At 70.1% G+C, this 55,816-nt stretch carries 51 protein-coding genes; 28 read left to right on the forward strand and 23 right to left on the reverse strand.

Annotation, left to right across the window (positions count from 1 at the left end):
* Window positions 1–1,136: 1,136 nt before the first annotated feature.
* Entirely contained in the window at window positions 1,137–1,838 is a 702-nt protein-coding gene (locus tag ACGFNU_RS43450; protein WP_392602514.1) for a hypothetical protein, read from the forward strand.
* 407 nt (window positions 1,839–2,245) lie between these two features.
* Here ACGFNU_RS43450 and ACGFNU_RS43455 read toward each other — a convergent pair whose 3' ends face one another.
* Window positions 2,246–3,025, reverse strand: a complete 780-nt coding sequence (locus ACGFNU_RS43455) for a hypothetical protein (RefSeq protein WP_392602515.1) — start codon at window positions 3,023–3,025, stop codon at window positions 2,246–2,248.
* A 119-nt stretch (window positions 3,026–3,144) separates the two neighbouring features.
* Here ACGFNU_RS43455 and ACGFNU_RS43460 point away from each other — a divergent pair, with 119 nt between their 5' ends.
* Complete coding sequence (locus ACGFNU_RS43460; protein WP_392602516.1) at window positions 3,145–4,086, forward strand: aldo/keto reductase; 942 nt, start codon at window positions 3,145–3,147, stop codon at window positions 4,084–4,086.
* Window positions 4,087–4,093: 7 nt separating this feature from the next.
* Here ACGFNU_RS43460 and ACGFNU_RS43465 read toward each other — a convergent pair whose 3' ends face one another.
* On the reverse strand, window positions 4,094–4,756 hold the full coding sequence (locus ACGFNU_RS43465; RefSeq protein ID WP_392602517.1) for a hypothetical protein: 663 nt from the start codon (window positions 4,754–4,756) through the stop codon (window positions 4,094–4,096).
* A 219-nt stretch (window positions 4,757–4,975) separates the two neighbouring features.
* Here ACGFNU_RS43465 and ACGFNU_RS43470 point away from each other — a divergent pair, with 219 nt between their 5' ends.
* From ACGFNU_RS43470 to ACGFNU_RS43480, 3 genes are all read left to right on the forward strand, one after another.
* Complete coding sequence (locus tag ACGFNU_RS43470) at window positions 4,976–6,259, forward strand: citrate synthase (protein WP_392602745.1); 1,284 nt, start codon at window positions 4,976–4,978, stop codon at window positions 6,257–6,259.
* Window positions 6,260–6,409: 150 nt separating this feature from the next.
* Window positions 6,410–7,633 (forward strand): cytochrome P450, encoded by a 1,224-nt coding sequence (locus ACGFNU_RS43475; protein ID WP_392602518.1) that lies wholly within the window; start codon window positions 6,410–6,412, stop codon window positions 7,631–7,633.
* Window positions 7,634–8,082: 449 nt separating this feature from the next.
* On the forward strand, window positions 8,083–8,988 hold the full coding sequence (locus ACGFNU_RS43480; protein WP_392602519.1) for a hypothetical protein: 906 nt from the start codon (window positions 8,083–8,085) through the stop codon (window positions 8,986–8,988).
* A 103-nt stretch (window positions 8,989–9,091) separates the two neighbouring features.
* Here the strand turns inward: ACGFNU_RS43480 and ACGFNU_RS43485 are convergent, their stop codons facing one another.
* On the reverse strand, window positions 9,092–10,438 hold the full coding sequence (locus ACGFNU_RS43485; RefSeq protein WP_392602520.1) for an MFS transporter: 1,347 nt from the start codon (window positions 10,436–10,438) through the stop codon (window positions 9,092–9,094).
* Between the two features lie 792 nt (window positions 10,439–11,230).
* On the opposite strand from ACGFNU_RS43485, the gene ACGFNU_RS43490 reads away from it, so the two are divergent.
* Window positions 11,231–11,917 (forward strand): hypothetical protein, encoded by a 687-nt coding sequence (locus ACGFNU_RS43490; RefSeq protein WP_392602521.1) that lies wholly within the window; start codon window positions 11,231–11,233, stop codon window positions 11,915–11,917.
* A gap of 498 nt (window positions 11,918–12,415) precedes the next feature.
* Here the strand turns inward: ACGFNU_RS43490 and ACGFNU_RS43495 are convergent, their stop codons facing one another.
* From ACGFNU_RS43495 to ACGFNU_RS43510, 4 genes are all read right to left on the reverse strand, one after another.
* On the reverse strand, window positions 12,416–13,012 hold the full coding sequence (locus ACGFNU_RS43495; RefSeq protein ID WP_392602522.1) for a DUF4291 domain-containing protein: 597 nt from the start codon (window positions 13,010–13,012) through the stop codon (window positions 12,416–12,418).
* Window positions 13,013–13,945: 933 nt separating this feature from the next.
* Window positions 13,946–14,398 (reverse strand): hypothetical protein, encoded by a 453-nt coding sequence (locus ACGFNU_RS43500; protein WP_392602523.1) that lies wholly within the window; start codon window positions 14,396–14,398, stop codon window positions 13,946–13,948.
* A gap of 524 nt (window positions 14,399–14,922) precedes the next feature.
* Window positions 14,923–15,594 carry a response regulator gene (locus tag ACGFNU_RS43505; protein WP_392602746.1) on the reverse strand — a complete coding sequence of 224 codons (672 nt, stop codon included), beginning with the start codon at window positions 15,592–15,594 and terminating at the stop codon, window positions 14,923–14,925.
* 23 nt (window positions 15,595–15,617) lie between these two features.
* Window positions 15,618–17,639 carry a histidine kinase gene (locus tag ACGFNU_RS43510; protein WP_392602524.1) on the reverse strand — a complete coding sequence of 674 codons (2,022 nt, stop codon included), beginning with the start codon at window positions 17,637–17,639 and terminating at the stop codon, window positions 15,618–15,620.
* 167 nt (window positions 17,640–17,806) lie between these two features.
* On the opposite strand from ACGFNU_RS43510, the gene ACGFNU_RS43515 reads away from it, so the two are divergent.
* From ACGFNU_RS43515 to ACGFNU_RS43525, 3 genes are read left to right on the forward strand one after another with little or no spacing between them, the layout of a single operon-like run.
* Window positions 17,807–18,718: an ABC transporter ATP-binding protein gene (locus tag ACGFNU_RS43515; RefSeq protein ID WP_392602525.1), complete on the forward strand. Its 912-nt coding sequence runs from the start codon at window positions 17,807–17,809 to the stop codon at window positions 18,716–18,718.
* A complete protein-coding gene (locus tag ACGFNU_RS43520; RefSeq protein WP_392602526.1) occupies window positions 18,715–19,479 on the forward strand; it encodes an ABC transporter permease in 765 nt (254 codons plus the stop codon). Before ACGFNU_RS43515 ends, ACGFNU_RS43520 begins: the two co-directional genes overlap by 4 nt.
* Window positions 19,479–20,258 carry an ABC transporter permease subunit gene (locus tag ACGFNU_RS43525; RefSeq protein WP_392602527.1) on the forward strand — a complete coding sequence of 260 codons (780 nt, stop codon included), beginning with the start codon at window positions 19,479–19,481 and terminating at the stop codon, window positions 20,256–20,258. Before ACGFNU_RS43520 ends, ACGFNU_RS43525 begins: the two co-directional genes overlap by 1 nt.
* Before the next feature lie 440 nt (window positions 20,259–20,698).
* Here ACGFNU_RS43525 and ACGFNU_RS43530 read toward each other — a convergent pair whose 3' ends face one another.
* Window positions 20,699–21,136, reverse strand: a complete 438-nt coding sequence (locus ACGFNU_RS43530) for a hypothetical protein (protein ID WP_392602528.1) — start codon at window positions 21,134–21,136, stop codon at window positions 20,699–20,701.
* A 493-nt stretch (window positions 21,137–21,629) separates the two neighbouring features.
* On the opposite strand from ACGFNU_RS43530, the gene ACGFNU_RS43535 reads away from it, so the two are divergent.
* Window positions 21,630–22,496: a helix-turn-helix domain-containing protein gene (locus ACGFNU_RS43535; RefSeq protein WP_392602747.1), complete on the forward strand. Its 867-nt coding sequence runs from the start codon at window positions 21,630–21,632 to the stop codon at window positions 22,494–22,496.
* 232 nt (window positions 22,497–22,728) lie between these two features.
* Here the strand turns inward: ACGFNU_RS43535 and paaI are convergent, their stop codons facing one another.
* A complete protein-coding gene (paaI, locus tag ACGFNU_RS43540) occupies window positions 22,729–23,163 on the reverse strand; it encodes a hydroxyphenylacetyl-CoA thioesterase PaaI (protein ID WP_392602529.1) in 435 nt (144 codons plus the stop codon).
* A gap of 97 nt (window positions 23,164–23,260) precedes the next feature.
* Between paaI and ACGFNU_RS43545 the strand changes: the two genes are divergently transcribed.
* Entirely contained in the window at window positions 23,261–23,665 is a 405-nt protein-coding gene (locus tag ACGFNU_RS43545) for a nitroreductase family deazaflavin-dependent oxidoreductase (protein WP_392602530.1), read from the forward strand.
* 130 nt (window positions 23,666–23,795) lie between these two features.
* The gene (locus ACGFNU_RS43550; protein WP_392602531.1) at window positions 23,796–24,839 is read left to right on the forward strand and encodes a phosphotransferase enzyme family protein; all 1,044 of its coding nucleotides are present in this window, start codon (window positions 23,796–23,798) and stop codon (window positions 24,837–24,839) included.
* Window positions 24,840–24,905: 66 nt separating this feature from the next.
* On the opposite strand, the gene ACGFNU_RS43555 is transcribed toward ACGFNU_RS43550, so the two are convergent.
* A complete protein-coding gene (locus ACGFNU_RS43555) occupies window positions 24,906–25,499 on the reverse strand; it encodes a TetR family transcriptional regulator (protein WP_392602532.1) in 594 nt (197 codons plus the stop codon).
* Window positions 25,500–25,561: 62 nt separating this feature from the next.
* Between ACGFNU_RS43555 and ACGFNU_RS43560 the strand changes: the two genes are divergently transcribed.
* Together ACGFNU_RS43560 and ACGFNU_RS43565 are read left to right on the forward strand one after the other, a co-directional pair.
* A complete protein-coding gene (locus ACGFNU_RS43560) occupies window positions 25,562–26,458 on the forward strand; it encodes an alpha/beta fold hydrolase (protein WP_392602533.1) in 897 nt (298 codons plus the stop codon).
* 26 nt (window positions 26,459–26,484) lie between these two features.
* Entirely contained in the window at window positions 26,485–27,375 is an 891-nt protein-coding gene (locus ACGFNU_RS43565) for an NAD(P)-dependent oxidoreductase (RefSeq protein WP_392602534.1), read from the forward strand.
* A gap of 97 nt (window positions 27,376–27,472) precedes the next feature.
* On the opposite strand, the gene ACGFNU_RS43570 is transcribed toward ACGFNU_RS43565, so the two are convergent.
* The gene (locus ACGFNU_RS43570; RefSeq protein WP_392602535.1) at window positions 27,473–28,153 is read right to left on the reverse strand and encodes a histidine phosphatase family protein; all 681 of its coding nucleotides are present in this window, start codon (window positions 28,151–28,153) and stop codon (window positions 27,473–27,475) included.
* A 64-nt stretch (window positions 28,154–28,217) separates the two neighbouring features.
* On the opposite strand from ACGFNU_RS43570, the gene ACGFNU_RS43575 reads away from it, so the two are divergent.
* Together ACGFNU_RS43575 and ACGFNU_RS43580 are read left to right on the forward strand one after the other, a co-directional pair.
* Window positions 28,218–28,610 (forward strand): VOC family protein, encoded by a 393-nt coding sequence (locus tag ACGFNU_RS43575; protein WP_392602536.1) that lies wholly within the window; start codon window positions 28,218–28,220, stop codon window positions 28,608–28,610.
* 23 nt (window positions 28,611–28,633) lie between these two features.
* Window positions 28,634–29,257, forward strand: coding sequence for a class I SAM-dependent methyltransferase (locus ACGFNU_RS43580; protein WP_392602537.1), 624 nt, complete (start codon window positions 28,634–28,636; stop codon window positions 29,255–29,257).
* Window positions 29,258–29,336: 79 nt separating this feature from the next.
* On the opposite strand, the gene ACGFNU_RS43585 is transcribed toward ACGFNU_RS43580, so the two are convergent.
* The gene (locus tag ACGFNU_RS43585; protein ID WP_392602538.1) at window positions 29,337–29,777 is read right to left on the reverse strand and encodes a CBS domain-containing protein; all 441 of its coding nucleotides are present in this window, start codon (window positions 29,775–29,777) and stop codon (window positions 29,337–29,339) included.
* Window positions 29,778–29,953: 176 nt separating this feature from the next.
* On the opposite strand from ACGFNU_RS43585, the gene ACGFNU_RS43590 reads away from it, so the two are divergent.
* The 4 genes from ACGFNU_RS43590 to ACGFNU_RS43605 are packed head-to-tail and all read left to right on the forward strand — an operon-like array spanning window position 29,954 to window position 34,768.
* Entirely contained in the window at window positions 29,954–30,811 is an 858-nt protein-coding gene (locus ACGFNU_RS43590) for a hypothetical protein (protein WP_392602539.1), read from the forward strand.
* Window positions 30,808–31,896, forward strand: coding sequence for a hypothetical protein (locus tag ACGFNU_RS43595; protein ID WP_392602540.1), 1,089 nt, complete (start codon window positions 30,808–30,810; stop codon window positions 31,894–31,896). Before ACGFNU_RS43590 ends, ACGFNU_RS43595 begins: the two co-directional genes overlap by 4 nt.
* A complete protein-coding gene (locus ACGFNU_RS43600) occupies window positions 31,893–33,365 on the forward strand; it encodes a hypothetical protein (protein WP_392602541.1) in 1,473 nt (490 codons plus the stop codon). Before ACGFNU_RS43595 ends, ACGFNU_RS43600 begins: the two co-directional genes overlap by 4 nt.
* Window positions 33,362–34,768, forward strand: a complete 1,407-nt coding sequence (locus tag ACGFNU_RS43605) for an AAA domain-containing protein (RefSeq protein WP_392602542.1) — start codon at window positions 33,362–33,364, stop codon at window positions 34,766–34,768. The genes ACGFNU_RS43600 and ACGFNU_RS43605 overlap by 4 nt, the downstream gene beginning before the upstream one ends.
* 40 nt (window positions 34,769–34,808) lie before the next feature.
* Here the strand turns inward: ACGFNU_RS43605 and ACGFNU_RS43610 are convergent, their stop codons facing one another.
* Together ACGFNU_RS43610 and ACGFNU_RS43615 are read right to left on the reverse strand one after the other, a co-directional pair.
* A complete protein-coding gene (locus tag ACGFNU_RS43610) occupies window positions 34,809–35,615 on the reverse strand; it encodes an ABC transporter ATP-binding protein (protein WP_392602543.1) in 807 nt (268 codons plus the stop codon).
* A gap of 131 nt (window positions 35,616–35,746) precedes the next feature.
* Entirely contained in the window at window positions 35,747–36,583 is an 837-nt protein-coding gene (locus ACGFNU_RS43615) for an arginase family protein (RefSeq protein ID WP_392602544.1), read from the reverse strand.
* A gap of 109 nt (window positions 36,584–36,692) precedes the next feature.
* On the opposite strand from ACGFNU_RS43615, the gene ACGFNU_RS43620 reads away from it, so the two are divergent.
* The 3 genes from ACGFNU_RS43620 to ACGFNU_RS43630 all read left to right on the forward strand — a co-directional run bounded on the left by ACGFNU_RS43620 (window position 36,693) and on the right by ACGFNU_RS43630 (window position 38,389).
* Window positions 36,693–37,208, forward strand: coding sequence for a hypothetical protein (locus tag ACGFNU_RS43620; protein WP_392602545.1), 516 nt, complete (start codon window positions 36,693–36,695; stop codon window positions 37,206–37,208).
* 141 nt (window positions 37,209–37,349) lie between these two features.
* Complete coding sequence (locus ACGFNU_RS43625) at window positions 37,350–38,030, forward strand: hypothetical protein (RefSeq protein WP_392602546.1); 681 nt, start codon at window positions 37,350–37,352, stop codon at window positions 38,028–38,030.
* Between the two features lie 143 nt (window positions 38,031–38,173).
* A complete protein-coding gene (locus tag ACGFNU_RS43630) occupies window positions 38,174–38,389 on the forward strand; it encodes a hypothetical protein (RefSeq protein WP_392602547.1) in 216 nt (71 codons plus the stop codon).
* 78 nt (window positions 38,390–38,467) lie between these two features.
* Here the strand turns inward: ACGFNU_RS43630 and ACGFNU_RS43635 are convergent, their stop codons facing one another.
* A complete protein-coding gene (locus ACGFNU_RS43635) occupies window positions 38,468–40,006 on the reverse strand; it encodes a chromosome segregation ATPase (RefSeq protein ID WP_392602548.1) in 1,539 nt (512 codons plus the stop codon).
* 95 nt (window positions 40,007–40,101) lie between these two features.
* Complete coding sequence (locus ACGFNU_RS43640) at window positions 40,102–40,632, reverse strand: GbsR/MarR family transcriptional regulator (protein WP_392602549.1); 531 nt, start codon at window positions 40,630–40,632, stop codon at window positions 40,102–40,104.
* Window positions 40,633–40,722: 90 nt separating this feature from the next.
* Here ACGFNU_RS43640 and ACGFNU_RS43645 point away from each other — a divergent pair, with 90 nt between their 5' ends.
* The 3 genes from ACGFNU_RS43645 to ACGFNU_RS43655 are packed head-to-tail and all read left to right on the forward strand — an operon-like array spanning window position 40,723 to window position 43,505.
* Entirely contained in the window at window positions 40,723–41,652 is a 930-nt protein-coding gene (locus ACGFNU_RS43645; RefSeq protein WP_392602550.1) for an ATP-binding cassette domain-containing protein, read from the forward strand.
* On the forward strand, window positions 41,649–43,250 hold the full coding sequence (locus ACGFNU_RS43650; protein WP_392602551.1) for an ABC transporter permease: 1,602 nt from the start codon (window positions 41,649–41,651) through the stop codon (window positions 43,248–43,250). Before ACGFNU_RS43645 ends, ACGFNU_RS43650 begins: the two co-directional genes overlap by 4 nt.
* A 30-nt stretch (window positions 43,251–43,280) precedes the next feature.
* A complete protein-coding gene (locus ACGFNU_RS43655) occupies window positions 43,281–43,505 on the forward strand; it encodes a hypothetical protein (protein ID WP_392602552.1) in 225 nt (74 codons plus the stop codon).
* Window position 43,506: 1 nt separating this feature from the next.
* Here the strand turns inward: ACGFNU_RS43655 and ACGFNU_RS43660 are convergent, their stop codons facing one another.
* Window positions 43,507–44,448 (reverse strand): LysR family transcriptional regulator, encoded by a 942-nt coding sequence (locus ACGFNU_RS43660; protein WP_392602553.1) that lies wholly within the window; start codon window positions 44,446–44,448, stop codon window positions 43,507–43,509.
* An 89-nt stretch (window positions 44,449–44,537) separates the two neighbouring features.
* Here ACGFNU_RS43660 and ACGFNU_RS43665 point away from each other — a divergent pair, with 89 nt between their 5' ends.
* On the forward strand, window positions 44,538–45,125 hold the full coding sequence (locus ACGFNU_RS43665) for an ATP-dependent Clp protease proteolytic subunit (protein WP_392602554.1): 588 nt from the start codon (window positions 44,538–44,540) through the stop codon (window positions 45,123–45,125).
* 32 nt (window positions 45,126–45,157) lie between these two features.
* Here ACGFNU_RS43665 and hrpA read toward each other — a convergent pair whose 3' ends face one another.
* Complete coding sequence (hrpA, locus tag ACGFNU_RS43670) at window positions 45,158–49,147, reverse strand: ATP-dependent RNA helicase HrpA (RefSeq protein ID WP_392602555.1); 3,990 nt, start codon at window positions 49,145–49,147, stop codon at window positions 45,158–45,160.
* Window positions 49,148–49,639: 492 nt separating this feature from the next.
* Here hrpA and ACGFNU_RS43675 point away from each other — a divergent pair, with 492 nt between their 5' ends.
* Window positions 49,640–51,097 carry a serine/threonine-protein kinase gene (locus tag ACGFNU_RS43675; protein ID WP_392602556.1) on the forward strand — a complete coding sequence of 486 codons (1,458 nt, stop codon included), beginning with the start codon at window positions 49,640–49,642 and terminating at the stop codon, window positions 51,095–51,097.
* A 165-nt stretch (window positions 51,098–51,262) separates the two neighbouring features.
* Here the strand turns inward: ACGFNU_RS43675 and ACGFNU_RS43680 are convergent, their stop codons facing one another.
* The 5 genes from ACGFNU_RS43680 to ACGFNU_RS43700 all read right to left on the reverse strand — a co-directional run bounded on the left by ACGFNU_RS43680 (window position 51,263) and on the right by ACGFNU_RS43700 (window position 55,621).
* Window positions 51,263–52,735, reverse strand: coding sequence for an NADH-ubiquinone oxidoreductase-F iron-sulfur binding region domain-containing protein (locus tag ACGFNU_RS43680; RefSeq protein WP_392602557.1), 1,473 nt, complete (start codon window positions 52,733–52,735; stop codon window positions 51,263–51,265).
* The gene (locus ACGFNU_RS43685) at window positions 52,732–53,457 is read right to left on the reverse strand and encodes a hypothetical protein (protein ID WP_392602558.1); all 726 of its coding nucleotides are present in this window, start codon (window positions 53,455–53,457) and stop codon (window positions 52,732–52,734) included. Before ACGFNU_RS43685 ends, ACGFNU_RS43680 begins: the two co-directional genes overlap by 4 nt.
* A gap of 126 nt (window positions 53,458–53,583) precedes the next feature.
* The gene (locus ACGFNU_RS43690; protein WP_392602559.1) at window positions 53,584–54,654 is read right to left on the reverse strand and encodes a hypothetical protein; all 1,071 of its coding nucleotides are present in this window, start codon (window positions 54,652–54,654) and stop codon (window positions 53,584–53,586) included.
* Entirely contained in the window at window positions 54,651–55,142 is a 492-nt protein-coding gene (locus ACGFNU_RS43695) for an RNA polymerase sigma factor (protein ID WP_392602560.1), read from the reverse strand. The genes ACGFNU_RS43690 and ACGFNU_RS43695 overlap by 4 nt, the downstream gene beginning before the upstream one ends.
* Before the next feature lie 74 nt (window positions 55,143–55,216).
* Window positions 55,217–55,621, reverse strand: coding sequence for an RICIN domain-containing protein (locus tag ACGFNU_RS43700; protein WP_392602561.1), 405 nt, complete (start codon window positions 55,619–55,621; stop codon window positions 55,217–55,219).
* Window positions 55,622–55,816: the final 195 nt, after the last annotated feature.

Consider the following 55,816-nt stretch of genomic DNA (forward strand, 5'->3'; position numbering starts at 1 on the left):
GGACGCGGACACGGACGCGGCGGAGGCACGGACGCAGGCGCAGGCACGGGCACGGCACGAGCACCGGCACCGGCACCGGCACGGACGCTGGCGCGGCGCAGGCGCAGGCACGAGCACGGGCGCAGGCACGAGCACGGGCACCGGCACGAGCACGGGCACCGGCACGGACACGGCGCAGGCACGGGCACGGGCACGGGCACGGGCGCTGGCGCAAGCACGGGCACAGGCGCGGGCACGGACGCGGCGCAGGCGCTGGCGCAGGCACGGGCGCGGGCGCGGGGATGATCCCAAAACCTTCGGGGCACGGGAGCACACGGAGGACAGGCGCTCGCCCAACGGCAGACCACAGCCGTCGGGTGCAGCACGGCCAGATCAACCGTAGTTATCACCCGCAGAGGTCAAGTCCCGGCGGTTGATGTCCCGTCCCTCTCGTAGGCCAGCGACTTTCTCGCAAAATGGCGATCTTGGGCGTAAGCCACCGGATCAGGGCGAATGTGCTGTCGAGCCGAGTCGACTGTGACCATTCATCAACGCTGCGTAGCCGACTTCACTACGATCGGCACCTTGACGGTGACCACTGCGACTCCCCCGGGGCGAAGATGAACCGTTCGGCAGATCCCAGGTTCGCCGCGGCTGTCCGCTGCGCGTGCGGGTTGCTCGGGTGTGCGGCGGTGATGGGCGCCGCCTTCCTCGGCATACCGTCGCCCGCGCAAGCCTCGAACACATCCCGTTCAGCAACGGACGGAGCCGGCGAGATGTCGCGGAAGGCAGCGCGGCCTCCGCTGAGCAGGCGGGCATCGCCGAAAGCGTGGAGACTCCTCAAGCCTCCCGTCCCAGAGATCTGTCGCGAGGCCGAGTACTGGGGTGACTGGTACACCGGGCAGGTCTGCCGAGAAGTGTGGCTCTCGATGTCCAGCTCACCACGGGCTAGGCGGTTCGACCGCAATCGCGCCAGACGAACGAACGACCCCCCGGCACCCTCACCGAGACTCGCCCCGGCTCGCGTCCGCCCAAGCCCACGCCCCTCCCCGTCCCGCGCTCCGAGCGCCCTGCCCACTGTCCCTGTTTCTCCATCGGCTCCGCCGGCGAGAACGCAAGCTGAAAGCGATAGGTCGCCGGCACATTCGATGGAACCGTTGCTGCTGCTTGGCCCCCTGCTCGCTGCCATGGTCGTGGCGGGCTACCCCTTCCGCCGCAGGATCTACGCGTTCGCCTGCGCCGCGCTCTTCGCTCCTCCGCTTGCAGAGGACGAAAGAACGGTCTACTTCAGTTACCGCCCGACGATCGATCCGTTCACCGTCTCCGCACTCGGCCTGCGTGGCGGAGGGGCGTCCGACACCGCACGGGTACTCGCGCTGGCCGCGCTGGAGGAGCACGACAACGCCCTCCTGGTGATTCCTCGTTCCGACGCGATCTCGCTCTTCGGGCTCTCCGAAGACGAACTGCTGGACGAAAGCGCCACCGACCTCTTCATCCCTGGCAACCTAGACGCCGCCCTGGCCTATCTCGAGACCGAACTCGCCATCCGCCAGGGCACGGAAGGCTCCCCACGCCGCCTCCTCCTGGTCGCAGATTGCGAGGACGAGGCCGAACGAATCCGCAGGCTGGTCACCCAATACCCCGGTGGCGTCTCAGCCGTTCTCCTGGGCGAGTGGCCGGCAGAGCAGGCCACGGTGAACGAAGACGGCTCGGTGGTCCTCCCTCCCGACTTCACCGGCTGCCTCCCCCGCCGCCTTCCCGCCATGTCGCGAAGAGAGGCCCGCGATCGCCTCCACGCGGCAATCGACGCCCAACGCCCCACGAAACCCACCTACGCCCGCCGATCCTCCCGCCGCTAACCCCCAGCAGATCCGCACACCTAGACCGGTGAGTGCCGGTGCCGCCCGTCGATGAAGGGTGGGGCTGGCCCGCAGCGCTCAAGTCTCTTGAGGCGCCGACAGCAGGGGGCGAATACGGGGGCGGTGACGAGGTTGGGAGCAGATCGCAGTGTCGGGATCCCAGACTGACCCACCGCCTGTGCGGAACATCAGGCCTGGCCGAGGGCCGGCAGGGCATCGGTCGGTTTCCCCGAACGCGTGAGCAGGACGTCCACGCGCATGGTGGACGATGCCGCCAAGCTTTTCCGTCACCAAGCCGTGATGCGTCGCGCGGACTGAGCCACAGCGGTGCCCCGGCTGAACCTCAGTTGGACGTCTTGGAGAACGTGGCGACGTGGGTGATGGCCTGGGTATGGCCTGGGCGCCTGTCAGGCGGCTTGGTGGGTGGCTCTGGCTGTGATCAAGGCTCGAAGGCTGCGGCCGGCCGCGTATGAGTCGGGTGGGTCGTCGACGGTCCGGTCGACGTAGGCCATGCAGCGGAGGAGCCAACTGCGGAGGGAATCCTCGATCTGGGTCTCGGCGCGGAGGGCCTTGGCCTGGGCCAGGCGGCGTTGCTCGTCGCGGGCTCGTTCCGTGAGGTCTTCGTCGGACGCCACCGCGCGCACGTCGGAGAGTGAGAAGCGGCCCAGTTGGTCGGTGGTGAGCGCCCGTTCTGTGGCGACGCGGCTGAACAGGTCCTTGGGCCAGCCGAGGATCGCTGCCGCGCCCTTGGCGTCGACGCTGTCGGACAGGGGGCCCTTGCGGGCGGCGACGACCTCCGCCACGGTGCGGGCGTCGAGCGCGTCGAGGTCGCGCAGGAGATAGATGGGGTAGGTCCGGTATCGGCCGATCACGGTGAGCTCACCGCGGGCGACCAGGATCTCGATGTCGGCGCGGCTGACGTCGAGGGACATCCGTTCGGCCAGGCGCGCCGCGGCGTTGACGGCTCCGACCGGCGGGTCTTCGCCAAAGGTGGCCCGGATCCGGTCTGTCTGCTCGGCGGCCTTCGCGACCTGCCCGGTGGACCAGGCGCGGCCGTCGATGTCGGGTTCGGGGATGATGCCGTGCTCCCTCGCCAGCCGAAGCTGCCAGGAGGCGATGCCGAGCGCGGTGGCGAACTGCGGGATGCCGTACTCGCTCCGGCCGGCGCGGATGATCTCGGTGGGCATGTCCTGCTCCTTTTCGTGTTGACTCGAAACACAGGATCGCTCACCCCGAGTAGTCGCAATAGTGGAATCACGTTCTGTGGATAACCCGCCCTCGACCGGCGGCATGCCAGGCTGGGGGCATGAACGACATCGAACGGCTGGCGGTCGGACTTGCGGCGATCGGCCGCCCCGCGTACATCAATCTGGGGCGCACGGCCGACCTGCCCGCCGAACGAACCGTGGACGCCATGCGCCAATCCACCTGGGACGTGCTGGACGCGGCGTACGCAGATCAGATCCGGTGGGTCGACACGGCTCGGTCGTACGGACGGGCCGAGGAGTTCCTGGGCGAATGGCTCGCGGAACGCGGGCATGAGGACGTCACCGTCTCCAGCAAGTGGGGCTACACGTACGTCGGAGACTGGCGCATGGACGCTCCGGTCCACGAGGTGAAAGAGCACAGCCTGGAGCGCTTCGAGACCCAGTACGGCGAGACCCGGCGGATTCTGGGCGAACACCTCGCTGTCTACCAGGTCCATTCACTGACCGCTGACAGCCCGTTGTTCGGAGACCATCCGTTGCAAGCGGCACTCGCCGGGCTGGCCGCGGACGGCGTGCGGGTGGGGTTCTCCACGTCCGGGCCCCGCCAAGCCGACACGGTACTGAAGGCGTTCGAGCTTGAAGTGGACGGGCACCGGGTCTTCACCGCCGTCCAATCGACCTGGAACGTCCTGGAGCCGTCTGCGGGCGAGGCACTGCGTCAAGCGCACGATGAGGCCGGAGCTCTGGTGATGGTGAAGGAACCGCTGGCGAACGGCAGGCTCGCCGTGCAACCGCCAGAGGAGATCAGGAAGATGGCCGACCGGCACGAAGTCGGCGCGGATGCCGTGGCCCTTGCCGCAGCCCTGAGCCAGGCTTGGGCGGACAAGGTCCTGTTGGGCGCCGCCAGCTCGGGCCAGTTGCGCTCCAACGTCGCTGCGCTCTCTTTGTCGCTCGGCGAAGAGCAGTTGAACGAGTTGGCCACCCTGGCCACGGAGCCGGAACGCTACTGGGCTGAACGCTCGGCCCTGCCCTGGATGTGAGAGACCCTCAGGTGAGGTCTTCGGCTAGGGCATTCCAGAAGTGGGACTCGTACGCATGCAGCATGCGGGCGGCTCGAGCGGCTTCTTCCGGGGAGTCCCCGGAGGCCAGGCCGACGGCGACCACTTCCGTGGCATGGTCAGCGAAGCCCGGTGGCGGCTCCGCGAAGAAGCGGAAGAAGCCCACTGCTCCCTCGTCCATCCCGTAGCGGCTGCGCAACGCCTCGGCGGTGCGCGCGCAGTAGGCTCCCCACTCCTCCAAGTTGGCGAGCATGGCCAGAGCCACTTCCGAAGCCGTGCCGAACATCGCGCGCTGGGCAAGGTAGGCCGGATAAGCCTGAGCCAGTGGTTTCGGCTCGTAGGCGCTGAGATCTTTCTCACTAATTCCGAGCGCCCCAGCAAAGTCCAGGAGCAAAGCCAGAGCCTCGCCTTCACCTTGGGCGAGAGCCAGAAAGAGCCCGCCGGCAGGAGGCTCTGGATAGCGCGAAGCCAATAGGGAAAAGCTGCGCCGGTCACTGCCGACGATCCGGTACTCCTCCCCGGCGAGCCAAGCGAGCCGTTCACGGGGCACCGCACCGGCCTCCAGCAGCGTCAGGAAGCGGTTTTCGCTGGCAGCCGCCGCGATCTCCGCGCGCGAGCGGGCGACCAGTTCGGTAGCGGGGGCTTCGGTCATGCCTTCAGGTGAGCATCCCGCGCGGACAAGGTCAACAGGGGCCCAACGCCAGTTCGCGGCGGCTGTCAGAGCGATCATCTGTGCGAAGGCAGGTTCTTCGCGTTATTCGGCGGTCCGGGCGTCCCGGCATAGGCCGGATCAAACTCATATGATCACTTGGATACGATGAAGGGCGGAATGTCTACGCAGGTGTGGACGGAGTTGGGAGCGAGCGAGCACATGTCGGATTTCGAGCTCAAGCATGCGGGCGGTCGGCTGCCCCTCGAGGTGACAGACGCTACGGAGGGCCCATCCGGCCTGGGAGTCGGCGCCCTGCTGAAAGAGACCGGTCATGTGACGCTTGACCCGGGCTTCACCAACACGGCGTCCACGACGTCGGCGATCACTTACATCGACGGCGACGCGGGGATCCTGCGTTACCGCGGCTACCCGATCGACGAGCTGGCCGAGAAGTCCTCCTTCCTGGAGGTGGCCTACCTGCTCATCAACGGTGAGCTGCCCACCTCGGCCGAACTGGAGGAGTTCACCGACAACGTCCGGCGTCACACGCTGCTGGACGAGAAGTTCCGGGCGTTCTTCTCGGCCTTCCCGCGCAGGGCGCACCCGATGGCGGTGCTGTCGTCCGCCGTGAGCGCGCTGTCGACCTTCTACCAGGACAGCCTGGACCCGTTCGACGCCGAGCAGGTCGAACGGTCCAGCATCCGGCTCATCGCCAAGCTGCCGACGATCGCGGCGTACGCGTACAAGACCTCGATCGGCCAGCCTCTGCTCTACCCGGACAACTCCCTCGGCTACGTCGAGAACTTCCTCCGCATGACGTTCGGCCTGCCGACCGAGCAGTACGAGGTCGACCCTGAGATCGTGCGGATCCTGGACATGCTCTTCGTCCTGCACGCCGACCACGAGCAGAACTGCTCCACCTCGACCGTGCGGCTCGTCGGGTCCAGCCACGCCAACCTGTTCTCCTCCATCTCGGCGGGTGTGGACGCACTGTTCGGCCCGCTGCACGGCGGCGCCAACCAGGCCGTCCTGGAGATGCTGGAGCAGATCCACACCGACGGCGACGACGTCGAGTCGTTCGTACGCCGCGTCAAGAACAAGGAGCCCGGCGTCAAGCTGATGGGCTTCGGGCACCGGGTCTACAAGAACTACGACCCGCGCGCCGCCGTGGTGAAGAAGGCCACTCGCAAGGCCCTCGACCTGCTCGGCAAGCCCGACCCGCTGCTGGACCTCGCCATGCGGCTGGAAGAGGTGGCGCTCAGCGACGACTACTTCGTCGAGCGCAAGCTCTACCCGAACGTCGACTTCTACACCGGCGTCATCTATAAGGCGATGGGCTTCCCGACCAACGCGTTCACAGTGCTGTTCGCGCTCGGCCGGCTCCCCGGGTGGATCGCGCAGTGGCGCGAGATGATGAGCGACCCGGCCACGAAGATCGGCCGTCCGCGCCAGGTCTACGTGGGCGAGACCCAGCGTCAGTACGCGGACATCAAGTCTCGCTGACCGCTTGCGCCGCAACGCGCGGTGCGGCTGTCTCTTCGATCAGGGCCGGGTTTCCAGGGCATTGCCTTGGAGAACCGGCCCTGATCCGTTGGCGGAACATGCCGGGTTAGCCTGTGGGCGGCGGCTGCCCCCTGCGAAAGGCTCCGGACAATGCCTTCCATTGTCGAACCGAACCTGAGCGACCTCGACTTCTGGGCCAAACCGCAGGAGGATCGCGACGCGCTGTTCGCGGCTCTCCGCACGGCAGAGGACCCGGTCTTCTGCCCGCGGCAGGACGGGCCCGGGTTCTACGCGCTGACGCGATATGAGCAGGTCGCCGAGGCCAGTCGCCATCCGGACGTGTTCAGCTCGGAGCCGACCGCGGTCAGCCTCGTGGACCCGCCGCCGTCGATCCGCGAGTACTCGGGATCCATGATCAGCCTGGACGACCCGCGGCACGCCCGCCTGCGGCGCATCGTGTCCCGCTCGTTCACCCCGCGCATGATCCAGAAGTTCGCGGACGACGTGTCCGCCCTCGCCGCCCGCATCGTCGACGATCTGGCCGAACGTGGCCCATGCGACTTCGTGACCCACGTGGCGACGCCGATGCCGCTGCAGATCATCTGCGCCCTCATGGGCATCCCGGCGTCCGCGTACGACGACGTCATCGACGCGACGAACGCGATCCTCGCCATCGGCGACCCCGATCACGTCTCCTCTGACGGCAAGAGCCGCGAAGAGGTCCTCGGTGAGAAGTTCAGCATCCTGGACGAGCTGATGACCGATCTGGGACGGTTGCGCCGCGAGAAGCCTGCCGACGACCTGGTCACCGCCCTGCTCCATGCCAACGTGGACGGCGAGGCACTCACCGAGGCAGAACTACGGCGGTTCTTCAGTCTCCTGGTGGTGGCGGGCAACGAGACCACGCGCAACGCCCTGTCGCACGGCATTGCCCTCTTCACCGCCAACCCCGGCCAGCGGTCGCTGCTCTTGGCGGACCTGGAGAAATGCCTGCCGGGCGCAGTCGAAGAGGTCGTACGGTACGCGACGCCCGTCACCTGGATGCGCAGGACACTCACCCGGAACTACACCCTGAACGGCCACACGTACCGGACGGGCGACCGGGTCATCCTCTACTACAACTCGGCCAACCGTGATGAGAGCGTCTTCAAGGAGCCGCACACGTTCGACATCACCCGCTCCCCCAACCCGCACGTCGGCTTTGGAGCACCGGGGCCGCACTTTTGCCTGGGAGCCCATCTCGCGCGCCGAGAGGTGACCGTCCTTCTGCGAGAGCTCTTCACGCGCCTGCCCGACATCCACGCCACCGCCGAGCCGGTGCGCCAACGCGCCAGCTTCATCAACGGTGTGAAGTCCCTTCCCTGCGCGTTCTGAATCCGGCCGACACCGGCGTAAACACTGGGTCGCCCGCCGGAAACCCACTCTCAACGCCTTCGAATCCCTTCCAAGGCCGCCCACAAGCAGCCCGCAACTAGACCTCCGCAAGATCCAGTAACTGGCAGCGCGGCACCGCGAGACCGTACGCCGACCTGCCCCACACCACCTGCACGCACTGATTCGAAAGCCTGGAAACCCTCGGCAACCTTCAGGTAGACGCAGCCCCGTCCGAAGACGAATCGCTGATCAGTCAAGCCTCAAGAACGGGCCAGACTCGGGCATCCAGGGCGGCCAGCAAAGCGCATGAGCGCGTTTGGCCTGGCCACAGGAGCAAGCGAGCCAGCGGGAACGTTATCCACAGAATCTCGTTCCACTTCCGTCCCGCACGACCCGGACCGAGGCTGGATGTCGCCGCACCAGTCCGCCGAGGCCGAGGAGGCCAGGTCATGCCCGACACGATCTCCATCACCGTGCCCGCGAAGACCACCACATGCTTCGTGGTCGCCACCGAACGCGAGCCCGGAGACGCCCGGCTCGCCATGCGCCACCGGCTCGCCGAGCCGTTCGCCGCCGCCGTCTCCGAGCGGCTCGGCACCTCCCGGCTCGCGGTCACGAGCTATCCGGCGGACGGGTCGCCCTGGGATCTGGCCGCCGCGACGGCCGCAGAGGAGGCCGACACCGAAAGCGAGGCGCGAGTCCGCAAGGCCGTCCACCATATCGGCGTCACGGCGCTGCTTCCGGTCTCCGACCAGCCGTTCGGCGCCCAGGTCGCCCGCGCCGTGGCCCGCGCGCTCGCCGGCGCCGTGGCGGGTGTGGTCGTCGATCTCCACACCGCCCAGATCCTCCCGCAGACTCCGGGCGAAAAGCCCCATTTCGCCCTGGCGGACGACTGGCTCGGCGTCTCACTCCCGCCAGAGGAGGGCCATTGCTCAAACGGCGACGACTCCATCAACGGGTGTTCCTGCGTCGAGTTCACCACCCGAGGCCTGCGCCGCTTCGGGCTGCCGGAGTTGCAGATGTCGGGAGTCGCATGCCCCCACGACCTGGCCGCGCTCAACATCATGCGCACGACGGCTCAACGCTTGATGCCGATCGCTCAGCTCCCGGGCCAGCAGATCCTCTCCCCCTTTCTGCCACTGGCGAGCGATGACCTAGCCGCGTTCTGGGGAGTCAAAGAGTCTCTCTGGACTGATGGTCCACTGCCCGTTCGGCTTACCTCGCTCGGTCCCCGCCTCCTCGGCGTCGGCCCGCCACCTACGTTCCAGGGCACCTTGAACGAGTGGCTCTGGGACGAGCTTCCACCCGTCATGTACGAACTCCTCGGCTGCATAACCGACCCGGTGCCCTCCTGAAAGCAGCTCAACTCAGCTCAAAGCCCAAGGAGGCAGGAAGCATTTCGGTCAGCGGCCCGCTCATCCTGACGCGAGCGGGCCGCATGATCAGGAGGCCAGCCGTTCAAACCGGGCCAGGAACGGCACCGGCGTCGGAACGGAGCTTCTTCAGACGATCGGCCGTGAGGTCGTACCGCAAAGTCAAGGCGATGGCGATGGTCATCAGCAACGCGGGTGCGAGAGCACCGCCGTAGAGGATGGCGTCGACAGCGCTATCAGGTTGGGCGACCGGCTCGTCGGGTTCGGACGAAACGAACCCGGCGGCGGCGAGCAACCAGCCCAGCAGCAGTGCGCCGAGTGCCATCATCACGGTCTCGGTGGCGGTCCAGAGACCCGTGAACGTTCCCGCCCGCCTGCTTCCCGACTTCAGTTCGTCGTACACGAGGGTGTCGGCCAGCATCGACAACTGCATCAGTTGGAAGCCCGCGAACCCGACGCCGATCACGATCGCGCACAGATGCGCGTGCACCGCGCCGAAGATTGGCGTGAACGACTGCGCCACGCCACCGACCAGGAAGAGTCCACTGGAGACGAGCATCCCGCCGCGCTTGTCGTACCGCCGCGAGAACCGCACCCACGCCGGCATGGTGATCAGCATCGGACAGATGAAGGCCAGGAACAGCGTGGTGATCGCGCCGGTGTCGTCAAGGACGTACGAGGCGAAGTACGGCGCCCCGGACAGCATGATCCCCACGGCGAGCATCTGCGCGGCGCTCAGCCCGAGCAGCGACATGAACGGGAGGTTGGCACGGGCGGCACGCAACTGCCGCCGCGCGGTGCTGTGTTCAGGCTCGGCCCGGACGATACGCGGCGCCCGAGCCGTCCCGGCATACGTGGCGATCATTGCCGCCAGCAGGACCGCCCCGATGACCAAGCCCATGAGCCTGTAGCCGCCCATCGAGGCCTCGCCGCCCTCGGAGTTGACCAGCGCGGGCGAGAGACCTCCCGAGAGGAGCGTCGCCACGCCGAGAAAGACCATCCGCCACGTGAGGAGTCCGCTTTGCTCATGGTAATCATCGGTCATCTCCGCAGGCATCGCCTTGTACGGAACTTCGAACAACGCGAACGCCGTCGCGGCGAGAAAGAAGCACCCGCCCACGTACAACGCGGCCGGAACGCCTCTCAGCGACGTACCGGCGAACGTCAGCACGAACATCGGCGGCAATACGATCGCCCCCGCGAGCAACCACGGACGCCTCGACATCGACCGGTCGGACAGACGGCCCACGTATGGGTTGACCAGCAGGTCCCAAGCCTTGGGCAGAAAGACCGCCAGGCCCGCCATGGCCGCCGGAACGTCCAGCACATTCGTCATGTAATAGAGAAGCAGAAGACCCGGGACGGTATTAAAGGTCCCAGCGCACAACGAACCAAGGCCGTAACCGATGCGCAAAGAGCGGGGCAGTGGCATGCGCCATTAGAACCCAGTTCACCCCTGACACGGAAGAGACCCGCTCCCCCGTTCAGCAAGCATGCCGGACGCGACCAGTCCCAGCATGTCCCGCTGAATCCGAGGCCTCTGCCCACCCACCAGCCCGTGAAGGCTGGAGCCGCCGAGCTCCACCGATCCATGCCCTTCCCCGCCGTCCCGGGGGAACGACTAACCAAACCGAAGCACTTCCTAAGCGGAGTGTTCGGCGAGACCCGCGAAGGGCTCGGCCCTACGACTCGCCGTCCACGAGTGGCGACCGGGCACTATGTGCTCGGCAGGCCTGCACGACGATCGTGCCGCAACCAGTCCCTGCGAGGCGCGTTCAAAGCAGCCCAGATCCGGCTCGACAAGCCTGCTGACCACCGCAGGAAGGAGCACCAGGCTGGTCCGGAGCGAAGACCCAGCGTCCCAGCCCCGCATGCGCTAGAAATTCGCTGTGCGCTCGAGATTCGCTGTGTCCTCAGGGGTTCAGTGTGAGCTCGGGAACCAGTGATCTCGGCGTTCAGTGACGTCGAGGTCCAGTACCCTACCTCACCGACCGCTGGCTGACCCAGCTCACCGTAGGTGGCCGCGCTACGGGGGGAGCTCACAGTGAGTTCGAGGTGCAGTGAGTTCGGGGTCCAGTGAGTTCGGGGTTTGGTGGGCGCTCGGAGCTCGCTGTGGGCTCGGGGTTCAGCATGAGCTCGAAGTTCGTTGCGAACGTTCGCTGCGCAAGAAGGCGTTGGCGGTCTTCGGCATGGTGCGAGTGGAGCGCGGCTAGGTTCGACTGTCATGAACACCGAGGACGTAGCAGGCTCGTTGCAGGCGGTGCTGGCCGATGTCGCTGCCGAACGCGATGCTCAGGATCGCCTTTGGGGTGTACAGGAGTTCCCTGATGGCAGCGCGCCTGAATATGGCGAACGGGCGGACGAAGCCAAGCGGGACGTCGCTGCGGCTTGGTCTCGAGGGGAGTTGACTTGGCGGCACATTCTCACGGAGGAGTTCTATGAGGCACTGGCCGAAACCGATCCTGAGCGGCTGCGTACCGAGCTGATCCAGACCGCAGCCGTGGCGGTCAAGTGGGTGCAGTCCCTCGACCGACGGGGTGGTGCGACACTTCATCGCTCCAGGTCAGGTGCCACCAAGCGGGAGAAACTGGTGCGCGACCGCATTCCCGAGATCATCGACGGCACCGGCGGCACGGCCGCTCGCTCACGAACGGCGCAAGATGGCGAGTACGAGTCGTTGCTGCGCGTGAAGCTCTATGAGGAGGCCGGAGAGTACGTGGCGAGCGGGAATCCGGCCGAGCTAGCCGATCTTCTGGAGGTGATCCATGCCCTGGCGGCGACGCACGGTATCAACCCCGCCGAGCTCGAACGCCAACGCGCTGCCAAGGCTGAAGAACGCGGAGGCTTCGGCCGCCGGCTCGTTCTGCGCCTGCCAACCGACGTTGTCGCTGATGGCCCGTTGACTCGATGAGCAACTCCCAGGTGATGCGGCATCCGATTGACCGATGCGGCGCGGCCGGGAAGAGCGACGCAGGCGGCGTCGCCCCGAACGCGGGCGCCGACGCGGCCGCAGGCCCGGACGAAGACCCAGGCGCGGGCGGTGCCCACGCCGAGACCAACGGCTGCCGCGCCTGCCAGCAGAGGTGGCCGCAGGGATCGGCAGGTTGCCTAGGCAAATTGGATGCCGCAACACCTGGGAGCTGCTCATCGGTCAACGGACTGGCCAGGACGACGACATCCCGCAACCGTCTACCTGCACGGCAACCCTCAGACCCGAGTACCAGTTCATGAGGGGCCGTAGCTGTGCCGACGTCGAGCATGGAGGCCAAACCTGACCGCCGAACGAGGATCACAAGTTCATAGCAGCCGCCGTGAGCTCTCCGTTTGCTGGCTCCTACCGGTACGTCACCTGGTCTTCCCGAGTCGTCTGCGTCTGCGATGGCCGCACAGCAGCAATGCGCCTCGTTCTCTACGGGAGATCGGCTCCGATTCTGCTAGCGAGTGCGAGAGGCAGAGGATAGACGCGTTCCTTCGGGAGGAAGTCCTTGGCTTTAGTAGCTTTCCCGTCCTGAAGGAGACGATGGATCTTGCGGACCAACGGTGTCCGATCTTCGATCGAGACGATCCAGTCGTCCACGTACTGATCCATCACATGGCGGCTGAGCCCGATCTGGATGCTCCGTGCATCCAGCGTCGCGCCGCGCAGGCTCCGCTCCGGGTCCCACTGCACGTGGACGATCGACTCCGCGAACCGGGTACGCCATTCATCACTGCTGCGGAAGATCCGCCGGTCAGGATGCGTGGGCACGGCATGGCCAAGCGCTTCTTCGAAGCCGGAACGGCTGATCCGTACCGCCAGGACTCTCTCCTGGCCCGGCTTACGGGCCCAGTTGCTGCGGGCCATCAGCCACAGGAACGATGGCTTGATCCACGTCATGCGGCCACGGGAGAACGGCGACACGAACCGGCCCTGCTCGACCGCTGGATCAGCGATCTCGGGGCGATATGCCTGGTAGACCGTGATCGTGTCGCGATCGTACGTGGCGCGGATCTCGTGCGTTCCCATCGGCAGCTCATCTCCCAGTTCAGGCACACCACGCTGCCGTCCCGTCCAGGGATTGATCAACAGGTTTTCGCCAACGCCACCGATCCAGGAGGGGCGGGTTCACGAGAAGCGATGGCCAATGCATGCCGTCACAGGCTGATGTCGCGCGGCAGATGTGCTCATCCTGTCGGCCACCACGTCCGCCACACCCCGCGCCTCCGCTGAATGCGCCGCGCCCCGTCTGGCTCCGGATACGCCACGCCGCACGCAACGCACCCCCGCATGGCACGACACCGCGTCTCCCACGCGCGCAGCGCGGCACCTCTCCGACGCACCGCGCCCATGGATCACCGCATGCGCACTACCCCGTTCCCCGCATGCGCTCCGCCGCCGGTGCAGGGAGCAGGACATGTGCGATCACGCGCAGGCGATGGCCATCTCACATGGTCACCCGCTGATGCCGCGCCGGGCCGACGGGCTCATCACATCGGCCGCCACACCGCGACTCCTCTGAACGCGCCATGCCCAGCCCCAGACGCGCCGCACCGCACATCCCGCGCACTCTGCGCCGCACCTCGCCGCATGACGTCACGCCCCATCCTCATCTGCGTCGCGCGATGCCTTCCCGAAATGCGCAACGCTTCGACTCTCTGCATGCACCACGCCGCGTCTCTCTGCTTGCACCACCCCTCCTCATGTGCGCCACACCGCGTCGCACGTCCCGCATGCACGCGCGCGGTACCTCTCTGCAGGCGTCATGCCACGTCTCCCCGCGGCCGCCACGGCCACCACGCTTCGGCTCTCTGCTTGCACCACGCCACGTCTCCCTGACAGCGGCCAGAGCAGAATCCCCACGTACTGCCAGTTAGTCGAGCACTCTGCGTGACTGCCTTCAAGGTGCCTGACGGGGTCGGCCGTGACCGCCGGAAGGGACGTGTCACGTTCGTGGCCGACCTACCCGCTCGCCTTCCACCGGACCCAAGTGACGGTCCCCTCAGCCTGGTAGCGGGCACCCGGGCCGAACCGCCACTCGGCCCCGAGCCGCCGAGCGTCGGTCGGCACCCGACGGTGCGGCGTGAGCAACGAGGTCAGTTCGTCATACCGCATGTCGACCCCTCCATTCCCTGGATGGCTCTCCGTCCCTGCCTCCCCGGCCTCATAGCGCCGGTTCCACTCCACGTAGATCGCCCACTGCTCGCGTTCCATCGTCACGGCGTCATCGCTTGCGGGCCACAGGTAGTACTCGGCTTCCTCGACCAGGTCGACGTAATTACGGCTTTCGAAGTAGTGCGCCCTGCCGTCGACCTCAGCAAGACCCGCGCGCGGGCCGTCATACCAATCCAGCTCGACAACCACGCGCCCAAAGCCATCGGCGATCAGTCGATCCTCGTCCCAGGTCTCAGCCACCTCGGCAGACTAGCGCCTGCAATCCCAACAAAAGTCCTCAAGATGCATGCCGAGTCCGATCTACACAGAGTGACAGACGGCGGCCAGATAGGTCCCCGCCATCTGGCCGCCGGTGGGAAATTCCAACTGGCCGCTATCATCTCCCTGCGTCCGCCACGCTCCGTTTCCTGGCATGCACCACACCGCGTCTCCCGGCGGCGCTGTGCAAGGTGGAACGGGCATGGCGTATTGGCGTTCACGCCAGGTGGTTCTGTCCGATGCCTGCGCAGGACCGCCAAGGCCTCGCCGACCGGTAAGTCGCGTTCGACGCCGGTCTGGCAGCGACCGGCATGGTCCGATGGTGTTCAGCCAGTCCCGCGGGTGGCTGGCAAGGTCCAGCGATGACCGGCGTTACATTCATTCGTGGCTGGCAGGTCTAGCCGCCCGCACTGCGGCGGATTCGGCGGTTCGGTCCAGAGCCCGGGGCGGCGACAAACGCTGCCGAGGCGTTCGACGGTGAAGGTGTTCGCTCGGCGCTTGGGCGATTAGCGGGGACGGACGAGGCCTGTTTCATAGGCGATGATGACGAGCTGAGCCCGGTCACGGGCCCGGAGCTTGGCGAGCAGGTGCCCGATGTGGGTTTTCACTGTGGCCAGGCTCAGTTGCAGATGCTCTGCGAGTTCTGCGTTGGAGAGGCCACGTGCGATGAGCGTGAGCACTTCGCGTTCACGTTCGGTCACCCCGTCGAGCTCGCGGGCGAACTGCTGGGAAGGCTCAGGACGGCGGGCGAACTCGGCGATCAGCCGTCTGGTGACGGTGGGGGCGAGCAGGGCCTCACCGGCGGCGACCACGCGGATGGCGGTCAGGAGGTCTGCGGGCGGTGTGTCCTTGAGGAGAAAGCCGCTCGCACCCGCGCGCAACGCCGAGTAGACGTAAGCGTCCAAGTCGAACGTGGTGAGGATGAGAACGCGGACGTCAGCGGTCTCGGGAGATCCGCAGATGCGGCGGGTGGCCTCGATTCCGTCCATCTCCGGCATCCGGACGTCCATCAGGACCACGTCCGGGAATTCCTTGGCGGCGAGCTCACAAGCCTCGGCGCCGGTCCCGGCCTCGCCCACGACCTCAAGCCCGGGAGCGGTGTCGACGAGGATGCGGAAACTCCCGCGCAACAGTGCCTGATCGTCGGCGACCAGAACGCGTACCGGGTCCCCGCTCATCCGCATTGGTGGCTCGGTCACGCTCACCTCGTCGTGGGCTCATACGGCAGGCGGGCCGACACCGCAAAGCCGCCTCCGGGACGCGGCCCTGCGCTGAAGTCGCCGCCGTACATCATCACTCGTTCGCGCATGCCGATCAGACCATGCCCCTCCCCCGGTCTGGGGCCTCCGGGCAGGACGCGCGTCCCAGGGCCGTCGTCGGTCACCGTGATCCATACCTCGTGCTCGTCCGCCCACACGGAGACCTGGCAGCGCGCCGGGGCAGCATGCTTCACGACGTTCGTCAGCGCCTCTTGAACGATGCGATACACCGAAAGCGCCACTCCTTCGGGAAGTGCTTGGGCGTGGAGATCGAGCTCGACCCGTACGCCGGCCATGGCCGCACGATCCACGAGGCCCGGCAGTGCGGCGAGGCCAGGCGCTGGGGCCAGCGGCACGTCCTGCCAAAACTCAGAACTCGGTCCGGCCAAGCCTGCTTGGAATGGGCTTGTGTCAGCAGACCGTGGCGGCCGCAGGATTCCTGGCTCAGGCGTGGCCAAGTTTTGTGTCGAGGATTCATCGCGCTTCGGAGCGCGTCTCCTGCCGCGCCTGGCTTTGGCGCCAATGCCTGGATTGGATCCGGCTGCGGGCGCCGCGGCCTTATTGCGGTCGCCTGCGGGGGTGGCAGCTCCCTCACGATCGGTCGTACGGGACGCGGGCTCCTGGCCGTCGGCCGTAAGGAACGCGGCTCTCTGGTCGGCCACCGAGGTCGCGGGCTTATTGCGGTCGGCTGCAGGGGTGGCGGCTTCCTCACGGGGAGACGCCAGAGACGCTGATCGCTCACGGTCGGCTACCGAAGCCGCAGGGCCCTCGCCGTCTGCCGCGGGGAACGCGGGCCCCTCACTACCGGACGGAGTGGACACTGATCGCTCACGGTCGGCTACCGAAGCCGCGGGGCCCTGACTGTCAGCTGCCGAACGCTCGGGGTCCTCTCCATCGGCTGGTCCGAGCGTGGGACCCGGGCCGTCGGTCGCGGAAGGCGCGAGCCCCTCGCGGTCGGCCGCCGGGGTTGCGGATTGCGTGCGGTCGGTCGTGGGGGGCGGGGCGCCCTCGCGGTTGGCTGCTGGGGTTGCGGGTTTCTTGCGGTCGGTTGTGGGGGGTGGGGGGCTCTCGTGGTCGGCTGGGGGCGTGGGTTTCTTGCGGTTGGGCGTGGGGGGGTTGCGGTTGGTCGGTCTTGTCTGGTTCCGGGTGGGGGGTGGGGACGCGGGGGTGAGTGGGGGGTGGGCGGGTGCTCCGGCTTGGGGGAAGCCGTAGTCCGTGCCGGTACGGAGGACGCCCAGGAGCTGGCGCATTTCGGTGAGGGCCGTCCGGCCGGTGGCCTCGATGACGCGGAGGGCATCGCGGGCCTCTTCTGGGCGCGCCTCTGCCACGTGGTTGGCCACGCCGGCCTTGACCACGATGAGGCTCATGCTGTGCGCGACGACGTCGTGAAGTTCGCGCGCGATGCGGATGCGTTCGTCGGTCACGGCGCGATCGGCCAGCTGGGCGGCCGAGTGTCGCGCGTAGGCCCGGCGCTCGCGGAGTGCGCGGCCGAGCGTCCAGGCGCCGCCCAGGGCGGCGAAAGCCATGATCGCGGTGCCGAAGAGCTCGGCGGTCCAGCCACGGGGCCCGAACGACGCTCCGAACACCAGGAACACGACGCTCAGCACACCGATCGTCGAGGTCGGTATCCAGCGGCGGCGCGGCTGGGTGAGGGCCACCAGGTAGAGCGCGAAGGCCGGTGCCAAGAACCAGCCGCCGGGCATGCCCAGGACGATCGACAGCACCGACATCGTGAGCGTCACGCCGAAGACCGGCGCGGGCCAGAGCCGCCGGACGGCCAGCGGCAGCCCGCTCAAAGCGACGATCAGGCACTCCAACGGCAGCGGCAAGGCGGCCGGGCCCTTCCGGGCGGTGAAGCCCATCAGCACGAACGTGTACGCCAGCGCCGCCATGGCGTCCAGCCCCATCAGCCGCCGCCGGTCGAGGCGGCGCACGACGAAGGAGCGCAACTCGGGTTCGTCCACGGATCCGACGGTATCCGCCCAGGTCCGGAGCCGCCTCCAGCCGGGGGACGTCATACCTGGGTCTGAGCCGCCCGTGCCGGCTGCCGCCACCTCCGACCAAGGGCCGAACGCTCGTTCCCGCCCCGGCTCCGATGTGCCGGGACGCCCCGTACACCACGGTTGAACGCGTGATCGAAGTACACGAGCTGACCAAGCGCTACGGCCGGACCCTGGCGGTCGACGGGCTTTCCTTCCAGGTCAAACCGGGGTCCGTGACGGGCTTCCTCGGGCCGAACGGCGCGGGCAAATCCACCACGATGCGGATCCTGCTGGGCCTCGACGCCGCCTCGTCGGGCAAGGTGCTGATCAACGGAGAGCGCTATGCCACGCTGCGGCGTCCCATGCACGAGGTGGGCGCGTTGCTGGACGCGAACGCCCTGCACGGCGGAAGATCCGCGTTCGACCATCTCAGGTGCCTGGCGCGGAGCAACCGGATCGGCACGCGCCGGGTGGCGGAGGTGCTGGAGCAGGTGGGCCTGGCCGGTGTCGCCCGCAAGCAGGCCGGGGGCTTCTCGCTGGGGATGAAGCAGCGTCTGGGAATCGCGGCGGCGCTTCTCGGTGATCCGGGCGTGCTGATGTTCGACGAGCCGGTGAACGGCCTGGATCCGGACGGGGTCCGCTGGATCCGCGAGCTGATGCGGTCCCTGGCCGCCGAAGGCCGCACCGTGCTGATCTCCAGCCATCTGATGAGCGAGATGGAGCTCACCGCCGACCGCCTGGTCATCGTCGGCCGGGGGCGCCTCATCGCCGACACCTCCGTCCGCGAGCTCGCCGACCGCTTCCGCCGAGGCGTGACCGTACGTTCGCCAAGGGCGGCGGACCTCACCGCGGCGCTCGCGGCCGCCGGGGCGACCGTGGACCTTGCCGCCTCCGGCGCCCTCTCTGTGCAGGGCCTCGCGGTGGACGAGATCGGCGACCTGGCCGCTGAGCGTGGAATCCCGCTGTACGAGGTCACCCCGCACACCGCCACGCTGGAAGAGGCGTATATGGAACTGACCTCCGGCAGCGTCGAGTATCACGCGAAGGGCGCTTCCCTATGACCGACGTACTTTTCGCTGAATGGCTCAAGCTCCGGTCGGCGCGTTCTACGCAATGGGTGCTCGCGACAGTCGCGGGCTTCGTCGTACTGTGCGCGGTCTGGTCGTTCTACATCGCGAACTACTGGGACGGGTTGTCGCCTCAGCGGCAGGGCGAACTCCAGGCGGCGCCTGCGGAATATCCCCTGGTGCTCACCCTGCCGCTCTGCATGGCGGTGCTCGGCGTTCTCGCCATCACGTCCGAGTACGCGACGGGCCTGATCCGGTCCAGCCTGGCGGCCGTGCCGCGGCGTGGCGTTCTCTTCGCAGGCAAGGCGGTCGCCGTCGGCGCGGTGGCTTCGACGACCGGGCTCCTCAGCCTCGGCGTCGCGTTCGCGCTCGGCCGCCTCATCGTCGGCGACAGGGCGATCGCCGACTTCCGCACACCCGTGTCGGACGAGCTGCCGTGGCTGCTCAGCCTGGCACTCTCGGCAGTCGTGATCGCGCTGGTCGGGCTCGGCCTCGGCACCGCGATGCGCTCCACCGCGGGGGCCGTGACGAGTCTCTGCGTGCTCATCTTCGTCCTGCCAGGCCTGGCGCAGCTCCTGCCGTCACCTTGGAACGAGCGCTTCGCCGCGATTCTGCCGTCCAACCTGACCAAGCAGATCGCGGGCAATATCGACGATGCGGTCCTGGGACCCGTGCCCGCGCTGGTGGTGCTGCTGGCGTACGCGGTGATCGCTTTGGCCGCCGGGCTCGTCGTTCTCGTACGGAGGGATTCGTGATGAAGGACGTCTTCGCGGCGGAGTGGCTCAAGCTGCGGACAGCACGTTCCACGTACTTCACCCTCGTGGTCCCGGTCGGATTCGTGGTCATGGGGGCGGCCCTCGCGTTCTACTCGGCGAACATGTGGGACAGCCTCACCGTCGAGGATCGAGCTCACTTCGCCCTCTCGTCCCTGGCCACGCTGAACGCCGACGTCACCGGACTCTGCCTGGCGATCCTCGGCGTCCTCGCCGTGACCGGCGAATACCGGACGGGGATGATCCGCACGACGCTGACCGTCGTCCCCCGGCGGAGCCTGCTGCTCTTCGCGAAGGCCGGTGTGATCGGAGGGGTCGCCCTGCTGGCGGGGCTCGCCGTCACCTTTGTGACGTTCTTCACAGTCAAGCTGATCATTGGCGATCGGCCGATCAGGGGCCAGCCGACCGGCGTGGTCGCCGAACTCCCCGAGCTGGTCTCGCGAGGCGCGGCGGTGACCGTCTACGCGCTCCTCGGCCTCGGCCTCGCCGTGATCCTGCGGTCGACGGCCGGAGCGATCGCCTCGGTCTTCGCGCTCTGGTACGTGGTCCCGATCATCATCGCGAACGTCCCCGCGCCGTGGAACGAACGGCTGGGCTCGTTCATGCTGGGCGGCCTGCCGGACCAGGTGATCGGCGGCGACAACGAGAACTCGATCTACGGCTCGATCCTGCCGCCGCCCGTCGCGCTGCTCGTTCTACTCGCGTACGCGGCGATCCCGCTCGCAGCCGCCGCCTTCCTGCTCAACCGCCGCGACGCCTAGAAAACGAGACGCCGACAACCTTCTCCGCAGACCGCACGCCTCACAATCCCGCAGGCCGCGCACCTCGCAGCCCCTGCGGGCCGCACGCCTCGTAACCCTGTGGGCCGCGCACCTCGCAGCCCCTGCGGGCCGCACGTCTTGCAAAGCTGTGGGCCGCGCACCTCGCAACCCTGCGGACCACGCACCTCACAACCCTGCGGGCCGCGCACCTCGCAACCCCTGCGGACCGCACGCCTTGCAAACCCGCGGACCACACGCCTTGCAAACCCGCGGACCGCACGCCTTGCAAACCTGCGGACCGCGCACCGTGAACGGCGCGCCTCACGACGAGGCGCGCCGTTCGGGGTGGGGCAAGCCGGCTCGTCCGGGACGTGGTGGTTCCGTAGGCATGGTGGCCGGTGTGGGACGTGCCGTTGCTCGGACGCGCTGGGCCGCGTGGGTCAGCCTGCGCGTAGGTAGGCGGCGCGCAGGGCTAGACGGTCTCGTAGGAGCTGGATGGATTCGGACAGGTCCGGTGCGGCGGCCTGGGCGCGCAGGCGCCGGCCGTTCACGTCGACGACGGCTTGGGCCAGGGCCGGGCGAGGCAGGGACGGGTCGTCGACGACGCTCAAGGTCACCTGAATCGCCGTGACCACTTCTGGGGCCTCGGACAGCGCCGCCTGGACGGCATCAGTGGCGGCCTCACGATCCGCATCGGATACGTCACCCGAAGTCAGAAAACGGACCTCGGGGAGCTCACCGATGTTCGAGTGCATGATTTCCCCTTGATACGCGGTGGTCATCTTGAACGGACCGCGCGCCACGTGCGGCACACCGGTCCCAATGATTAAGACTTCGCAGCGATTCCCAACGTTCACACGGCCGGACGAGAGCTTCATCACCTGATGGGAGAGGGCGCGGACGTCCTAGCGGTAGATCATCCGACCGGATGCCTCACAGCGCGTGAACCCCGTCCGCACAGGGGTTGGCGCCTCCGGCATGCGCGAGTCCGGTCGCGAGCAGTGGCTATCGGAGGAGGCCAAGGCGCCAATGACTCCAAAGAGCGACGGAGCGTTCTCAATGCGGAGAGATCCGGGCCGCGTACTGCCGCAACGCGCAGATTAGGCGTACGGTTGCGTGGTCATCGGCTCCGGAAATGTGACCACCCGGTCGTTCGAGCCTGCGGCCCATAACGGCCCGACAAGGCCCATACCACGGATGCATGAAGGCGCCGAGAGCAATTTTTTCATTCTTCCCAAAAACAGGTTCTGATCCTCTACGATGGGGCCGTTCCTCCGCTTGTGCGGGCCCGTCGACTGGCTGGGTGACCCTTTGCCCCAGGACGCAGCTGCCAACCCCCCTCAGGCCGAGGGCGACATCGAGACCGGTCAATTGATCGACTATCCACGTCGTGGCGGCCCGACCGTACTGCGCATCCTCCTGGGCTCGCAGCTTCGCAGACTGCGTGAGTCGCGTGGCATCTCCACCGAACAGGCCGGCTACGAGATCCGCGGCTCGCACTCCAAGATCAGCCGGATGGAACTGGGCAGGGTCGGCTTCAAGGAACGCGACATCGCCGATCTCCTGACCCTGTACGGGGTCGACGACCCGGCGGAGCGCACCTCGCTCCTGGACCTCGCCCGCGAGGCCAACACGCCCGGCTGGTGGCACCGCTACGGCGACATCCTCCCCAGCTGGTTCGAGGTCTACCTCGGCCTGGAAGAGGCCGCCTCCCTCATCCGCACCTACGAGGTCCAGTTCGTGCCCGGTCTGCTGCAGACCGCCGACTACGCCCGCGCGGTCGTGCGGCTGGGCTTCCCCGAGGCCTCCGACGACGACGTCGAGCGTCGCGTCCGGGTCCGGATGACCCGCCAGGAACGCTTCACCTCGCCCGGCGCCCCGATGCTCTGGGCCGTCCTCGACGAGGCCGTGCTGCGCCGGCCCCTCGGCGGCAGCGACGTGATGCGCGCCCAGATCGAGCACCTGGTCTCGATGGCCGAGCTGCCCAACGTGACACTTCAGGTGGTCCCGTTCGGCGCCGGGGGCCACGCGGCCGCCGGCGGCCCCTTCACCATCCTGCGGTTCGCCGAGCCCGGCCTGTCCGACGTCGTCTACCTGGAGCAGCTCACCAGCGCGCTCTACCTGGACAAACCGGCCGACGTCGACCTCTACATGAAGGCCATGAACAACACCTGCATCACGGCCGTCCGGCCCGACGACACCGTGAGCATCCTCACGGACATCCTCGCCCAAACCTGACGCGCCGGCCCGCTACCCGAAGCCGCTCAGGGCCACCGCCTTCCCAGCCACCGCACGCGTCCAGCAATACGCCTGATGGTTTCGTGTGTCCGGTAGTTCACGCGTGCGGGGCTCTCTATCTGATCGCCCAGATGGGGTTCACAGGGGCGGTGACTCGCGCGGGCTGGTGTTCGATCAGGCGGTGGCTCGTGTGGCCTGGGGGCTGGTGGGCTGGGTGGGCGGCTTGGGGCTGTCAGGGGGGTGTTATCACCGGGGTGGGGCGGCTGCGGCTGGTGCCTCGGAATTCGGCGATGACGGCGGCGTCGGCGGGGCGGCGGACGGTCACGTCGTAGATGCCGCTGCGGCCGAAGCGGGTGCGTTCGACGGCGTGGGCCTCCAGCACGTCGCCGCCATACGCCGGTGCCACGAAGACCACGTCCGCGGCAGCGGCCACGGTCACCACGTCATAGGTATTGCACGCGTAGGCGAAAGCGGTGTCGGCCAGCAGGAAGAGATAGCCGCCATGAACGACGCCGTGACCGTTCACCATCGTCTCTGTGACCGTCATGCGCGCGCGTGCCCGGCCCGGCTCCACGCCGTCGATCTCGATGCCCAGCCGTTGTGCCGCGGTGTCGCGTTCGTACATCGCCTCGGCGCACCGCCGCGCCACCTCCGCCGCGTCGCTCATCCGCCCAGCGTATTGATCAATGGCGAAGTGGGAAGGACCCTTCGCGCATCCGTATTCCGGCATGGAAGCCGTGCCGAACGCAATGAGGAGTTCAGCGATGTTGTTCGGAAAAGAGCACGTCAAGCGTTACCAGGAGACCGACGGCGCCGAGGGGCACGACTGGCAGGGCACCACGACCCTCCTGCTCACGACCACCGGGCGGCGCAGTGGCGAGGAGCGCACCACGCCCCTGATCTACCAGAAGAACGGCGACGACCATCTCGTCGTGGCGTCCAACGGCGGCGCGGACCAGCCACCGGCCTGGTACCTGAACATCCAGGCGGACCCCGAGGTGAAGGTCCAGGTGAAGGGTGACACGTTCACCGCGCGGGCGCGTGCGGCGACGCCTGAGGAAAAGCCCGCGCTCTGGAAGAAGATGGCGGCCGTCTGGCCCGACTACGACAACTACCAAAAGAAGACCGACCGGGAGATTCCAGTCGTCATCCTCGAGCGCACCAGCTGATCGAAGAACACGCCACCGCACGCATATTCGACAGTGCGGCAGTGTCCTCGGCATGGTTCGCTTTCGCCAGGCCCGCAAGGGCGTGTACCGTCGGGCTGAGAACATTCGTTCGATCAGCTGAGGTGCCGAGGTGCCGACGTCACAGAACGACACCGCCGCTCCCCCGCCCCGCCTCCTGAAGCGCTGGGACATCGGGGACGCCGAGCCGCCGGTACCGGCGGGCGACGGCCGGTGCTGGCGGGTCGACACCGCGGACGGCTCGTACTTCCTGCGGGAGTACGCGGCGTACGACCGGCGCGCTCTGCTCTTCCGGCACACGATGACCACCGCGCTCGACGCGGCGGGCCTGCCGGTGCTCGCTCCCGTGCCCACCCGCGCCGGTCGCACGCTGGTGACCTCGGGCGGCTGCGGATACGTGCTGCACCCGTGGGTGTCCGGACGCCGGCGGGGCGGCCTGGAGCTGACGTTCGGGCAGTGCGAGCTCCTCGGTGGGCTGCTCGGCGGCCTGCACGCCGAGCTCGACCGGCGGACCACGCCCGTCCAGCAGAGCATGCTGATCCCCACGCCGTGCGCCGCGGACGCCGTGGCGGCCGTCGATCAGATGCTCGACGCGCTGCCGGGCGAGGGGAACGACTTCGACGCCCTCACCGAACGCCGCCTGCGTGAGCGCCGCGCCCTTCTGGCCGAGCTGGCCGACCACCAGCCGCCCGAGATGGAGGTCACCACGGTCGGCCACCTGCACGGCGCCTTCCACGAAGGCAACCTCCGCTACGGCGGCTCGGGCAACGTGACCGCCGTCCTGGGCTGGGACTCGCTGACCACAGGCCCGGTGGCGGGCGAGGTCGTGCGCGCGGCCGCCCGGCTGTTCGCCGCCGAGGACGAGCGCGGCCTCGACCTCGATCGCGTACGGGCCTTCATCCGCGGGCACCGGGCCGCCTTCCCGCTCGACGCCGGTCAGATCCAGTCCGCCGTCCACCGGGAGTGGTGGGAACGCCTGTGCGACGTCGGGCCGCTGCGGCACCGCTACCTGGACCACGACCGTCCGATCGGACGCGGCCTCCCCGCCCCTGACGCGGGCTTGGTCACTTGGTGGTCCGCCAACCTTGAGCTCACGCTCGACCTGTTCGCGACGCCCTACACCGAACTCCCCTCCGAAAGCCCCGCCTACGGCTGAGCAACCTCGGGTCAGCGGAGGGCCTGGGCCGCCCCCGGCTCAGCCGCGGCTTGGGTCTACCCCGGGTCAGCGGAGGGCTTGGGTCAGGGTGTGCAGGATTTCGCCGGCTTCTCGGCGGGCCCGGGGACGGTCGGTGGCGGCGCCGATGGCGAGGGCGGCCTCGATGAGGGCCCCGAACAGGATGCCGGAGAGCATGCCCGTGGAGCGGCGGCGGATGAGGCCGGCGTCCACCAGGGCCTCGACCTGCGCGCGGATCAGGCCGAGGGCGTGGCGTTCCTCGATTTCGCGCCAGCGGGCCCAGCCGAGGGCGATGGGCGCTTGACGCAGAGCCAGCTCCTGCGTGCGCGGTTCGAGACAGAGGTCCAGGTAGGCGTCGATCCCGGCGAGGGCCTGGCTCCAGGGGTCGGCCTGCGCGGCGACGGCGGCGACCACCTTTTCGACGATGCCGAGTTCGACCTCTTCGAAGACTGCCTCGAAGAGGTCCTGCTTGCTGCGGAAATGGTGGTAGAGGGCGCCGCGGGTGACGCGGGCCTCGCGGACGACGTCCTCGATCGAGGTGGCGGCGTAGCCGCGTTCGGCGAACAGGTCGGCGCCCGCGTCGAGGAGGGCCCGGCGGGTCGCCTCGGCGTACTCCTCGCGGCGGCTCTTGACGGATGGCACGGGACCAGCGTATTCACATACTACGGTTATGTTAGATACTGCGAGTATGAGAGGAGCTCCGCATGCCACGGAACACTGCGCTCGGTGAGGCTCGCGAGGTACGGCTTCCGCAGGGCGTCATCCGCTATCGGGTCACCGGGCCGGAGGACGGTCCGGTACTGGTGTTCGTCCACGGCTTCCTGGTGAACGGGGATCTGTGGCGGAAGGTCGTCCCCGCGCTGGCCGGCACCTATCGATGCGTCACCCCCGACTGGCCCGCGGGTTCGCACGAGGTGCCCGTGAGGCGGCCGGCCGACTTCTCGCTGCCCGCGATGGCCCAGGTGGTGGCCGACTTCCTGGCCGCGCTCGAGCTGCGCGACGTCACGCTGATCGGGAACGACTCGGGCGGCGCGGTCGTCCAGCGCACGGCGGTCGACCATCCCGGACGCCTCGCGCGCATCGTGCTGACGCCGTGCGACGCCTTCGACATCTTCCCGCCCAGCCCGTTCGGGCTCGTCGTCGCGTCCGCGCACGTGCCGGGGATGGCCTGGCTGTCGCTGCGGGCGCTCAAGGTCCGCGCGCTCCGGCGCCTGCCGGTCACGTACGGGTGGTTCGCGAAGTATCCGATCGACGACGCGGCGATCCGCTCGTACATCGAACCCGGCCTGCGCAGCCCGGGCGTACGGCGGGACATCCGGGACCTGCTGCTGGCCCTCGACCCCGCGTGGACGCGCAACACAGCGGAACGCCTGCACGAGTTCACCGGCCCTGCCCTGGTCGTGCGGGCGGAGGACGACCGGTTCTTCCCCGCCGAGGACGGCCGGCGCCTGGCCAAGCTCCTGCCGGACGCGCGTCTGGTCACGATCTCCGACTGCTACACGGCCATCCCCGAAGACCGTCCCGGCGAACTCGCCGCTGTGATCGGCGACTTCCTGGCGGAAACGGCATCTCCACGGCTCGCAGAGGGGAGGCTGGTGTGACCACTCGAACGAGGAAGTGAGAGCTCATGCCGACCGTCGCGCTGCTCGGGACCGGGATCATGGGGGCCGCGATGGCCCGCAACCTCCTCAAGGAGGGCCTCGCCGTCAACGTCTGGAACCGCACGAGGGCCAAGGCCGAGCCGCTCTCCGCCGACGGGGCGGTCGTGGCCGGGTCACCCGCCGAGGCCGTCGAGGGCGCGGACGTCATCATCACGGTGCTGAACGACGGGGACGGTGTCCTGGCGGCCATGGAGTCGGCCGCGCCGGGCCTCCGTTCCGGACAGATCTGGGCGCAGATGAGCACGGTCGGCCTGGCGGCGTTGGACCCTCTGGCGGCGCTGGCGTCCGAGCACGGGCTGACGTTCGTGGACGCCCCCGTCCAAGGGACCAAGCAGCCCGCCGAGGAGGGGCAACTGGTCATCCTGGCGGCGGGCCCCGAGGCGGTGCGTCCCGCGCTGGAGCCGGTGTTCGGTGCGATGGGCAAGAAGACGTTGTGGCTGGGCTCCGACGGCGCGGAGGGAGCTGCCACCCGGCTCAAGCTTGCCGGGGTCAACTACGCCATAGCCACGACGTCGATCATCGGCGAGTCGATCGCGCTGACCAAGGCCCTGGGGCTCGACCCGGCGCTCTTCGGCGAAGTCGTCACCGGCGGGCCGCTCGACAGCCCCTACCTGCAGGCGAAACTGAAGGCGATCCTGTCGGACGACCTCACGCCGAGCTTCACCGTCCGCAACGCCGAGAAGGACACGCGGCTCATCACCGAGGCGGCCATCAAGGCGGGCGTCCGGCTGGACATGACCGAAGCGGCGGGCGAACGCTTCCGCCGCGCGCTCACCCTGGGCCATGGCGACGAAGACATGGCCGCGAGCTACTTCGCGAGCTTCCCGTCCGAAAGCCCCTGGAACGCTCAGCCCTAGAGCGCTCAGCCCTAGAGCGCAGCCCTAAGAAGAGCACCCAGCCGTAAGAGCGCCCGGCAGTGAGAGCCGTTGGCGGGGGTCGTCCGTCGGCGGGTTCTCAGGAGGTGTGCTCGGCCACGGGGGGCGGCGAGGACGTCAGCGGGGCGGGGAGATGGGCGGTGGCTCCGGCCACCGCCCGCAGGCCTTCGGGACCGCCCGGGCGCAGCTCGACGATCGCGCCGTTCGGCACGATGCAGGTCGCGGTGAACGTGCGGAACGCGCGCATGGCTGCGGCGTCCGGGGCCACGATGCCCGTGAAGAGGGACCAGAGGAGCGCCCGCATGAAGATCCCGTGCGTGAAGACCGCGATGAGTTCCTGCTCGGGGCGTTCGGCCAGGCGGGTCACGCACGCACGAGCCCGCATGATCAGGTCGTGGAAGGACTCGCCGCCACCGCCGTTGACGTAGCCGGGATCGGAACGGTCCCAATAGGCCTCGGCGAACGGACGGCGGTGCGCACCCGTCGTACTGGGCCCGTGCAGGCTCCCCAGATACGTGAACTCCTGGACCGGCCACTCCTCGTAGGGCACCTCCGGGAACCGCTCGCGCGTCGGCGCGGCGGTCTCCCGCGCGCGGACGAACGAGGAGCTCACGATGAGTTCGGGCGGTTCCTGGAACGATGCGGCGACCCGTTCCGCCTGGTCCCGGCCCAGCCGGGTGAGCGGCGAGCTTCCGGGGCCGTTGGTCGGCAAGCCCGCGTTGGACTCGCTCTCGCCGTGTCTGATCAGCCATACGCGCACAGGTGACAGGCTGGCATGCCCCGGTCGCGGCCAACAAGAGAGGATGGCGGGCAGGGAGGTCACCATGGAGGTACTGAGCAGCCGGATTCTGCTGCGCCCGGACGATCCCGAGCCCAGCCGCCTTTTCTACCGCGACGTGCTGGGCCTCGCGATCTACCGGGAGTTCGGCCCGCCGGACTCACCGGGGACGGTCTTCTTCCTGGGCTCGGGGTTTCTGGAAGTCTCTGGCGGCCACTCCCCCGGCGAGGGCGGCGCGCCGATGATCTGGCTCCAGGTACGGGACGTGCGGGCCGAGCACGAACGCCTCGCCGCCGCCGGGGTCACGATCACCAGGGAACCCCGCGAGGAGCCGTGGGGACTCATCGAGATGTGGATCGAGGACCCCGCAGGGGTGCGTATCGTGCTGGTCGAGGTCCCCGAGGGCCATCCGCTGCGCCGCGACACGCGGGCACTCTAAGATCCGGCGACGAAGGAAACACGATGACGTCCGCGCCTGACACCGCGCCCGACGCGTACTGGAACCACAACACGCATTACCACCGGCTCGTGCTGAGCTCGGTGCCGCGCGGATGCGGTGAGGCCCTCGACGTGGGCTGCGGCGACGGGCTCCTCGTGCGCAGGCTCGCGCGGCGCGCCGAACACGTCACCGGCATCGACCGCGCGCCGGAGATGATCGAACGTGCCCGCACGCTGAGCGCCGGGCTGGCGAACGTCGACTTCGTCGAGGCCGACTTCCTCGCCTACGACCTGAAGCCCGAGAGCCACGACTTCGTGTGCAGTGTGGCGACCATCCACCACATGGACTTCACGGCGGCCCTCACCGCGATGTCCGGGGCGCTGCGTCCCGGCGGCAGCCTGATGGTGATCAGCCTGGCCGGCAACGCGGGGTTGAAGGACCTGGCGTTCGGCGCGGCCGGGCTCCCGGCCCACTACCTCTACCGGGTGCGCAAGCGCCGCACGGCGGGCAACCCCGGCGCGCCGGTCGCCGACCCCGAGATGACCTGGGGCGAGGTGCGCGCCGAGGCGCAACGCCTGCTGCCCGGCGCGGTCTTCCGGCGGCATTTGCTGTGGCGTTACTCGATCGCCTGGCGCAAGCCCCGCTGACCACGGCGCCGCTCCACAGCCGCCATCCGTCCAAACGGCACGGCGGCTGGTGACCGCGCCGGCAGCGCAGGCCGCGGTGTCACATGGTGGCCTTGGCGCCGCGGTTCCGGGCGTAGACGTTCTCGACGAAGTGGGCCAGCTGCTCGTCCGGCAGGTGCTGGGCCAGGTCGGCCTCGCTGATCATGCCGACCAGGCGCTTGTTGTCGATGACCGGGACGCGGCGGATCTGGTGGCGTTCCATCATGCGCACGACCGCGTCGGCGTCGTCGGAGGCGCTGACCATGTGCAGCCGGTCCTGGCCGAACTCCCCGGCCTTGACCTTGGACGGGTCCTTGCCGTCGGCGACGCAGCCCATCACGATGTCGCGGTCGGTGATGATGCCGTGGAGCCGGTCATCGTTGCCGCAGATGGGCAGCGAGCCGACGTCGAGTTCGCGCATCTTCCGGGCGGCGTCCTGCAGGCTGGCGTCCTCACCGATGCATTCGGCGCCCTTGTGCATGATGTCGCGTGCCGTGGTCATGAGTCCCCCTCGTGGCCGATCTCCGTATCGTTCCGACAATTACCCACGACGCGGATCTCTAGGGCAAAAGCCGCGTCACGGAACGGCCCGGTCAGGCAAAGCCTCGTGACTCCCGGGCCACGCGGTAAAGCTGGAAATTACTGGAACTGTCGGGAAGCTGCGCTACTGTCTCGGCCATGTCCACCGCTCCCGATGTGCCGCCGGCCGAGGCGACCGACGCGCTGGAGGCCCGCATCGGGGAGCTGCGCGCGGCGGTGCGGCGCGCGATCGCGGACGGCGACCGGCAGGCCGCGCGGGTGCTGCGCGGTGAGCTGCGGCGGGCGGAAGAATCCTGGGACGAGGCGGTCCTGGGCTCCAGCGACCAAGGCCCGGCGGAAAGTGCCCAACGCGCCCTCGTGCCGGTCCGTGACCAGGTCCACCAGGCGCTCACGCTCCTCGGCGCGCCCGCCGCGCCCAAACTGATCGGTTCGGTGTACGCGGCGTTCTTCCCGGGCGAGATCCCCGGCGCCCGGCTGACGAGCCTGCGCCGCGACGAGGAACGCTCGTTCCGGACGGCTCCGTACGCGCGGCCCTTCTATCTCTGCGCCGCGCTGACCGCTGACCTGCTCGCCCCGGCCCGCGGCCTGCTCACCGTGAGCACCTGGCCACCGGCACGTCGGATCGTCGGACCGCTCAGTGCCCGCACCGACTTCCTCATCGCCGGCATCCGGATCGCCGAGCACGCGGAACGCCTCGCCGAGCAGCCTGGACGCGGTGCGGACGATGCCGGCGTGCAGCGGCTCCTGTGGCGTTTCGCGGCCAACATTCCCGGTGCGACGGCCGGGTCGGTCGGTACAGTCGATCCGGCGGTGCTGGCCGAGGCCGCCCGGGCGGAGCTGGACGTCCACCGGGAGGCCGACCGCCGGCAGCGGGAGCGGGCCGCCGAGCGCGCCCTGGCCCAGCTCGACGACGCCGGCCGGTTGTTCGGCAGCCGCCTGCACGCCCTGCGCCGCGCCGGCAGCGGCGGCGCCACCGACGGAGAGAACGAGGGATGACGCACGACAGCGCCCTGGACCGCCTGCGCGGCGGCGCCGAGCCCCGCAACCACGACGCCCGGACGATCGCGGCGCTCACCGCCAACCCCGGTTGCGCGCGGCGCGGCATCATGGACGCCGCGGGAGTGGACAAGGACGCCGTCGCCCGCCGGCTGGGCTTCCCGGCCCCGTTCGGCCAGTCGCAGTTCGCCATCACCCGGGGCAACGCGTTCGAGGCCCAGGTCAAGGCCGACGGCTGCGCCGAGTTGCTCACGCTGCTCCGCGACCGCCTCGGCCTGGACGTGCCGGAGGTCGCCTATGACGACCTTGAGGTGGTCGCGGGCAACGAGAGCCGCGAGCTCCGGCACGCCCGTACCCGGCGGTTGCTCGAACGGGCGCTGAGCAGCGGCGAGGGCACGCTGTTCGACCATCCGCTGCTGCGTCTCGACATCGCCGGGCAGCCCGCCTACCTGGAGCCCGACGTCATCGCGTTCCAGCTGCGCGGCCTCTTCCACATCATCGAGATCAAGTCGTTCGCGGTCATCGACGGGCAGGCCGAGCCCGAGCAGGTCGCGGCCGCCGCCCGGCAGTCCGCGGTGTACGTGCTCGCGCTGCGCCGGCTGCTGGCCGAGCTGGGCGCCCCCGCCGGACGCGTGTCGCACGAGGTGTTCCTCGTCTGCCCGGAGAACTTCTCCAACCGGCCCGCCGCGACGCCGCTCGACGTCCGCCCGCAGCTGGCCGTCCTCGAACGCCAGCTGGCCCGGCTGACCCGCGTCGAGCAGCTCCTCGGCGATCTGCCCGAGGAGCTGTCGTTCGCCCTGGAGGCCGCGGAGCTGCCGGACGCCGTGCGCACGGTCGAGGCGCGGTACGCGCCCGAGTGCATGGCCAGCTGCGAGATGGCGTTCTTCTGCCGGGACGAGGCGCGCGCGTGCGGCGCCACCGGCGTGCTCGGCAAGGCGGTCCGGGACGATCTGGGCGGCGTCGACTCGATCGGCACCGCGCTCGCCCTCGCCGGCGGTTCGCTCGACCCGTCGCCCGACCTCGCCGAGACCGCCGAGCGGCTCCGCACCGCCGCCCGCCTGCGCCGCGAGGCGCTCACCCCATGAGCGTGCTCACCTCGCTGGCTCAGCTGGAGGCCGTCGACAGCGGCCGCGCCCAGCCGCTGGCCACCGTGCGGCACTGCCATCTCGCCGCCGAGCCGCTGGTCATGGTGCCGCTCAAGCTCGCCGGTGAGGCGGCCGCGCCGCTCGCGGTCATGCTCGGCACGGCGCGGGACGAGCCGACGCTGCTCGTGGTCCCGCAGCCGCGCAACCGCGATCTGCGGTTCGGGTTCGCCGCCGACCTGGCCAAGCTCGTGCTGGACTACGTCGAGTCGAGCCGCGGCGCGACCGAGGACCTCCCGCCCGGCAAGGACGGCGAGGAACGCGTCCGGTACGGAGGCGCGCCGCAGATCCTGCTGCCCAACCGCGCCGGGGTCGGGTTCCTGCGGATGCTGGGACGGTCGACACGGTTCCGGCGCACCGACGGGCCGTACGCGGTCGATCCGTCGGTGCCGCGGCTCGGGCGCTGGCTGACGTGGTTCGCCGACCGGCACGACAAGCCGGGCGCGTGCCTGCTCATGACGATGACCGAGACGCTGCGGCTGCACTGGGCCACCGGCCAGAGCTCCCTGGAGGACGGCAACCTGGCCGCGCTGCTCGGCTGGATCGATCCGCCGGACGGCCTCGACGGGCCCGCGGCCGCCGCCCGCGCCGAAGACCCGGTGACCTGCCCGCCCGCCGGGCCGGCCACCGATCCCACCTTCGACAACGAGGTGCTCGCGCCCGCGATCGCCGCCTACGACCAGTCGGGCGACGACCGCGCCGAGGAGCGCGTCCGCTCGGTCCTGGACGGCCAGCTCAGGCCGACGTGGGAGCTGATGTGGGACGCGATCGCCCTGCTGCGTGCCCTGCCCGAGGGCGCCAGCGTCGCGGCCCGCTGGGAACGCGACCGCGACTCGTTCACCTGGTACCACTCGACGTTCGACGAAGGCCACCCGCAGGCCCGCCGCGACCCCGCCGTCCGGGCAGCGCGCCGCCTGCACGACCTCGAACGCGCGCAGGACGCCTACGACGCGCAGCGGGCGTTCGACGACCCCCTGGTCATGGCCGAGCACCGGCTGGCGGGCCAGGCGTTCGGCGGGATCGTGACCGAAAGCGACCCGACCCGGCTGGACGAGGCGGGCAAGCGTCCCAAGCTCCGCCCGCACGTCCGCGTCGCGACCGACGACCCGCTCCAACTGGACGTCGGCACGACCGTCTGCGACGCGGCGCGGCCCGCGCTCAAGGGGAAGATCGTCGAGATCGGCGCGGCGGGCGGCGTGCTGCTGGAACTGACGGGCGGCATGGGCCGCAAGCTGGTGCCCGAGCCCGGCGTCGTGCCGGAGCCGGGTCAACGGGTGTGCTTCACCTCGCTCGGCGCGGGGTCGTGGGGCGCGGCGAAGTTCCCCGAACGGGAGGACACGCCGTGGACGCACGGCGGGCCGCCCGAGGAGTACGTGCCGACGGACGAGGACGCGGCGGAGGAATGGTCATGAGCGATACGACGATCACGAGGACCCCGGTGCCCCTGACCCTGGTGCCCGCGGACCCGGCGGCCCCGAACTCGGCTCCCGCGAAGGCGACGCCCGCGGACGTCGAGCCGTCCGTCGCGGCGGGCCGGGTCGTCGACGCCGTCCTCGCCGACCTGGACGGCGGCCACCGCGGCGTGGTGGTCGACTCGCCGCCGGGCGCGGGCAAGTCCACGCTGGTCGTCCGCGCCGCCGCGCATCTGGCCGCCGCCGGTGAGCGCCTGATGATCGTGGCGCAGACCAACGAGCAGGTCGACGACCTGATCGAGCGGATCGCGGGCAAGCACCCGGACGTGACCCTCGGCCGCCTGTCGGCCTCGACCTACGTGCCGTCCCCGCGTGTGACGGCCCACGCGTCGGTGCGCGTCGCGACGAAGGCCGACGACCTCGCCGAGCGCACGATCGTGATCGCCACGGCGGCCAAGTGGGCGACGCTCACCGACGGCTCGTGGCCGTGGGCGATCGTGGACGAGGCGTACCAGATGCGCTCGGACATGCTGCTGCGCATCGCGGGCCGTTTCGAGCGGGCGCTGTTCGTGGGCGACCCTGGCCAGCTCGACCCGTTCTCCACGGTCGAGGTCGAACGGTGGGCCGGGCTCTCCTGGGACCCGATGCGCAGCGCCGTCTCGGTGCTGCTCGCGCACAACCCCGACCTGCCCGTGCACCGCCTGCCGGTCTCGTGGCGGCTTCCCGCGTCGGCGGCGCCGGTGGTGTCGGAGGCGTTCTACCCGTTCACCGGGTTCCGCTCGGGCACGGGGCCGGGCGACCGGCGGCTGGAGTTCGGCGCGGGCGGCATGGGCACCACCTTCGACCGCGCGCTGGACGAGGCGGCCGCCAGCGGCTGGGCCCTCTACGAGCTTCCCGCCAGGCACGCCCTCCGTACGGACGGCGAGGCGATCCAGGCCACGGCGGCCCTCGCCGTGCGGCTCCTCCAGCGCGGCGGCGTCGCGCACTCCGAGCTCGGCACGTCCCCGGTGGTGGCCGGCCGCATCGCGATCGGCGCCGCCCACCGCGACCAGGTCACCGCCATCCGCGCCGCGCTCGGCGAGCACGGCGCGGGCATCACCGTCGACACGGCCAACCGCCTGCAGGGCCGCGAGTACGACGTGACGGTCGTCCTGCATCCGCTCTCCGGCCGCCGCGACGCGACCGCGTTCCATCTGGAGTCGGGGCGGCTGTGCGTCCTCACGTCCCGGCACCGGCACGCGTGCATCGTCGTCGCGCGCGCCGGGATCCCCGAGCTCCTCGACGCGCACCCGTCGACCGAACCGGTGCGCCTCGGCGTGCCGGTCAAGTTCCCCGACGGCTGGGAGGCCAACCAGTCCGTCCTGGCCCACCTCGCCGGCCACCGCGTCCGCTCCCACCTCTGACCCCAAACGCCGCCGGGCTCGCACACAGCCGGGGCGTCTCCTAGGCGCGGGCGGCGGTGGCGGCCCAGCGGCCGTTGGCCCGCGTGATCGTCACCGGATGGTCGAAGCAGGTGCTCACCAGGTCGGTGGTGAGCACGTCGTCGGCGGGTCCGGCGGCCAGCACGGCGCCGTCGCGCAGCAGCAGCGCGTGGCTGGTGCTGGCGGGCAGCTCTTCGAGGTGATGGGTCACCAGGACGGTGGTCAGCCCCGGACGGCTCTCCCTGATCTCGTCGATGCTCGCCAGCAGCCGTTCGCGGGCGGCGAGGTCGAGGCCGGTCGCGGGCTCGTCCATGAGGAGCAGCCGCGGTTCGGGCATGAGCGCCCGGGCGATCAGGGTCCGGCCGCGCTCCCCCTGGGAGAGCGTCGGCCAGCGCGCGCCGGTGATGCGGGTGAGCCCCATGAGCTCGATCAGCTCGTCGGCGCGGCGGAGTTCGCCGGACGTGGGAGTCCAGCGGGGCACGAGCTCGATGGTGCCGGTCGCGCCGGTGAGCACGATCTCCCGTACGGTGCGCGCCGACTCCAGCGGATGCCGCGGGTTGACCTGACCGATCAGGGCGCGCAGGTCGTGCACGTTCACCCGGCCGAGCCGGTGTCCGAGGATCTCCGCCGTCCCGCGCGTCGGGTGGGTGTAGGCGCCGAGGATGCCGAGCAACGTGCTCTTGCCCGCTCCGTTCGGGCCGAGCAGTGCCCAGTGCTCCCCGGTGAGCACCGTCATCGACACCTGGTCGAGCAGGAGCCGCCGGTCACGGACGAGCTCCACCTTGTCGGCGTTGAGCACGATGTCGGTCTCGGCGGGCACGAGGGACAAGGGAACCTCCCGTTCGGGGCTCGGCACGGGGCGCGCGCGGGAGGTGGGCGGCGGCCGTCGTGGCGGCGGATCGCGGATGACGAGCGAGGCGGGCCGGGATCACCGGCGCGGCGGGCGTCAGAGAAGGATCTTCACGGTAGCGGAACGCCCAGCAGCTCCGGCACGAGTGTGCGCAATGTCTCCTGGTCCTGGGCGCGGTCCGGCTGGTATTCGGTGATGCCGAGGCCCGCGAGCTCGAAACGTTCGGTGAGCGCGCGTACGGCGGCTCCGAGCTGCGCCGGGGTGATGCCGCCGGGCTCTGGGTAGCTGAGCGACGCGAAGGCTTCGGGGTCCAGCACGTCCAGGTCGATGTGCACGTAGACGGCCCGCGCGCCGGTGGCGGCGACCGCTTCGGCGACGCAGCCGGGGTCCTCGAACGCGTCCACGGTCACGTGCCGCATGCCGGTGTCCATGACGTACGCGCGTTCGCCCGCGTCGAGCGCCCGCACACCCGCGAGCACGACCTGCGCCGGCCGCAGCGGGCGCGCGGGAAGCAGCTCGCCGGGCCCCTCCCCCAGCAGCGTGCGCAGGATCATGCCGTGGAACGCGTGGGACGGCGACGACGCCGGGGTGTTGAGGTCCCCGTGCGCGTCGAACCAGACGACGGCGAGCGAGTCGCCGTGCCGGGCGGCCGCCGCCGACACCGGGGCGAGCTCGACGCCGCAGTCACCGCCGACGGTGACCAGCAGATCACCGTCCGCCGCCGCGATCCCCGCCCGGGTGCCCGCCGCGATCTCGACGAGGACGTCCAGGCCCCGCACCTCGCCGGTTTCCGCCCCGGCCCCGTCGGGCACGGTGATCGTGTACCGGTGACCCGCCGGTACGGCCGCCGCCAGGAGGCTCGCGCCGTCAGCGAGCCGCCGGGCACGCGCCACCGGAACGCTCGACCCCTGCCATTGCGGAACTTCGACCACCGAGATGTCCACCATCTGCCTATCTTTACCACCTGTAACCGTCCTCCCCGCGTGAGCAGGGTACGAGGCGGGCCCGGTGCCGGATACTGTGAGATCCGGTGCCACAGCGATCACCGGAGGGGGCATGGAGGAAATCGGCTTCATGTGCGCCCGCTGCGGCGGTGAGGTGCACGACGTCACACACAACCGGGAGGGCACGCTGGACGGGGTGGGATACCGCCACAACCAGCGGGTCGAGCCCTGGGACCACGAGCTCGAGCTCGCGGTCGGCAACGCGGCGCAGCGCGACCACGGCTGCGACTTCTGCGGCGGCGCCGAGCCGAGCTGGCTCTACTACCCCACGCTCGACCCCGAGGACACCGACATGTTCGAGGTCGAGCTCGACACCACCCAGCTGTCCGACGACGACACGGCGGTGGCCGTGCTCAACATGCTCTACCCGTGGTACTCCTGCGACACCTGCTCGGTCCTGGTGGCCGACCGCAAGATCGAGCTGCTCATCGCCCGCGCCCTGGAGCGCACGCCCGTACCGGCGGACGGCCCGGTCGACGAGGAGACGGTGCGCGCCCGGCTCAAGGGCTCGTTCTCCGTGTTCTTCACCACCCGCCCGGGGCGCCCCCAGCCGTCCCGCGCCCTCTGAGACCCGAACTCCCCCTCCCCGCGCGGCGTCCAACCGCATGTGGAGGGGGCCGGGCGTGCGCGCACCCCCGGCTCGGGGATGTCCGACCACCTCATTATGATCGATCGCGTTTTGGTCGGATTGGGTACTTCGGGGGTTGGTGTGTTCATCGAGACGCGGTTCTGCGGGCCCGACGGCTCGGGCAACGGCGGCTACGTCGCGGGGTTGCTCGCCGGGCACGTCGCGGCCGACACGGTCACCGTGACGTTGCGCCTCCCGCCGCCGCTCGCCGTCCCTCTGTCGGTCACGCCGGAGGACGACTTCGGCAACAGCGTGCGGCTGTGGCACGGCGAGCAGCTGGTCGCCGAGGCGCTCGCCGGCGCGATCGTGGTGCCGCCGGTGCCGCCCGTCCCGTACGAGGCGGCGCTGGAGGCGGCGGAGAAATTCCGGACCACCGAGAGCCACCCGTTCCCCCGGTGCTTCGTGTGCGGCCCCGAGAGTGACGGCCTCCGCCTCGAACCCGGCCCGGTGGGCGACGGCACCGTGGCCTCGCCCTGGACGCCCGCCGAGGCACCCTCACCCGAGACGATATGGGCGGCGCTCGACTGCCCCGGCGGCTGGGCGTTCGACCCGGCGGGCCGCCCGGCGGTGCTCGGCACGATGACCGCGCAGGTCACCGCGCTGCCGGAAGCCGGCGAACACTGCGTCGTGATGGGGCTGGCGCGCAGCCGCGAGGGCCGCAAGCTGCACGCGGCCACGGCGGCGTACGGGGCGGACGGGCGGCTGCTGGGCCGTGCGGAGCAGATCTGGATCGAGATCGACCCTGACCGCTTCAGGACGTGAGGCAGAAGTCCCGGCTGACACGGGACTTCCGCCCCCTTCTTGGATGAGGCGTCGAAAATGTGTCGCATGACGCCAATCCGGCGCGGCAGGATGGCTTCAATGCGTTCAGTCTGAGCATCCGCGACCAACGGAGGTCGGGCCAGATGAGCGGAAGTGGATTCCTCATCCTCGGCGTGGCGGCGCTCGCGGCCTACATGGGCATCTCGTGGGAACGAGCCCGCCGTGCGCTCTGGGACGTGCGCATCGGCAGGCAGCGCGTCTCCAACCTGCGCCACACGGCGGTTCAAAGGCAGTTCCAGGCCGTGCTGATCGTCGGCGGCTCGCTCCTGGCGATCTACCTGATCGCCCGGCAACGCTGACCGACGGCCCCCCGCCCTGAGCGCGCGGCACTCAGGGCCAGCGCTGCCGAGTCCCTGCGGCGCCCAGCCCCGCAGTGGTTAGGGGCCGGCGAAGAGGGGGTCTTCTCGGTCGATCACGAAGCCGTTCGTGCGGTCTCCGTGTGCGGGCGGGTTGCCGCCGTTCATCGGGTGGTTCCCGGGCGCTGCGGGGGGCTGGCCGGGGGCGGTCGGGTACGGGCCGCTCAGCAGGGAGGGGCCCGGCGGCTGCGGGTCGCGGGGCTGGGTGTAGCCGCCGGTCTGTGAACGGCCGGCGGGCGGCGGCGCGCCTAGGGGCGACGGGGCGTGCAGTGGCGGGCCGGCCTGCGGGGGCGGGCCCTGCCCCAGCGGGGACGACGCGGGCGGCATGTTGGACGACAGCGTGTTGTGCGTCAGCTGGTCGATCTGGCGCCGGGCGCGGTCGGCTTCGGCGCGCGCCGCGTCCCGTTCCTCGGCCAGCGCGGTGAGCGCGGCCTGCTGCTCGGCGACCGACTGCGACAGCTGGCGCAGCTGGAGCGCCTGGTCGTTGATCGTGGTGTTGAGCTCGTCGCGCTCGGCGGTGGCCTGCTGGGCGAGTGCCTGGGCGGCGTCGCGCTCCTTGACGGCCTCCTCGGCGCGGGAGGCCGCTCGTACCGCCTCGGCCTCCGCCTCGGTCTGCGCGCGCAGTGCGGCCGTGCGCTCCGCCTCGGCCTTGCTGGCCGACTGCATCGCCCGCTGGCGCTGCGCCTCGGTGTCGCGCATCGCGGTGCGCAGGTCTTCGGCCCCCTGCTTGGCCACGGCCGCCTCGACGCGGTGCGTCTCGGCCAGGCCCTCGGTCTCGGCGACCTTGGCGTGCAGGGTCACCAGTTCGGCGCGGCTCGCCTCCAGCGCGGCGAGCAGTTCGGTCTCGCGGGCGGCGATACGGTCGCGTTCGCTCTCGGCGGCGAGCTTCGCCGACACCGCCTGCTGCGCGATCTGGTGCGCCTCCTCCCAGGCCTGCTGGGCGGCGTCACGCTTGGCGGTCGCGAGCTTGGACTCCTCGCGCGCCTTGGTGGCGTCCTTCTCGGCGGCGTCGGCGCGCTGCCGGGCGGAGGCCGCCTCCTGCCAGGCCTCCTCGGCCTGCCGCTGGGACGCGTCGCGCTCGTTCTGCGCGATCGACAGCTCGCGGGCGGCCTCGGCGCGCACCTCCGCGACCCGCTTCTCGACGCCCGCGACGCTCAGCTCGGAGGTCAGCGATTCGGCGAGGAGGTCGGCCGTCTGCTCCAGGCGTTCGACCATCTCCCAGGCCGAGGCCACCTGGCCGGTGAGGCCCGGCGCGTCCCGGCCGCGCTCGCGGCGTTCCAGCGCCTCGCGCGCGCAGGAGCCGTCGTTGTCCTGGCAGTAGCGAATCGTGCGCACGGCTCCGACGGGCTGGGGCACCGGGCGGCCGCAGTTGGCGCACGGCCACACCGCGACCGGGTCACCGACGCGCGCCACGGCGGTCTCGGGCTCCGGCGAGGGTGCCCCCACGGGGACGCCGTTCACCTGCCCCTCACGCGTGGTGCCGGCGCCGGAGGCCGCGGCCGGTGAGGGCGCGACCTTCTCCCCGAGGCCGCCAGTGTCGCGCTCATCGCTGTTTGGCATGGGATGAACGATACGCACTCTTCCACGAGGCTGCAGTGACTTGGGGGGTATATGGGATCTCCCACGTGCGGATCAGGCCCGGGTCAGACCCACGATCAGTCGCGTGGATCGCCCGTCGCCACGGCGTCTTGATGCGCGCGCCAGCGGTCCATCAGGCCGTCGAGTTCCTTGCGCACGAACTCGAAGAACTCCGTCGCCTCGGTGAGCCGGCGGCCGGCGGCGGACTCGGGCCCGACCACGTCCGCCCCCTCCGCGAAGCTGCTGGAGTACTGGGCAAGGAGGGCGTCGCGGCTCGCCAGGGCGTCCTGCCACGCGTCGTCGCGCACCCGGAAGATGTCGCGGCGCGAGCCCGGCTCGCGTTCGCGGATGGCCAGGTGGAACCGCGTGAGGTAACGGACCGCGCCGGACACCGCGGCGGGACTCACCTGGAGCATCTGCGCCAACTCCGCGGCGGTGAGGGCACCCGAGTCGGTGACCATCAGCGCCACGAACACCCGCGCCGGCATCCGCGGCCAGCCGCTCTCGGCCAGGACCGAGGTGAACCGCTCGATGAACCTCAGCACGACCTCGTCATCGCGCACGGCGTCGGGCGCAGTGTTGGACGCGGAGGGGGTCGGGTCGGTCACTCGGCATCATCTCCCCAGGTCGGCTGCTCCCGAGAGTTTATCCGATTCATAAGATTCACGTTTTCGTGAAACTAGTGTACGTTCTGAACCATGAATACCGCCATCTCTGTGCGCGGCCTCGTCAAGACGTTCGGCCGCACCCGCGCGCTCGACGAGCTCGACCTCACCGTCACGAGCGGAGAGGTGCACGGCTTCCTGGGCCCGAACGGCGCCGGCAAGTCGACGACCATCCGGGTCCTGCTCGGGCTGCTCCGCGCCGACTCCGGCAGCGCCGAGCTCCTGGGCGGCGACCCCTGGCGGCAGGCCACCGAGCTGCACCGCCGCCTGGCCTACGTGCCCGGCGACGTGACGCTGTGGCCCAACCTGACCGGCGGCGAGGTGATCGACCTCATGGGCAGGCTGCGCGGCGGGCTCGACCCCGAGCGCCGCCGGGACCTCCTCGAACGCTTCGAGCTCGACCCGAAGAAGAAGGGCCGCGCCTACTCCAAGGGCAACCGCCAGAAGGTCGGCCTCGTCGCGGCGCTCGCGTCCGACGTCGAGCTGCTGATCCTGGACGAGCCGACCTCCGGCCTGGACCCGCTGATGGAAGAGGTCTTCCAGCAGTGCATCCAGGAGGAGCGCCGCAGCGGCCGCACCGTCCTGCTCTCCAGCCACATCCTCAGCGAGGTCGAGTCGCTCTGCGACCGGGTGACCATCATCCGCAAGGGCCGCGCGGTCGAGTCGGGCACGCTCAGCGAGCTGCGCCACCTGACCCGCACCTCGATCCAGGCCGAGCTCGCGAGCCCGCCGAACGGCCTGTCCACGATGCCGGGCGTGCACGATGTCGAGATCGACGGCAACAAGGTCAAGCTGGAGGTCGACAGCGTCAAGCTCGATCCGGTGCTCAAGCAGCTCGTCCAGTCCGGCGTGGTGAGCCTCACCAGCCAGCCGCCGACGCTGGAGGAGCTGTTCCTGCGGCACTACGAGGACGACCTGCGGGCGAACGGAGCCGGGGTCGCACAGGAGGAGGCGTCCCGATGAACGCGCTGACGGGCACCGGCGGCCTCGCCCGCCTCGCCCTCCGCCGTGACCGGGTGATGCTGCCCGTATGGACCGCGATCTTCGTGCTGACGGCGTCGTCGACCGCCTCGTCCACCAAGGGCCTGTATCCCACGGTCGAGTCGCGGGTGAAGCTCGCCTCCAACACCAACGACACCCCGTCGCTGGTCGCGCTGTACGGCAAGGTCTACGACCCGACCTCGCTCGGCGCCGTCTCGATGCTCAAGATGAACATCTTCGGGTCGCTGCTGGCCGCGATCCTGTCGATCCTCGTCGTCGTCCGGCACACCCGGCAGGAGGAGGAGAGCGGCCGTCTGGAGCTGGTCGGCGCCACGGCGGTCGGGCGGCGCGCCCCGCTGACCGCGGCGCTCCTGGTGGTCCTCGCCACCAACGTGACGATCGGCCTGCTCGCCGCGCTGGGCCTCGTCGCCGCCGGGCTCCCCGCGGCCGGCTCGTTCGCCTCGGGCCTGGCCTGGGCGAGCGTCGGCATCGCCTTCGGCGCCATCGCCGCCGTCGTCGCCCAGCTGACCGGCAGCGCCCGCACGGCCATCGGCATCTCCTCGGCGGTGCTGGGCGCGGTCTACCTGATCCGCGCCGTCGGCGACACCTCCGACGAGAACGGCCCGCGGTGGCTGTCGTGGCTGTCCCCGATCGGCTGGGGCCAGCAGTTCCGCCCGTACGCGGGCGACCGGTGGTGGGTCGCCGCCGTCACGATCACGTTCGCCGCTGTCATGGTCGCCGTCGCCTACGCCCTGGTGGCCCGGCGCGACCTGGGCGCCGGGCTGCTGCCGGACCGGCCGGGCCCGGCGAACGCGGCCGCGAGCCTGAGCAGCCCGCTCGGCCTGGCCTGGCGGCTGCAGCGCGGCTCGATCATCGGCTGGACGATCGGCGCCCTCGTCGGCGGCCTGCTGTTCGGAAGCATGGCCACGAACGTGGACGGCATGCTGGAGAGCGACAAGGCCCGCGAGTTCGTCGAGAAGCTCGGCGGCAGCACGCAGAATCTCAGCGACGCCTTCCTCGCCACCGAGCTGGGCTTCGTCGCGGTGTTCGCGTCGGTGTTCGGCGTGCAGGCCGCCATGCGGCTGCGCGCGGAGGAGACCACGCAGCGCGCCGAGCCGCTGCTGGCCACCGCCGTCGGCCGGATCGGCTGGACGTTCAGCCACCTCCTCCTCGCGCTGCTGGGCACCGCGCTGATCCTCGTCACCGTCGGGCTGGGCGCCGGGCTCTCCTACGGCGGCGCGACCGACGACATGGGCGAGGTCGGACGGCTCACCGGCGCCTCGCTGGCCCATATCCCGGCCGCCTGGGTCGTCGTCTCGATCGTGATCGCCGCGTTCGGGCTCGCGCCGCGGCTCGTCGTGGCGGGCTGGGCCGCGCTGGTCACGTTCCTGCTGGTCGGCGAGCTCGGGCCGCTGTTCGAGCTGCCGGAGTGGCTCATGGACGTGTCGCCGTTCGCCCACTCGCCCCGCCTGCCCGGCGGCGAGCTGAGCGTCACGCCGATCGCCGCGCTGCTCGCCGTCACCGCCGTGCTCATCGCGGCCGGCGTCTACGGCTTCCGCCGCCGCGACATCACGAGCTGACCATCGGACGTGTCTTTATATGCTGGGGCGATGGCCGAAATGAAGTGCACCCAGTGCGGGTCCGCCGACCTCGAACCCGGCTTCATCGAGGACGCGGGCGAGCACTCCCGCGGCTACGCGCGCTGGATCGCCGGGCCCCTGCAGCGCGGGGTGTTCGGCGGCGCGAAGCGGATGGGCAAGCAACGCTGGCGGGTGGACGCCTTCCGGTGCCGCAACTGCGCGCACCTGGAGCTCTTCGCCGGCGAGATGAGCTGACTCAGCCGCTCGGCCGGTAGGGCTCGGCCAGCCAGTAGCCGGGATCGTCGGGTGACGGCAGGTCCGGCGTGGCGAGCAGCCGCAACATCCGGCGGAGCTGCGCGTTGCGGTTGTGGCGGTGCCACACCACCGACCACGGGGCGAGCGGTACGGGGTCCACGAGCCGGATACTCCACAGCTCCGAGCTCCGCGGCGTCTCGATGGACGCCTCCCCGAGCGCGACCGCGCGGCCCTCACGCCGGACCAGCTCGCCGTAGTGGTGGAGGCCGACGGCAGGCTCGACGAAACGGATCGGAATGCCGAACCGGCGGGCCAGCCGGGTCAGAAAGGCGCGCGCCTCGGTGGCGTCGCCCGGGTCGGGCATCACGATCCCCGCGTCCCGCAACTCTTCCGGCCGCATCGTCTCCCGGCCCGCGAGGGGATGGTCGGCACCCACGAAGGCGTGCATCGGCTGGACGTGCGACAGCCGGTGGTCCAGCTCCGGCGGCAGTGGCTCCCCGAGGTCGTGGACCTGGCCGAACGCGGCGTCGATCTCGCCGCTCCGGACGGCGGGCAGCGCGACCGCGAGGCCCTGGCGCATGCTCGGTTCGATCCGCAGCTCCGGGTCGCGGTCGAGCAGATCCCGGAGCACCCCGAGCGGGCTGAACCGCTCGTCGAAGACGTCCACCCGCAGCCGCCCCCGGCCCTCCCGCACGGAATCCACCGCCGCGTCGAACGCGACCAGCGCGTCCTTGGCCTTCGGGAGCAGCCGCCGTCCCGCCGGTGTCAGCTCGACGCGGCGCGTGGTGCGCTCGAAGAGCGGCTGCCCGAGGGCTTCTTCGAGCCGCCGGATGCGCTTGGAGAGGGCCTGCTGGCTGAGGTACATCCGTTCGGCCGCCCTGCCGAAGTGCATCTCCTCGGCGGTGGCCACGAAGGCGCGCATGCCCTGGAGATCCACGTCCATGCCCTCAGCATCGATTCACAACCCGTGGTTGTCAAAACGGCGCAAACGGCTGTTGGACACCCGTCCTGAGCAGCGGATTTCCTGAGGTCATGACCAAAGACTCCACCCCCTCCATCAGTGATCCGGTCTTCCAGCGGCTGCTCCAGCAGCGCATCGTCTTCCTCGGCCAAGAGGTGGACGACGCCATCGCCAACCGGATCTGCGGCGAGATGCTGCTGCTGTCCGCCGAGGACCGGACGCGGGACATCCACCTCTACATCAACTCCCCCGGCGGCTCCGTCACCGCCGGGATGGCCATCTACGACGTCATGCAGTACATCCCGAACGACGTCGCGACGCTCTCGCTGGGCTTCACCGCGTCCATGGGCCAGTTCCTGCTATGCGCGGGCACGCCCGGCAAGCGCTACGCCCTGCCGCACGCGCGGATCCTCATGCACCAGCCGTCCGGCGGGATCGGCGGCACCGCCTCCGACATCGCCGTCCAGGCCGAGAACATGCTCTTCACGAAGCGCACGATGCAGCGGCTGATCGCCCACCACACCGGCCAGACCGTCGAACGGATCGAGGCCGACTCCGACCGCGACCGCTGGTTCACCGCCGACGAGGCCAGAGAGTACGGCTTCGTGGACGAGGTGGTCGGCAGCGTCCCGAACATCCCCGCCGAGGCAGGCGTCTGACCCCGGGACACGCCCCGGGGCGAACGGCCCGGCTACGGGGTCAGCTGGGCCATCGCCTTGCGGATTCGTTTTTCCGACACCGGATAGCGCGTGCCCAACTGGACCGCGAAGAGGCTGACGCGCAGCTCCTCCAGCATCCAGCGGATCTGGCGAGCGGCCTCATCGTCTCGGCGGGCCGGATGGAGCCGTTGCAGTGTCTGCTCGTATTCCTGTTCCAGAACCGCGACCTGATGCGACAGCTGACGGTCGCGGTTCGGGTTCTCGGGAAGCTTGTCCAGCCGGATCTGGAGTGCCCGGAGATAACGCGGGACGTCTGCCAGGCGGTGCCAGCCGGTCTCGGTCACGAAGCCCGGATGGATGAGCTTTCCGAGACGGTCGCGGATGTCGGTCAGGGACGGTACGAGGGTGAGGCTGGTCGTACCGCGCAGGCGCCGGTCGATCTCGTGCGACTCGGCGAGGACGCGTTCGACCTGCGCGACGATCGCGGCCGTGGCGTCGTGGAGCTCGGCCCGGACGTGGTCGTAGAGGCGGGTGAAGGCCTCCTCGTCCCACGCCGGCCCCCCGGCCTCGGCGATCAGCCGGTCGGCGGCGGCGGTGACGCAGTCGTCGAAGAGCGCGGCCACCGATCCGTGCGGATTGTGGCTGAGGGCGAGCTTGCCCTGGTTGGTGAGGCGCCCCTGGATGAGCTTGACCGGGGACGGCGCGTTCAGCAGGACGAGGCGCCGCGTGCCCCGCCACATCGCGCGGCGCTGCTCGGCCTCCGTCTCGTACATGCGGACGGCGACGCTGTCACCCTCGTCGGTCAGCGCCGGAAAGGCCTTGACCTCGTAGCCCGCTTGTTTTCGCTCGTACGTGCGCGGCAGCTCGCCGATCGTCCACTCGCGCAGGCCCGCGCGTTCGAGACCGCCCGCCGACGCCGCCTTGGAGAGCGTGCCGCGCACCTTGCCCTTGAGCTCGCGCTTGAGGGCGTCGAGGTCGGGGTCTTCGGCGAGCGTGCGCTTGCGGTCGTCGATGACGCGGAACGTGAGATGGAGGTGGGCGGGTAGCCGGGACAGGTCCCACGCCTCGCGTGCGACCGGCACGCTGCTCATGGCGGTGAGCTCGCGTTCGAGGGCGTCGAGGAGCGGCTCGGTGCGCGGCGACACCCGTTCGAGGACGCGACGCGCGAAGTCGGGGGCCGGGACGAAGTTGACGCGCAATTGCTTGGGCAGCGAGCGGATGAGCTCGGTCACCAGCTCACCGCGCAGGCCCGGCACCTGCCAGTCGAAGCCGTCGGGCTTGACCTGGTTGAGCACCTGCAGCGGGATGTGCACGGTGACGCCGTCGGCGTCGGTGCCCGGCTCGAACTGGTAGGTCAGCCGGAGACGCAACGGCCCCTGCTGCCACACGTCGGGATAGTCGGACTCGCTGACGTCGTCGGCGCTCTCGTTGATGAGCATCGACTTCTCGAAGCTGAGCAGATCGGGCTCGGTCTGGCGGGCCTTTTTCCACCAGGAATCGAAATGCCTGCCGGAGACGACGTCGTCGGGTACGCGTTCGTCATAGAAGTCGAAGAGCGTCTCGTCGTCCACGAGGATGTCGCGGCGGCGGGCGCGGTGCTCCAGCTCCTCGACCTCTTCGAGGAGCTCGCGGTTGTCACGGAAGAACTGATGGTGCGTCTCCCAGTCGCCCTCGACCAGCGCGTGCCGGATGAACAGCTCGCGGGAGAGCTCGGGATCGATACGGCCGTAGTTGACGTTCCGCTGAGCGACGATGGGCACGCCGTAGAGGGTGACCTTCTCGTACGCGACGACGGCCGCCTGTTTCTTCGACCAGTGCGGTTCGCTGTAGGTGCGCTTGACAAGGTGCTCGGCGAGCGGCTCGACCCACTCGGGCTCGATCTTGGCGTTGATGCGCCCCCAGAGCCGGGACGTCTCGACGAGCTCGGCGGCCATCACCCAGCGCGGCGGCTTCTTGAACAGCGACGACCCCGGGAAGACGGCGAACTTGGCGCCGCGCGCCCCGAGGTATTCCTGGCCGCGGCGGCGTGCGTCCTTCTTGTCGCCGCCCTTTTTCTCGGTGTCCTTCTTGTCGATGTCCATCAGGCCGATGTGCGACAGCAGGCCCGCCAGGAGCGAGACGTGCACGCGGTCGGGCGGCGCGTCGGCGCTGTTGACGGTGACGCCCAGCGATTTGGCGACCTGGCGCAACTGGCTGTGCAGGTCCTGCCATTCGCGCACGCGCAGGAAGTGCAGGAACTCGTTCTTGCACATCCGCCGGAACGCGCTGCCCGACAATTCCCGCTGCTGTTCGCGCAGGTAATTCCAAAGGTTGAGGTACGCCATGAAGTCGGATGTCGGATCGGCGAACCGGCGGTGCTTGTCGTCGGCCGCCTGCTGGTGCTCGGCGGGCCGTTCGCGCGGATCCTGGATCGACAGCGCGGCCGCGATGATCAGGACCTCGCGCACGCAGCCGTTCTTGTCGGCCTCCAGCACCATCCGCGCCAGCCGCGGGTCGACCGGCAGCTGCGCCAGGCGGCGGCCCAGCGGGGTGAGGCGCTTGCGCGGGTCCTGCTCGTCCGGGTCGATGGCGCCCAGCTCGTGCAGCAGGTCGACGCCCGCCTTGACGTTGCGCCGGTCCGGCGGCTCGACGAACGGGAACGCGGCGATGTCGCCGAGCCCGAGGGAGGTCATCTGGAGGATGACCGAGGCCAGGTTGGTGCGCAGGATCTCCGGGTCGGTGAACTCGGGGCGGGACTCGAAGTCCTCCTCCGAGTAGAGCCGGATGCAGATGCCCTCCGACACACGGCCGCAGCGGCCCTTGCGCTGGTTGGCGGACGCCTGTGAGACCGCCTCGATGGGCAGCCGCTGCACCTTGAGCCGGTGGCTGTACCGGGAGATGCGCGCCGTGCCGGGGTCGACGACGTACTTGATGCCCGGCACCGTGAGGGAGGTCTCGGCGACGTTGGTCGCCAGCACGATCCGGCGGCCGCGGTGGGCCTGGAAGACCCGGTGCTGCTCGGCCGCGGACAGCCGTGCGTAGAGCGGCAGGACCTCTGTGCCCTGACCGCCTGGGCCGCCCTTGCGTCCCTGGAAGTGTTTCTGGAGGGCGTCGGCCGTGTCGCGGATCTCGCGTTCGCCGCTCAGGAAGACGAGGACGTCGCCGGGGGCCTCCAGCGCCAGCTCGTCGACCGCGTCGAGAATCGCCTGGATCTGGTCGCGGTCGGGGTCGGCCTTGGGGTCCTCGGGATCGATGACCGGGCGGTACCGGACCTCCACGGGGTAGGTACGGCCGGACACCTCGACGATCGGCGCGTCGTCGAAGTGCTCGGAGAACCGCTCCGGGTCGATGGTCGCCGAGGTGATGATGATCTTGAGGTCGGGGCGGCGGGGCAGGATCTCCCTGAGATAGCCCAGCAGGAAGTCGATGTTGAGGCTGCGCTCGTGCGCCTCGTCGATGATCAGCGTGTCGTACTGGCGCAGCAGCCGGTCGGTCTGGATCTCGGCGAGCAGGATGCCGTCGGTCATCAGCTTGACGAGCGTGTCGTCGCTGGAGTGGTCGGTGAACCGGACCTTGTAGCCGACCGCCTCCCCCAGGGGCGTCTTGAGCTCTTCGGCGATCCGGTCGGCGACGGTGCGCGCCGCGAGGCGCCGCGGCTGGGTGTGCCCGATCGCGCCGTAGATCCCGCGGCCGAGCTCCAGGCAGATCTTGGGCAGCTGGGTGGTCTTGCCGGACCCGGTCTCGCCCGCGACGATCACGACCTGGTGATCGCGGATCGCGGCCAGCAGATCGTCCCGCTTCTGGCTGACCGGCAGCTCCGGCGGATAGGTGACCGCGGGCATGGCCGCCCGCCGGCTCGCCACCCGCGCCGCCGCGGCGTCGACGTCGGCGGCTATCTCGCCGGTGATCTTGTCCCGCCTCCTGGCGTCCCGCATCTTCTGCGTGCCGTCGATGCGGCGGCGCAGCCGGTGCCGGTCCCGCAGCATCAGCTCCGGCAGGCGCGCGCGAAGGTCGGCGAGCGGCGATTTCACAGGCGTCCTCATACGTTCACTAAGGATATGGCTTCAGACCGCAAGGCCTGATCGTCGGGCGGGCGGCAGCCGGGCGGCGCCAGCCGGGGTGGCGCTAGCCCGGGTGGTGCCGATCAGGTAACGGCAGCCGGGCGAGCGGGCGTCTCCTGCGGGTCTCCCCGCAACCTTGGCACCGTAGCTTCCCGGGCCGCCGGGCGGCGATCCATTTTCCGGGACGACCGGTGGAGCTTCCGGGACGACCAGTGAGACGTGGAGGCGGCCGACGGAGGGACGGAGGTGACAGGTGTGAGGGGCCTGGACGGGCCCGGCTTTCGGTCATCCGGCCCTGGCGAGGCGGCGACCCGTCTGTCCAACATTTGCCAAGGCCGGTGAATTCCTGGGCTTTATACGGCTGGTCCACCAGTTGACCAGGAGTGGTCCGTAAGTGAGGATATAGGGGCGTCACATGTCTGATCCCTTGAAAGGACTCCCCGAAAAGCTACGCATCATTCATGATGGGCGACCATGGAGACTCCGCGAGCGGCTGGGCGCTACCGGATCGACAGGCTCCTTGGCTCCGGCGGCTTCGCCGCCGTCTGGCTGGGCCACGATTCGGAGCTGGACGCCCCCGTGGCGATCAAGATCCTGGCCGACCACTGGGCGCAGCGCGAGGATCTCCGCGAGCGGTTCGTGCAGGAGGCCCGGCTGCTGCGGTCGGTCGACTCGCACCGGCTCGTCCAGGTCTTCGACATCGGCGAGCTGCCGGACGGGCGTCCCTATTTCGTCATGAGCTACGCCGACCGCGGCACGCTCGAAGAGCTGCTCGCCGCCGGTCCCCTCCCGCTGAACGACGCGCTCCACCTGGCCCGCGAGATCGCCCGCGGCGTGGAGGCGCTGCACGCCCACGGCGTCGTGCACCGCGACCTCAAGCCGTCCAACGTGCTGATCCGCTCCACCGACGGCGCCGACCGGATCATGATCGCGGACCTGGGCATCGCCCGGACCGACGACCGGCTGTCCAGCCTGACCCTCCCGGCCGGGTCACCGGGTTACATGGCCCCCGAACAGGCGCAGATCGACGGCGCCCCGGACAGGCGTTCCGACGTGTACGGGCTGGGCGCGCTCACCTATCACATGCTCACCGGCGAGCCTCCCGCCGAGCGACGGCGGGTGCCGAGCGAGGTGCGGCCGACCGTGCCGCACAACATCGACTCCGTCGTGCAGCGCGCTCTGGAGCCCGACCGGGAGCTGCGCTGGCCCTCGGCCCACGACTTCGCCCAGGCGCTGTCCCAGACGCTCGGCAGGGTCGACACCGATCCCCTCCCCCACACCCGTCCGGTCCCCAAGCGGCACAGGTGGCGCAAGGGCCGGTTGCTCTGGACGGCCGGCGGCGCGCTGGCGGCCCTCCTCCTGGTCACCGGCGGCACCGTGTGGGCGATCGCGGGGGACGACGAGCGCGCGAACCACGCCCCGGCCGCGCCGCGCAAGGAGCACGGCGCGTCCATGGGCGACCCGAACGGCCGGTGGCTCCGCACCGACCGGGGCATCCCGCCGCAGTACCGCCGCCTGATCGTGCGGGCGGGCACGTGGTGCGAGATCCCCGGGCTGAGCCCGGCCCTGATCGCCGCCATGCTCAAGACCGAGAGCAACTTCGACCCCGACCTGTCGGATCCGAAGGCCGACGAGTACGGCATCGCCCGGTGGACGCCGTCGGTGCTGTCGCGCTGGCAGCCGGGCGGGTCCAACAACCCCGCGCCGCGGCCCGCCGACATCACCCCGGAGCTCTCCGTCCCGGCGATGGGCCGCTTCCTGTGCTCGCTCGGCCGCCAGATCGAGACCGTTCCGGGTGATCCGGCGCTCAACCTGGCAGGGCTCTACCGCAGCGGCGTCGAGAAAGTGAAGAAGTCCGGCGGCGTGCCTCCGGCATACCGGCCGTACACACAGAAGGTCGACCAGTACCTGAAGATCTACCGCCCAAGCTGACCGCATGCGGGGCCGCGCCGGAAAATACGCGAGCAGAGCCGCCGTGAGCCGGTTGCGCGCCTCCGCTGTGGATCACCCGCGACGCTCGCGCCGGAGAGTCCATCGGGAGCCGTTCCCGGCGCCTCCGCCGTGAAGTCCCGCCGGGGGCCACTTGCACGGTTGGCGTTATTTGCGTGCTTCCTTGGGGACGCGGGGCACCAGGCGGAGCGCCAGTCCGGGGCACATGGCGACCGCTCGCCGCGCGTCCGATTCGAGGGCCGCCGGGATCGGCTCGGAGGGGATGACCGGGTAGTTGTACTCGTCCATCCGTACGGTGCCGCGCAGGATGTCGGCGCAGAGTCCGTGCCCGTCGCAGCGGCTCCAGTCGACCTCCAGCCGCAGTTGCGCGTCCGTCTCGGCGGGCAGGACGCCCAGAACGGGGCGGCCGCAGCCTCCGTACGTCACATGCTCGACGGCATCGGACTCGAAGACGTCCATCGCCGACAGGACGAAGCGCGACACCCCGTCCGGATGGGCGCAGGCGCCCCGTCCGACCACCATCCGGGCGGCACGGCGGATGCGTTCCAGCGCGGCCGCGGCGTCCCGCCCGCCCGCCAGCGCGGCCAGCGCCCCGGCGACGTCGGGCAGGCCGAGCCGGCAGGGCCCGCACTGCCCTGCCGACTCGGCCGCCATGTAGCGGACGACCCGCGCGACCTCTCCGATCGGGCAGGTGCCCCGGCCGAGCGGCATGACGATGCCCGCGCCGAGCGTCCCGCCCGCCTCCCGCAGGCTCACCCGCGACACCTGGGTACGGGTGGCGATGTCGCCGGTGAGCCAGGCGCCGTGGTAGCCGCCGACCAGCACGCCCTCGCCCGCTCGGCTTCCGCACAGGTCCAGCAGGTGGGCCAGCGGTGCCCCCGCCGGAGTCTCCACGACCGCTGGGAACCGCGCCGATCCGGTCACGGTGAGCAGGACGGTGCCCGGTTCCTCCGGGATGCCGGCCTTCGCGTACCCGTCGGGCCCGAGCCCCGCGAGGACGGCGAGCTGCGCGTAGGTCTCCGCGTTCGACAGCAGCGTCGGCAGGCCGTCGACGCCCCGCGTGGAGGCGTGGCCCTTGCGGCCCGGCGGGATGGGACGGCGCCCGTTGATCCCGCGGACCAGCGCGCCGCTCTGCCCGGTGATGAACCGTTCAGGCAGCCGGACGACCCTGGCGCGGTCTCCCAGCTGTCGTTCCTGGATCGCCAGCTCCATCGAGGCGGCGGCGTCCTCGTCGGTCACGCCGAGCACGATCTCGCGCGCGCCGAGCGCCGTCGCGGCCAGGGCGGCGCCGTCCAAGATCAGGTGAGGCGCGCGGCAGAGGAGGACCTTGTCCTTGGCGCTGCCCGGCTCGCCCTCGGTGCCGTTGACGACCACCACGGTGCGCTTGCGGCGGCGCACGGCGCTATTGACGACGGCTCGCAATTTGTTGGCGAACGGAAAACCCGCCCCGCCCCGGCCACACAATTTCCCTGCCTCGGCAAGAGCGATCAGCTTGTCGCACTCAAGCATTTGCGGGACGGGGTGCATGCTCCGGTGCGCGTCCCAGTCGACGCGGCCGCCGCCCTCCACCCCCCGGGTGAGCCTGGCGGGACCGATCTGCCGAACGGCGATCTTGGTCATGCCGTCCTCCCCGCGCGCGGCCGCAGGAACGGCCGCGCGATCAGCGCCAGCACCACCGCGGCCAGGCACAGCGCGTAGGCCGCCTTGACGAACGGGGGCGCGTCCCTGCCCGCCGACAGGCCGTGCCAGATGCCCATGGGCCAGGCGACGTACGCCGTCAGATGCAGCAGACGCCAAACCCAGGGCCTGCCAGTCGGAGCGAAACGCCCCCGCGCGATCCCGCTCGCGATCGCCACGACCAGCAGGTAGAACGCCACCGTCCCCACCGCGTACGTCAGTGAGGCCGAGAACGGCACGAACGCCTGCACCATGCCCACCCGATGCCGCGCCAGCTGCGTGATCAGGTGCGCCACCAGCATCGACACCGACAGGAAGGCCACCGCCCGGTGCACGGCCTGCGCGTGCACCCGGCGCTTCGGGGACAGGATCGTGCGATCGGTCGCGAGCAGCCCGATCATGACCGCCAGCGAGAGCGTGACCAGGGCGAAAACACCGCAGTAGAAGTCCAGGAACCGGCCGAGGGCCCGGCCGGCGGGACCGATCCAGCCCATGCTGATCGCCATCCCGAGCAGCCCGCCGGCCACCGCCGTCACCACGAGGAACAGGATCAAGCCCACCGGCAGGCGGCGGCGCCGGCCGGAACCCCGCCCTGCCGGCGAGCCCGTCCCCACGCCGAACCCTCGCGTCCCCTCGTGGGCGAGCCTGCGATGGTCGGGAGCCATCACCTCAGCCTCTCAGGTAGTCCGTCGCGAACTCCTCTGGCCAATTCGACGCGTGCGCTTCGAGGTCAGTTCGCCGGACGGATGGACCACCTGGCCGTAACCGGCCGTCCCCGGACCGTCACTCGATCAGGGACACGGCCTCGTCGCACCCGGAAGCCGTCCCGGAGGGCACGCGTCCGTCCACTCGGCGACCCGAACACTCTGAGTATATATCGCCTGACCTGGGGCGATCTTGCGATTGTCGGTTCCCTGCTTGACGACGACCGCTTGCGTGCCCATGAGGAGATCTCGTGAGGGACTCAGGAAAAGCCGCCATTCGAGGACCCCGAGCCTCGAGGTCTTTTCGGTCATCGCCACGGCGAGCGCGGGCCGTCCCAGCGGATCCTTGACGGTGCCGAGACTCCGGCCCCCTGGAAGGGTCCCGAGCATGCGGTAGACCGCGATGCGCGTCTCACGCGGCAGGGGCTGTTTCTCTGCGTTCAAAAGCGCGGCACCCTCCCGGAACAACCACACGTCGGGATTGCGCGGCAGGCCCCCGTGATCCCGCGCCCAGGTGAGCATGGCGAGCCGCAGCTTGAGCGGATCGTGCGGAAGATCCCGGGCGTCCCCCTCGTAGATGGCGTCGCCGGCGAGTTCCGGCCCCTCCGGCGGGCTCGGCGGTGCCACCCCCATGTCGGGGTCGGGATTCTCGTTCGGCTGCGGCGAGCCGTCCCGGCGGTAGGCGACCGCGTCATCGGCCGTGATCGGGGCGAGCCGCGCCCCACCCCACGAGATGACTCCATCGCCGTCCCGGCGGTCCGTCGGCGCCCAGACCTCGATCGGGTACGTCGCCACCAGCGCATAACGGTTGCCACGGTGGTCCCGCTGGAACGCGTGCCGGACCTCGCCCTTCGTGTGCCAGAAACGCCCCGTCGCCGGAGCCCTCTCAGCACGCTGCGCTGCCGCCAGCATGACCGCGTGCGCCTCTCCGCTGGTCACCAGCGTCTGCTGTGGTATCGGCTCGCTCCGAAGCAGGCCGACCGCGACCGCGGCCCCCGCCACTGGAAGAGCGACCAGCACCCACCGCCGCCGGCGCTTGAGCCGCGCGCCAAGAATCTCCCTCCGAAGCCCGTCAGCCCGCTCGGCCGTGTCTCCGAGGTCCTCCACCCGCACAGGATTGGCCCTAGCAAGCCGATCCATCAGCTCCTGATCGTTCATCGCGCCCCCTCCTGAACCTCACGAACGGCGAGCTTCTTCCGAGCCCGATGCAGCCGCACCTTGAACGCGGATACCGAGCACCCGAGCGCGTACGCCGCCGACTTCTGGTCGAGCCCCTCCCAGCTCACCAGGAGCAGCGCCTCGCGATCCTTGACGGGCAATTCGCCGAGCGCGGCCATCAACTCCGCGTTCTCGGCGACACCCGCCGCATGGTCGGCGACAACCCCCTCACCCTGCCTCGCGACCCGCCCGGCCACCCGCGCCTGCCGCGCACTGGACCGCCGCTCGTTGGCCAGCCGGTTCGCCGCCGTCCGGTAGAGCCAGGGCAGCGGTTCCTCGGGCAGCCTCCCGATATGCCGCCAAGCCGCGGCGAAGGTCTCGGCCACCACATCTTCGGCCCGCGCAGCGTCCGTCCTCCGCAGCGCGTACGCGAGCACCTGGGTATGGTGCCGCCGGAACAGCGCCGTGAAGCGCTCCTCATCATTCACAAGGCTCCCTCGCGTCCTGTCGTCCTCCCCTTAGGTCCGGCAGACCCGCGGAGGTTACACAGCACGCGAAGGCTTCAGCCGACAGGCTCCAGCGCCCAGGACTCGACGCCGCTCACCAGGCCCACCCGCAGCGGAAGCATCCGGATGAAGAGGCGCCCCAGCGCAAGCCCCTCAGTGGACGCGGCGGCAGTGAGCACGAATCCCCCCTCGTCCTGCTCACCACGCGTGAGCCGCCAGCCGTACGACTCGTCGGAGCCGCGCAGTTCGTCGGTCATCTCGTCAGGATGCCGGTCGTCCCCGAGGTACCTGCCCGTCGCGACGTTGCGGAAGGTGTAAACACCGGCCTCGTAAGCGACATCCCACTGCTGCGACGCGTCATGCTCCGGCTCGGTCAGGACCACACGGCGGTCCTGCATCGTCAGCATCCCGGAGGCGCCCCTCACGGTGTAGCGCCCGCCCGCGACCAATTGATCAGTCATGCCGGCTCCTCTCGGCAGACCCCCACCCAACCCAGCCTGCGCCGAGCCACCCAAGACCACCACCGCAAGCCCCGACCGAATCCGGCCGTAGGTATCCACACGCGGACATCAGAACACGGCCGACCAGGAGACTTCGCTCCAATGCCGGCCGACCGGCAGCTAGCGTTGATGAGCGATGGCGTTCGTAGCCGACGC

The organism is Spirillospora sp. NPDC048911, from assembly GCF_043198015.1.
Lineage (GTDB): Bacteria > Actinomycetota > Actinomycetes > Streptosporangiales > Streptosporangiaceae > Spirillospora.

Coding starts and splice junctions, on each gene's coding strand:
- ACGFNU_RS43455 (WP_392602515.1), bottom strand. CDS start 3,025: ATGCCCACCGAGATCATCCGCGCCGGCCGGAGCGAGTACGGCATCCCG.
- ACGFNU_RS43460 (WP_392602516.1), top strand. CDS start 3,145: ATGAACGACATCGAACGGCTGGCGGTCGGACTTGCGGCGATCGGCCGC.
- ACGFNU_RS43465 (WP_392602517.1), bottom strand. CDS start 4,756: ATGACCGAAGCCCCCGCTACCGAACTGGTCGCCCGCTCGCGCGCGGAG.
- ACGFNU_RS43470 (WP_392602745.1), top strand. CDS start 4,976: ATGTCGGATTTCGAGCTCAAGCATGCGGGCGGTCGGCTGCCCCTCGAG.
- ACGFNU_RS43475 (WP_392602518.1), top strand. CDS start 6,410: ATGCCTTCCATTGTCGAACCGAACCTGAGCGACCTCGACTTCTGGGCC.
- ACGFNU_RS43480 (WP_392602519.1), top strand. CDS start 8,083: ATGCCCGACACGATCTCCATCACCGTGCCCGCGAAGACCACCACATGC.
- ACGFNU_RS43485 (WP_392602520.1), bottom strand. CDS start 10,438: ATGCCACTGCCCCGCTCTTTGCGCATCGGTTACGGCCTTGGTTCGTTG.
- ACGFNU_RS43490 (WP_392602521.1), top strand. CDS start 11,231: ATGAACACCGAGGACGTAGCAGGCTCGTTGCAGGCGGTGCTGGCCGAT.
- ACGFNU_RS43495 (WP_392602522.1), bottom strand. CDS start 13,012: ATGGGAACGCACGAGATCCGCGCCACGTACGATCGCGACACGATCACG.
- ACGFNU_RS43505 (WP_392602746.1), bottom strand. CDS start 15,594: ATGAGCGGGGACCCGGTACGCGTTCTGGTCGCCGACGATCAGGCACTG.
- ACGFNU_RS43520 (WP_392602526.1), top strand. CDS start 18,715: ATGACCGACGTACTTTTCGCTGAATGGCTCAAGCTCCGGTCGGCGCGT.
- ACGFNU_RS43525 (WP_392602527.1), top strand. CDS start 19,479: ATGAAGGACGTCTTCGCGGCGGAGTGGCTCAAGCTGCGGACAGCACGT.
- ACGFNU_RS43530 (WP_392602528.1), bottom strand. CDS start 21,136: ATGAAGCTCTCGTCCGGCCGTGTGAACGTTGGGAATCGCTGCGAAGTC.
- paaI (WP_392602529.1), bottom strand. CDS start 23,163: ATGAGCGACGCGGCGGAGGTGGCGCGGCGGTGCGCCGAGGCGATGTAC.
- ACGFNU_RS43545 (WP_392602530.1), top strand. CDS start 23,261: ATGTTGTTCGGAAAAGAGCACGTCAAGCGTTACCAGGAGACCGACGGC.
- ACGFNU_RS43560 (WP_392602533.1), top strand. CDS start 25,562: ATGCCACGGAACACTGCGCTCGGTGAGGCTCGCGAGGTACGGCTTCCG.
- ACGFNU_RS43565 (WP_392602534.1), top strand. CDS start 26,485: ATGCCGACCGTCGCGCTGCTCGGGACCGGGATCATGGGGGCCGCGATG.
- ACGFNU_RS43575 (WP_392602536.1), top strand. CDS start 28,218: ATGGAGGTACTGAGCAGCCGGATTCTGCTGCGCCCGGACGATCCCGAG.
- ACGFNU_RS43580 (WP_392602537.1), top strand. CDS start 28,634: ATGACGTCCGCGCCTGACACCGCGCCCGACGCGTACTGGAACCACAAC.
- ACGFNU_RS43585 (WP_392602538.1), bottom strand. CDS start 29,777: ATGACCACGGCACGCGACATCATGCACAAGGGCGCCGAATGCATCGGT.
- ACGFNU_RS43590 (WP_392602539.1), top strand. CDS start 29,954: ATGTCCACCGCTCCCGATGTGCCGCCGGCCGAGGCGACCGACGCGCTG.
- ACGFNU_RS43595 (WP_392602540.1), top strand. CDS start 30,808: ATGACGCACGACAGCGCCCTGGACCGCCTGCGCGGCGGCGCCGAGCCC.
- ACGFNU_RS43600 (WP_392602541.1), top strand. CDS start 31,893: ATGAGCGTGCTCACCTCGCTGGCTCAGCTGGAGGCCGTCGACAGCGGC.
- ACGFNU_RS43605 (WP_392602542.1), top strand. CDS start 33,362: ATGAGCGATACGACGATCACGAGGACCCCGGTGCCCCTGACCCTGGTG.
- ACGFNU_RS43615 (WP_392602544.1), bottom strand. CDS start 36,583: ATGGTGGACATCTCGGTGGTCGAAGTTCCGCAATGGCAGGGGTCGAGC.
- ACGFNU_RS43620 (WP_392602545.1), top strand. CDS start 36,693: ATGGAGGAAATCGGCTTCATGTGCGCCCGCTGCGGCGGTGAGGTGCAC.
- ACGFNU_RS43630 (WP_392602547.1), top strand. CDS start 38,174: ATGAGCGGAAGTGGATTCCTCATCCTCGGCGTGGCGGCGCTCGCGGCC.
- ACGFNU_RS43635 (WP_392602548.1), bottom strand. CDS start 40,006: ATGCCAAACAGCGATGAGCGCGACACTGGCGGCCTCGGGGAGAAGGTC.
- ACGFNU_RS43645 (WP_392602550.1), top strand. CDS start 40,723: ATGAATACCGCCATCTCTGTGCGCGGCCTCGTCAAGACGTTCGGCCGC.
- ACGFNU_RS43650 (WP_392602551.1), top strand. CDS start 41,649: ATGAACGCGCTGACGGGCACCGGCGGCCTCGCCCGCCTCGCCCTCCGC.
- ACGFNU_RS43655 (WP_392602552.1), top strand. CDS start 43,281: ATGGCCGAAATGAAGTGCACCCAGTGCGGGTCCGCCGACCTCGAACCC.
- ACGFNU_RS43660 (WP_392602553.1), bottom strand. CDS start 44,448: ATGGACGTGGATCTCCAGGGCATGCGCGCCTTCGTGGCCACCGCCGAG.
- ACGFNU_RS43665 (WP_392602554.1), top strand. CDS start 44,538: ATGACCAAAGACTCCACCCCCTCCATCAGTGATCCGGTCTTCCAGCGG.
- hrpA (WP_392602555.1), bottom strand. CDS start 49,147: ATGAGGACGCCTGTGAAATCGCCGCTCGCCGACCTTCGCGCGCGCCTG.
- ACGFNU_RS43675 (WP_392602556.1), top strand. CDS start 49,640: ATGGAGACTCCGCGAGCGGCTGGGCGCTACCGGATCGACAGGCTCCTT.
- ACGFNU_RS43680 (WP_392602557.1), bottom strand. CDS start 52,735: ATGACCAAGATCGCCGTTCGGCAGATCGGTCCCGCCAGGCTCACCCGG.
- ACGFNU_RS43685 (WP_392602558.1), bottom strand. CDS start 53,457: ATGGCTCCCGACCATCGCAGGCTCGCCCACGAGGGGACGCGAGGGTTC.
- ACGFNU_RS43690 (WP_392602559.1), bottom strand. CDS start 54,654: ATGAACGATCAGGAGCTGATGGATCGGCTTGCTAGGGCCAATCCTGTG.
- ACGFNU_RS43700 (WP_392602561.1), bottom strand. CDS start 55,621: ATGACTGATCAATTGGTCGCGGGCGGGCGCTACACCGTGAGGGGCGCC.